Annotated in this window: 66 protein-coding genes, 3 pseudogenes and 2 riboswitches (1 of these 71 only partly in view); of the genes and pseudogenes, 59 read left to right on the top strand and 10 right to left on the bottom strand. The window is 41.6% G+C overall.

The genetic code is table 11. From position 1 onward, the window contains the following. The 5 genes from spoVAD to lysA form a co-directional block, all read left to right on the top strand. Window positions 1-101 carry the end of a stage V sporulation protein AD gene (spoVAD, locus tag EKC99_RS00345; protein ID WP_035066894.1) on the top strand. It extends 907 nt beyond the left edge of the window, so 101 of the gene's 1008 nt are visible here — the last part of the coding sequence; its start codon lies off the left edge, out of view; its stop codon occupies window positions 99-101. 2 nt (window positions 102-103) lie between these two features. Beyond that, window positions 104-424, top strand: coding sequence for a SpoVA/SpoVAEb family sporulation membrane protein (locus tag EKC99_RS00340; protein ID WP_019418503.1), 321 nt, complete (start codon window positions 104-106; stop codon window positions 422-424). After that, window positions 421-1023: a stage V sporulation protein SpoVABEA gene (gene spoVAEA / locus EKC99_RS00335; protein ID WP_163149809.1), complete on the top strand. Its 603-nt coding sequence runs from the start codon at window positions 421-423 to the stop codon at window positions 1021-1023. The genes EKC99_RS00340 and spoVAEA overlap by 4 nt, the downstream gene beginning before the upstream one ends. Then, window positions 980-2449 (top strand): spore germination protein, encoded by a 1470-nt coding sequence (locus tag EKC99_RS00330; RefSeq protein WP_009373794.1) that lies wholly within the window; start codon window positions 980-982, stop codon window positions 2447-2449. The genes spoVAEA and EKC99_RS00330 overlap by 44 nt, the downstream gene beginning before the upstream one ends. A 68-nt stretch (window positions 2450-2517) precedes the next feature. Next, entirely contained in the window at window positions 2518-3837 is a 1320-nt protein-coding gene (lysA, locus tag EKC99_RS00325) for a diaminopimelate decarboxylase (protein WP_026011837.1), read from the top strand. 46 nt (window positions 3838-3883) lie between these two features. Here the strand turns inward: lysA and EKC99_RS00320 are convergent, their stop codons facing one another. Next, the gene (locus EKC99_RS00320; RefSeq protein WP_009373791.1) at window positions 3884-4747 is read right to left on the bottom strand and encodes a DUF1002 domain-containing protein; all 864 of its coding nucleotides are present in this window, start codon (window positions 4745-4747) and stop codon (window positions 3884-3886) included. 119 nt (window positions 4748-4866) lie between these two features. Here EKC99_RS00320 and EKC99_RS00315 point away from each other — a divergent pair, with 119 nt between their 5' ends. The 6 genes from EKC99_RS00315 to EKC99_RS00290 all read left to right on the top strand — a co-directional run bounded on the left by EKC99_RS00315 (window position 4867) and on the right by EKC99_RS00290 (window position 9592). Continuing rightward, the gene (locus EKC99_RS00315) at window positions 4867-5307 is read left to right on the top strand and encodes a peptidylprolyl isomerase (protein WP_163149806.1); all 441 of its coding nucleotides are present in this window, start codon (window positions 4867-4869) and stop codon (window positions 5305-5307) included. 147 nt (window positions 5308-5454) lie between these two features. Continuing rightward, a riboswitch (FMN riboswitch) is annotated at window positions 5455-5587 on the top strand. Between the two features lie 180 nt (window positions 5588-5767). Beyond that, window positions 5768-6844 (top strand): bifunctional diaminohydroxyphosphoribosylaminopyrimidine deaminase/5-amino-6-(5-phosphoribosylamino)uracil reductase RibD, encoded by a 1077-nt coding sequence (ribD, locus tag EKC99_RS00310; RefSeq protein ID WP_163149803.1) that lies wholly within the window; start codon window positions 5768-5770, stop codon window positions 6842-6844. Between the two features lie 5 nt (window positions 6845-6849). Beyond that, a complete protein-coding gene (ribE, locus tag EKC99_RS00305; RefSeq protein WP_163149800.1) occupies window positions 6850-7488 on the top strand; it encodes a riboflavin synthase in 639 nt (212 codons plus the stop codon). Window positions 7489-7493: 5 nt separating this feature from the next. Then, window positions 7494-8687, top strand: coding sequence for a bifunctional 3,4-dihydroxy-2-butanone-4-phosphate synthase/GTP cyclohydrolase II (locus EKC99_RS00300; RefSeq protein WP_055440705.1), 1194 nt, complete (start codon window positions 7494-7496; stop codon window positions 8685-8687). A 13-nt stretch (window positions 8688-8700) separates the two neighbouring features. Beyond that, entirely contained in the window at window positions 8701-9165 is a 465-nt protein-coding gene (gene ribH / locus EKC99_RS00295; protein WP_163149797.1) for a 6,7-dimethyl-8-ribityllumazine synthase, read from the top strand. An 82-nt stretch (window positions 9166-9247) separates the two neighbouring features. Further along, entirely contained in the window at window positions 9248-9592 is a 345-nt protein-coding gene (locus EKC99_RS00290) for a GNAT family N-acetyltransferase (protein ID WP_163149794.1), read from the top strand. Between the two features lie 6 nt (window positions 9593-9598). On the opposite strand, the gene EKC99_RS00285 is transcribed toward EKC99_RS00290, so the two are convergent. Continuing rightward, window positions 9599-10105: a DUF309 domain-containing protein gene (locus EKC99_RS00285; protein WP_240468780.1), complete on the bottom strand. Its 507-nt coding sequence runs from the start codon at window positions 10103-10105 to the stop codon at window positions 9599-9601. Between the two features lie 63 nt (window positions 10106-10168). On the opposite strand from EKC99_RS00285, the gene EKC99_RS00280 reads away from it, so the two are divergent. From EKC99_RS00280 to EKC99_RS00090, 39 genes and pseudogenes are all read left to right on the top strand, one after another. Beyond that, the gene (locus EKC99_RS00280; protein WP_163149788.1) at window positions 10169-10915 is read left to right on the top strand and encodes a segregation/condensation protein A; all 747 of its coding nucleotides are present in this window, start codon (window positions 10169-10171) and stop codon (window positions 10913-10915) included. Next, on the top strand, window positions 10908-11489 hold the full coding sequence (scpB, locus tag EKC99_RS00275) for an SMC-Scp complex subunit ScpB (RefSeq protein ID WP_080513062.1): 582 nt from the start codon (window positions 10908-10910) through the stop codon (window positions 11487-11489). Before EKC99_RS00280 ends, scpB begins: the two co-directional genes overlap by 8 nt. 68 nt (window positions 11490-11557) lie before the next feature. Beyond that, window positions 11558-11779, top strand: a complete 222-nt coding sequence (locus tag EKC99_RS00270; RefSeq protein ID WP_240468779.1) for a hypothetical protein — start codon at window positions 11558-11560, stop codon at window positions 11777-11779. Window positions 11780-11986: 207 nt separating this feature from the next. Then, a complete protein-coding gene (locus tag EKC99_RS00265; RefSeq protein ID WP_163149785.1) occupies window positions 11987-13048 on the top strand; it encodes a threonine aldolase family protein in 1062 nt (353 codons plus the stop codon). Next, the gene (locus tag EKC99_RS00260) at window positions 13038-14240 is read left to right on the top strand and encodes an MFS transporter (RefSeq protein WP_088223234.1); all 1203 of its coding nucleotides are present in this window, start codon (window positions 13038-13040) and stop codon (window positions 14238-14240) included. Before EKC99_RS00265 ends, EKC99_RS00260 begins: the two co-directional genes overlap by 11 nt. Beyond that, window positions 14237-15466, top strand: a complete 1230-nt coding sequence (locus tag EKC99_RS00255; RefSeq protein WP_163149782.1) for an ATP-grasp domain-containing protein — start codon at window positions 14237-14239, stop codon at window positions 15464-15466. The genes EKC99_RS00260 and EKC99_RS00255 overlap by 4 nt, the downstream gene beginning before the upstream one ends. Continuing rightward, window positions 15459-16655 carry an ATP-grasp domain-containing protein gene (locus tag EKC99_RS00250; protein ID WP_088223236.1) on the top strand — a complete coding sequence of 399 codons (1197 nt, stop codon included), beginning with the start codon at window positions 15459-15461 and terminating at the stop codon, window positions 16653-16655. The genes EKC99_RS00255 and EKC99_RS00250 overlap by 8 nt, the downstream gene beginning before the upstream one ends. 23 nt (window positions 16656-16678) lie before the next feature. Beyond that, window positions 16679-17788, top strand: coding sequence for an ArsR/SmtB family transcription factor (locus EKC99_RS00245; RefSeq protein WP_041638188.1), 1110 nt, complete (start codon window positions 16679-16681; stop codon window positions 17786-17788). A 204-nt stretch (window positions 17789-17992) separates the two neighbouring features. Beyond that, entirely contained in the window at window positions 17993-18412 is a 420-nt protein-coding gene (locus EKC99_RS00240; protein ID WP_163149779.1) for a hypothetical protein, read from the top strand. A 12-nt stretch (window positions 18413-18424) separates the two neighbouring features. Then, on the top strand, window positions 18425-18913 hold the full coding sequence (locus tag EKC99_RS00235; RefSeq protein WP_193330550.1) for a YpuI family protein: 489 nt from the start codon (window positions 18425-18427) through the stop codon (window positions 18911-18913). A gap of 58 nt (window positions 18914-18971) precedes the next feature. After that, a pseudogene (locus tag EKC99_RS00230) lies at window positions 18972-19586 on the top strand (superoxide dismutase); the annotation flags it as partial. A 54-nt stretch (window positions 19587-19640) separates the two neighbouring features. Further along, window positions 19641-20047, top strand: a pseudogene (gene tnpA / locus EKC99_RS00225) (IS200/IS605 family transposase). Between the two features lie 8 nt (window positions 20048-20055). After that, window positions 20056-21519 (top strand): transposase, encoded by a 1464-nt coding sequence (locus tag EKC99_RS00220; protein WP_240468778.1) that lies wholly within the window; start codon window positions 20056-20058, stop codon window positions 21517-21519. A gap of 160 nt (window positions 21520-21679) precedes the next feature. Then, window positions 21680-21868: pseudogene (locus EKC99_RS00215) on the top strand (Fe-Mn family superoxide dismutase); the annotation flags it as partial. A 69-nt stretch (window positions 21869-21937) separates the two neighbouring features. Next, a complete protein-coding gene (locus EKC99_RS00210; RefSeq protein ID WP_163149775.1) occupies window positions 21938-23050 on the top strand; it encodes a D-alanyl-D-alanine carboxypeptidase family protein in 1113 nt (370 codons plus the stop codon). Continuing rightward, window positions 23043-23636: a nucleoside recognition domain-containing protein gene (locus EKC99_RS00205; RefSeq protein WP_163149773.1), complete on the top strand. Its 594-nt coding sequence runs from the start codon at window positions 23043-23045 to the stop codon at window positions 23634-23636. The genes EKC99_RS00210 and EKC99_RS00205 overlap by 8 nt, the downstream gene beginning before the upstream one ends. Beyond that, the gene (locus tag EKC99_RS00200) at window positions 23636-24169 is read left to right on the top strand and encodes a spore maturation protein (protein WP_163149771.1); all 534 of its coding nucleotides are present in this window, start codon (window positions 23636-23638) and stop codon (window positions 24167-24169) included. The genes EKC99_RS00205 and EKC99_RS00200 overlap by 1 nt, the downstream gene beginning before the upstream one ends. Window positions 24170-24789: 620 nt before the next feature. Further along, the gene (locus EKC99_RS00195; RefSeq protein WP_163149769.1) at window positions 24790-24933 is read left to right on the top strand and encodes a hypothetical protein; all 144 of its coding nucleotides are present in this window, start codon (window positions 24790-24792) and stop codon (window positions 24931-24933) included. A 757-nt stretch (window positions 24934-25690) separates the two neighbouring features. Continuing rightward, window positions 25691-26401 (top strand): hypothetical protein, encoded by a 711-nt coding sequence (locus EKC99_RS00190; RefSeq protein WP_163149767.1) that lies wholly within the window; start codon window positions 25691-25693, stop codon window positions 26399-26401. A gap of 30 nt (window positions 26402-26431) precedes the next feature. Continuing rightward, complete coding sequence (locus EKC99_RS00185; RefSeq protein ID WP_240468777.1) at window positions 26432-26809, top strand: chloroquine resistance marker protein; 378 nt, start codon at window positions 26432-26434, stop codon at window positions 26807-26809. A gap of 89 nt (window positions 26810-26898) precedes the next feature. Next, a complete protein-coding gene (gene rluB, locus EKC99_RS00180; protein ID WP_163149764.1) occupies window positions 26899-27636 on the top strand; it encodes a 23S rRNA pseudouridine(2605) synthase RluB in 738 nt (245 codons plus the stop codon). 93 nt (window positions 27637-27729) lie between these two features. Then, window positions 27730-28251, top strand: a complete 522-nt coding sequence (resA, locus tag EKC99_RS00175) for a thiol-disulfide oxidoreductase ResA (RefSeq protein WP_163149761.1) — start codon at window positions 27730-27732, stop codon at window positions 28249-28251. 12 nt (window positions 28252-28263) lie between these two features. Beyond that, window positions 28264-29880 carry a cytochrome c biogenesis protein ResB gene (gene resB / locus EKC99_RS00170; RefSeq protein ID WP_163149758.1) on the top strand — a complete coding sequence of 539 codons (1617 nt, stop codon included), beginning with the start codon at window positions 28264-28266 and terminating at the stop codon, window positions 29878-29880. 12 nt (window positions 29881-29892) lie between these two features. After that, window positions 29893-31068, top strand: a complete 1176-nt coding sequence (ccsB, locus tag EKC99_RS00165; RefSeq protein WP_163149755.1) for a c-type cytochrome biogenesis protein CcsB — start codon at window positions 29893-29895, stop codon at window positions 31066-31068. Window positions 31069-31217: 149 nt separating this feature from the next. Next, window positions 31218-31934 (top strand): response regulator transcription factor, encoded by a 717-nt coding sequence (locus EKC99_RS00160; protein ID WP_009373760.1) that lies wholly within the window; start codon window positions 31218-31220, stop codon window positions 31932-31934. Next, complete coding sequence (locus tag EKC99_RS00155) at window positions 31931-33694, top strand: ATP-binding protein (RefSeq protein ID WP_163149752.1); 1764 nt, start codon at window positions 31931-31933, stop codon at window positions 33692-33694. Before EKC99_RS00160 ends, EKC99_RS00155 begins: the two co-directional genes overlap by 4 nt. A 67-nt stretch (window positions 33695-33761) precedes the next feature. Continuing rightward, a riboswitch (cobalamin riboswitch) is annotated at window positions 33762-33953 on the top strand. Window positions 33954-34072: 119 nt separating this feature from the next. Then, window positions 34073-35029 (top strand): ABC transporter substrate-binding protein, encoded by a 957-nt coding sequence (locus tag EKC99_RS00150; protein ID WP_163149749.1) that lies wholly within the window; start codon window positions 34073-34075, stop codon window positions 35027-35029. Then, window positions 34995-36041: a FecCD family ABC transporter permease gene (locus tag EKC99_RS00145; protein ID WP_163149746.1), complete on the top strand. Its 1047-nt coding sequence runs from the start codon at window positions 34995-34997 to the stop codon at window positions 36039-36041. Before EKC99_RS00150 ends, EKC99_RS00145 begins: the two co-directional genes overlap by 35 nt. Beyond that, on the top strand, window positions 36038-37489 hold the full coding sequence (locus EKC99_RS00140; RefSeq protein WP_205597776.1) for an adenosylcobinamide amidohydrolase: 1452 nt from the start codon (window positions 36038-36040) through the stop codon (window positions 37487-37489). Before EKC99_RS00145 ends, EKC99_RS00140 begins: the two co-directional genes overlap by 4 nt. Then, window positions 37486-38418, top strand: coding sequence for an adenosylcobinamide-phosphate synthase CbiB (cbiB, locus tag EKC99_RS00135; protein ID WP_163149743.1), 933 nt, complete (start codon window positions 37486-37488; stop codon window positions 38416-38418). The genes EKC99_RS00140 and cbiB overlap by 4 nt, the downstream gene beginning before the upstream one ends. Continuing rightward, on the top strand, window positions 38393-39442 hold the full coding sequence (cobD, locus tag EKC99_RS00130; RefSeq protein ID WP_163149740.1) for a threonine-phosphate decarboxylase CobD: 1050 nt from the start codon (window positions 38393-38395) through the stop codon (window positions 39440-39442). Before cbiB ends, cobD begins: the two co-directional genes overlap by 26 nt. Beyond that, a complete protein-coding gene (locus tag EKC99_RS00125; RefSeq protein WP_163149736.1) occupies window positions 39439-39990 on the top strand; it encodes a bifunctional adenosylcobinamide kinase/adenosylcobinamide-phosphate guanylyltransferase in 552 nt (183 codons plus the stop codon). Before cobD ends, EKC99_RS00125 begins: the two co-directional genes overlap by 4 nt. Continuing rightward, window positions 39969-40718 carry an adenosylcobinamide-GDP ribazoletransferase gene (locus EKC99_RS00120; RefSeq protein WP_163149733.1) on the top strand — a complete coding sequence of 250 codons (750 nt, stop codon included), beginning with the start codon at window positions 39969-39971 and terminating at the stop codon, window positions 40716-40718. Before EKC99_RS00125 ends, EKC99_RS00120 begins: the two co-directional genes overlap by 22 nt. Beyond that, window positions 40676-41272, top strand: a complete 597-nt coding sequence (locus EKC99_RS00115) for a histidine phosphatase family protein (protein WP_163149731.1) — start codon at window positions 40676-40678, stop codon at window positions 41270-41272. Before EKC99_RS00120 ends, EKC99_RS00115 begins: the two co-directional genes overlap by 43 nt. Beyond that, the gene (locus EKC99_RS00110) at window positions 41224-41649 is read left to right on the top strand and encodes a bifunctional adenosylcobinamide kinase/adenosylcobinamide-phosphate guanylyltransferase (protein ID WP_163149728.1); all 426 of its coding nucleotides are present in this window, start codon (window positions 41224-41226) and stop codon (window positions 41647-41649) included. The genes EKC99_RS00115 and EKC99_RS00110 overlap by 49 nt, the downstream gene beginning before the upstream one ends. A 10-nt stretch (window positions 41650-41659) precedes the next feature. Beyond that, entirely contained in the window at window positions 41660-42244 is a 585-nt protein-coding gene (locus EKC99_RS00105; protein ID WP_021094536.1) for a cob(I)yrinic acid a,c-diamide adenosyltransferase, read from the top strand. Continuing rightward, window positions 42244-42714 carry an ECF transporter S component gene (locus EKC99_RS00100; protein ID WP_084220334.1) on the top strand — a complete coding sequence of 157 codons (471 nt, stop codon included), beginning with the start codon at window positions 42244-42246 and terminating at the stop codon, window positions 42712-42714. Before EKC99_RS00105 ends, EKC99_RS00100 begins: the two co-directional genes overlap by 1 nt. After that, window positions 42707-43420, top strand: coding sequence for a hypothetical protein (locus tag EKC99_RS00095; protein ID WP_042535526.1), 714 nt, complete (start codon window positions 42707-42709; stop codon window positions 43418-43420). The genes EKC99_RS00100 and EKC99_RS00095 overlap by 8 nt, the downstream gene beginning before the upstream one ends. Window positions 43421-43621: 201 nt before the next feature. Next, on the top strand, window positions 43622-44434 hold the full coding sequence (locus EKC99_RS00090) for a histidinol-phosphatase (RefSeq protein ID WP_042535528.1): 813 nt from the start codon (window positions 43622-43624) through the stop codon (window positions 44432-44434). 28 nt (window positions 44435-44462) lie between these two features. Here EKC99_RS00090 and serA read toward each other — a convergent pair whose 3' ends face one another. The 3 genes from serA to EKC99_RS00075 all read right to left on the bottom strand — a co-directional run bounded on the left by serA (window position 44463) and on the right by EKC99_RS00075 (window position 47074). After that, a complete protein-coding gene (gene serA, locus EKC99_RS00085) occupies window positions 44463-46037 on the bottom strand; it encodes a phosphoglycerate dehydrogenase (RefSeq protein ID WP_163149723.1) in 1575 nt (524 codons plus the stop codon). A 169-nt stretch (window positions 46038-46206) separates the two neighbouring features. Beyond that, window positions 46207-46707, bottom strand: coding sequence for an inorganic diphosphatase (locus EKC99_RS00080; protein ID WP_019418534.1), 501 nt, complete (start codon window positions 46705-46707; stop codon window positions 46207-46209). Between the two features lie 118 nt (window positions 46708-46825). Further along, a complete protein-coding gene (locus tag EKC99_RS00075; protein WP_003394452.1) occupies window positions 46826-47074 on the bottom strand; it encodes a ferredoxin in 249 nt (82 codons plus the stop codon). 200 nt (window positions 47075-47274) lie between these two features. Here EKC99_RS00075 and EKC99_RS00070 point away from each other — a divergent pair, with 200 nt between their 5' ends. Genes EKC99_RS00070 through EKC99_RS00050 form a run of 5 tightly spaced genes read left to right on the top strand, consistent with a single transcriptional unit; the run spans window position 47275 to window position 51328 of the window. Continuing rightward, window positions 47275-48297 (top strand): YpbB family protein, encoded by a 1023-nt coding sequence (locus EKC99_RS00070; protein ID WP_163149720.1) that lies wholly within the window; start codon window positions 47275-47277, stop codon window positions 48295-48297. Further along, a complete protein-coding gene (locus EKC99_RS00065; RefSeq protein WP_163149717.1) occupies window positions 48290-49732 on the top strand; it encodes a RecQ family ATP-dependent DNA helicase in 1443 nt (480 codons plus the stop codon). The genes EKC99_RS00070 and EKC99_RS00065 overlap by 8 nt, the downstream gene beginning before the upstream one ends. Then, on the top strand, window positions 49729-50319 hold the full coding sequence (locus tag EKC99_RS00060; RefSeq protein WP_163149714.1) for a CPBP family intramembrane glutamic endopeptidase: 591 nt from the start codon (window positions 49729-49731) through the stop codon (window positions 50317-50319). The genes EKC99_RS00065 and EKC99_RS00060 overlap by 4 nt, the downstream gene beginning before the upstream one ends. Continuing rightward, complete coding sequence (locus tag EKC99_RS00055) at window positions 50312-50830, top strand: LysM peptidoglycan-binding domain-containing protein (RefSeq protein WP_163149711.1); 519 nt, start codon at window positions 50312-50314, stop codon at window positions 50828-50830. Before EKC99_RS00060 ends, EKC99_RS00055 begins: the two co-directional genes overlap by 8 nt. A gap of 60 nt (window positions 50831-50890) precedes the next feature. Beyond that, the gene (locus EKC99_RS00050) at window positions 50891-51328 is read left to right on the top strand and encodes a YpbF family protein (protein WP_163149708.1); all 438 of its coding nucleotides are present in this window, start codon (window positions 50891-50893) and stop codon (window positions 51326-51328) included. Here the strand turns inward: EKC99_RS00050 and EKC99_RS00045 are convergent, their stop codons facing one another. The 3 genes from EKC99_RS00045 to EKC99_RS00035 are packed head-to-tail and all read right to left on the bottom strand — an operon-like array spanning window position 51329 to window position 52396. Further along, complete coding sequence (locus EKC99_RS00045) at window positions 51329-51898, bottom strand: manganese catalase family protein (protein ID WP_163149705.1); 570 nt, start codon at window positions 51896-51898, stop codon at window positions 51329-51331. A 17-nt stretch (window positions 51899-51915) separates the two neighbouring features. Beyond that, window positions 51916-52176, bottom strand: a complete 261-nt coding sequence (locus EKC99_RS00040; RefSeq protein WP_009373725.1) for a spore coat protein CotJB — start codon at window positions 52174-52176, stop codon at window positions 51916-51918. Further along, complete coding sequence (locus EKC99_RS00035) at window positions 52160-52396, bottom strand: spore coat associated protein CotJA (RefSeq protein ID WP_009373723.1); 237 nt, start codon at window positions 52394-52396, stop codon at window positions 52160-52162. Before EKC99_RS00035 ends, EKC99_RS00040 begins: the two co-directional genes overlap by 17 nt. Before the next feature lie 118 nt (window positions 52397-52514). Here EKC99_RS00035 and EKC99_RS00030 point away from each other — a divergent pair, with 118 nt between their 5' ends. The 4 genes from EKC99_RS00030 (at window position 52515) to EKC99_RS00015 (ending at window position 55321) form a co-directional block, all read left to right on the top strand. Beyond that, the gene (locus tag EKC99_RS00030) at window positions 52515-52889 is read left to right on the top strand and encodes a hypothetical protein (RefSeq protein ID WP_035066950.1); all 375 of its coding nucleotides are present in this window, start codon (window positions 52515-52517) and stop codon (window positions 52887-52889) included. 1 nt (window position 52890) lies between these two features. Then, the gene (locus EKC99_RS00025) at window positions 52891-53649 is read left to right on the top strand and encodes a metallophosphoesterase (RefSeq protein WP_163149702.1); all 759 of its coding nucleotides are present in this window, start codon (window positions 52891-52893) and stop codon (window positions 53647-53649) included. Between the two features lie 82 nt (window positions 53650-53731). Then, entirely contained in the window at window positions 53732-54652 is a 921-nt protein-coding gene (locus EKC99_RS00020; protein WP_009373717.1) for a MerR family transcriptional regulator, read from the top strand. A gap of 81 nt (window positions 54653-54733) precedes the next feature. Then, window positions 54734-55321 (top strand): genetic competence negative regulator, encoded by a 588-nt coding sequence (locus tag EKC99_RS00015; protein WP_009373715.1) that lies wholly within the window; start codon window positions 54734-54736, stop codon window positions 55319-55321. Window positions 55322-55347: 26 nt separating this feature from the next. Here the strand turns inward: EKC99_RS00015 and EKC99_RS00010 are convergent, their stop codons facing one another. Beyond that, window positions 55348-56034 carry a PIG-L deacetylase family protein gene (locus tag EKC99_RS00010; protein ID WP_163149699.1) on the bottom strand — a complete coding sequence of 229 codons (687 nt, stop codon included), beginning with the start codon at window positions 56032-56034 and terminating at the stop codon, window positions 55348-55350. 104 nt (window positions 56035-56138) lie between these two features. Continuing rightward, the coding region (locus tag EKC99_RS00005; RefSeq protein WP_163149696.1) for a zinc ribbon domain-containing protein at window positions 56139-56469 on the bottom strand (331 nt) is incomplete at its 5' end.

Below are 56469 nucleotides of genomic sequence, written 5' to 3'. Positions count from 1 at the left end.
TCGTTATTGCGACAGGAGCTTTGTTTAATAGTACGATGGTGAAACAACATCAAACGATTCCAGCGATCGCTCATGCGATTGCCATTGAAGCGGTGACGTAAAAATGGAAACGTACGTATATGCATTTGTCATCGGTGGTACATTGGCGCTAATCGGACAGTTGTTGCTAAGGAAGTGGTCGTTTATTCGCATGATGACGATATTTGTATTCATCGGTATAGCGCTCGAATCGGTCGGTGTATATCGTTTTATTCAGTCATTTGCGCATGCAGGAGTAGAAACGACACTTGTTCATCTTGGAGCTTCTTGTATACAAGCGGTAAAAACGGGGGACTTTACAAATGTCGTCTTTTTTCTTTCTTTTCCAATCTTCGTTGCATGGATGACCGCTATTGTTTGTAAACCGAGAGGAAGGATCGAATGAAAAAAAGGAAAGTGATTTTAGTGACAGATGGAGATGAGCATGTGCGGCGTGCGCTCGAATGGTTAGCAAAACAATTTGGTGCGCGTTGCATTAGCCAATCGCAAGGCAATCCATCGCGTCTAACAGGGAAACAGCTTGTTGAACTTATTTTGCAAACGCCGCATGATCCTGTTTTTGTCATGTTTGATGATAGCGGAATTATCGGCGAAGGGGCAGGTGAACAAGCGCTTCGTTACGTCGCGACGCATGAGCAAATCGATGTACTTGGAGCGATAGCGGTTGCGTCTGATACGAACAATCAAGAATGGACAAAAGTAAATATTTGCATTGATTATGATGGGAACTTCACATCATACGGTGTCGATAAAGAAGGAATTGCTGAGTGGGAATTCGGTCGAGTAAATGGAGATACGGTATATTGTTTAGATCAATTACCTATCCCAATTGTTGTTGGAATTGGCGATATCGGAAAAATGAGACGTCGTGATGATATTCGCAACGGTTGCCCGATTACGCGCAAAGCGATTGAATATATTCTCGAAAGGAGCAAACGCGATGAAAACAGAAAGTTACACACCGATTTCTCCGAAGTTGAATGAAAACGAACAGTTTTTCAAAGATGCGATCGGGGTCGGGACGAGCTTCGATTTAGGCGTCCGTAAATTGAACATTTTAAAAACAGATGTTCACTTATATTATTGTAACGGTCTTTGTGATACACAATATATTATTGAACTGCTTGAAATGCTTGTTCAAGTCAATGATCGCGAGCGACAACCAGCGAAGTTGCCAGATATTATCGAAAACCGTCTCGTTCACCAACAAGTGAATCCAGTGAAAAGTTTAGATGAAGCGGTTGATTTTTTGTTAACCGGTTTAATTTTATTGTTTATTGACGGAGAAACGAAAGCGTTCGCTGTCGATGTGCGCAGCTATCCAGGGCGTTCACCCGAAGAACCAGATACCGAGAAAGTGGTGCGAGGGGCGCGCGATGGCTATGTTGAAAATATTGTCGTCAATACGGCGCTCACGCGTAGACGCATTCGAGATGAACGGCTTCGCTTTGAAATGATGCAAGTGGGCGAACGTTCAAAAACAGACATTTGTATTGCATATATTCAAGACGTAGCCGATCCCGGACTTGTCGAACTTATTAAAAAAGAATTAAACGAAATTCAAATTGATGGATTAACGATGGCGGATAAAACAATTGAAGAATTTTTAGTGAAACAAGGATACAATCCGTATCCGCTCGTTCGTTATACAGAGCGACCAGACGTCGCTGCCACACATTTATTAGAAGGACATGTGATCATTATGGTCGATACGTCGCCAAGCGTCATTATTACGCCAACAACGTATTTCCATCACGTTCAACATGCGGAAGAATATCGACAATCTCCAGCGGTAGGAACGTTCGTCCGATGGGTGAGATTTTTAGGCATTTTTGCCTCGCTTTTTTTACTCCCGCTTTGGTTTTTGTTTGTGCTTGACCCATCGTTACTACCGGAAAAATTGGCGTATATCGGGCCAAATGAAAAAACAAATATCCCTATTTTTGTCCAGCTGCTTATTGCTGATATTGGTATTGAGTTTTTACGGATGGCTGCCATCCATACTCCAACACCGTTGTCTACGGCAATGGGTTTAATTGCAGCTGCATTAATTGGACAAATTGCCATTGACGTTGGGCTATTTGTACCAGAAGTGATTTTATATGTATCTGTCGCTGCGATCGGTTCTTTTGCGACACCGAGCTATGAATTAAGCATTGCCAATAAAATTTTTCGTCTTTTATTTTTAGTTGTCATTGCATTGTTTGGTGTCCCTGGATTTATGATTGGCGTCACGATCTTTTTACTTTTCCTTGCCAACATTCGTTCATTAAATACCCCATATTTATGGCCGTTTATTCCATTTGATCCTGGGGCGTTTATGCAAATTATCGTGCGGCGGTCTGTAGCTGGTTCATCGATTCGCCCAAGCATCGTACATCCGCAAAATAAACAAAAACAACCGACATAAAAAGGTTGAAACGTACCAAAATTTATGGTACGTTTTCTTTAATTATTTCGGAATCATCAGGAGGATGTATAATTATGCACGGAACGATGCGAATAAATGATCGGGGACATTTAGAAATTGGCGGTGTTGATACGATTGACTTAGCTCGCCTATACGGAACCCCGCTTTACGTTTATGATGTTGCTCTCATTCGTGAGCGTGCGCGAGCGTTTAAGCGAATGTTTGATAAACATCGTGTACGTGCGCAAGTGGCGTATGCAAGCAAAGCGTTTTCGACAATTGCCATCGTGCAATTGATGGAACAAGAAGGATTATCTCTCGATGTCGTTTCCGGTGGTGAGCTGTACACCGCATTAGCTGCTGGATTTCCGGTCGAACGCATTCATTTTCACGGCAACAATAAAAGTAAAGAAGAACTGCAAATGGCAATTGAAGCGAAAATCGGTTGTGTTGTCGTCGATAATTTTTATGAGTTACAGCTACTGCAACAGCTTTGCTGTGCGCATGAATATACGATGCCTATTTTATTACGTGTCACACCAGGCATTGAGGCACATACACACGACTATATTTTAACAGGTCAAGAAGATTCGAAATTTGGATTTGATTTGCATAATGGACAAGCGGATGAAGCTTTACAGCGTGCGCTCGCTTCTTCCCATCTTCATGTGCTGGGCATTCATTGTCATATCGGTTCGCAAATTTTTGATGCGACAGGTTTTGTTCTTGCAGCGAAAAAGCTATTTGAGAAACTTGCTACATGGCGTGATACGTACCGTTTTACTGCACAAGTGGTCAATCTTGGCGGCGGTTTTGGCATTCGTTACACGAAAGAAGATGATCCGCTTGCACCGGAACAATATGTCGAACAAATTATTGAAGAAGTGAAACGAAATGTCGCATCATTTGATCTACCTTTTCCCGAAATTTGGATTGAACCAGGTCGCTCGCTTGTTGGAGATGCAGGGACAACGATTTATACGATCGGTTCCCGTAAAGAAGTGCCAAACGTTCGGCAATATGTTGCCGTAGATGGTGGAATGAGCGACAATATTCGCCCGGCGCTATATGAGGCAAAATACGAAGCGGTGTTAGCTAACCGCATGCATGAACATTGTGAAGAAGTAGTAGCGATCGCTGGGAAATGTTGTGAGTCAGGAGACATGCTCATCTGGGACTTGCCGCTTCCGAAAGCGCAACCGGGCGATTATTTAGCTGTTTTTTGTACCGGTGCTTACGGTTATGCGATGGCGAATAATTACAATCGCATTCCGCGTCCAGCGGTCGTATTTGTTGAAGACGGTGAAGCAGAGCTTGTCGTGAAACGCGAAACGTATGAAGATTTAATTCGACTCGACTTGCCGCTTAAAACGAAAGTAAAAAAATAACCGAGGTCTTCACCTCGGTTATTGCTCGTTTATGCATAGGTAGGCGTTACGCTCCAAACGCTCCGCGAAGGGCGTTCCATATTTCACGCAAAAGATCGACGATGCGTTGAATAAACGTTCGCCCTTCTTCCGTTTGTAAAAAAGCAGATAGCTTGTCTTTCGCTTGAGCAAGCTGTTCGTTTACTTGATTCCAGTCGATGTTCACGTTTTTCATTTTATTAAACAAAGAAAGCAAGCTGTTTATTTCGTCTTCTGTTAGCGTAATGCCAAGTTCTTGAGCAATCCGTTCAATGAGTGCACGCATATCCGCATCTGTTTTTGGTGGATTTTTCGCTATTTCTTCTTTAATTTTTGCGAGCAGCGCGACCGCTTGATCGTTTCCGATGGATTCGCCAAGCTGTGCCGTTTTCACCATTTCTTCGTTCGCTACCTTTTTCACTTCATCAGGGATCGTTTCATTCGATGAAAGTTCGTACGCTTTCATTAACCCTGTTAACGCAGCTGTTCCGGATACAGGAAACGGTGCGGTAATGTAAATGACTGCATCTTTCACTCCTGCAGTAATGAGCGCATTCATATACATTTCTTTTGTTACCCAGTTAATGTTATTTGTTTCGACTTGCAGACCTGAACCTGGTGCTCCAATCGTAATTTTTGATGACGAAATGGCTTTCGTTCCGATTTGTCCTTTCGGAATAATGTCGCCGAGATATTTATGTTCTTCTGCATTTGTGACCGTAATGATTTCAGCGTTTTCCGGTGCGTTCATTTCTTTTAATATTTGTTGCTTTTGCTGCTCTGTTAAATTTTCTCCGAGCGTAATAATGACGTCTCCTTCAATCGCATCAGCCAAACTAACTGATGGAATCATAAACAACAATAAAATAAATATCGTAAACCACTTCTTCATTTCATAACCTCCTTCAATCTCTTTCTGTACTATTGTACAAACATTTGCGTGAACATAGAAGCGAAATATAGTAAAATGAAGCTACATTTGTTTTTACGATAGAAAGGTGGAAAAGTTTCATGAAGAAAAAAGGATACATTTTAATGGAGAACGGTGGAAAGGTGGAATTTGAACTATTCCCGAATGAAGCGCCAACAACGGTTGCGAATTTCGAAAAATTAGCGAACGAAGGATTTTATAACGGGTTGACGTTTCATCGTGTCATTAAGCGATTTGTAAGCCAAGGAGGCTGTCCAATTGGAAATGGAACAGGCGATGCAGGCTATACGATTCCGTGCGAAACGGACAACAATCCACATAAACATATCGAAGGGGCGATGTCGATGGCGCATCGCGGTCGCAATACAGGAAGTTGTCAATTTTTCATTTGCCACGAACCACAGCCGCATTTAGATGGTGTACATACGGTGTTTGGCCAAGTTACTGCTGGAATGGATGTTGTCAAGGCAATGAAAAATGGCGATGTCATGAAAGAAGTGAAAGTGTGGGACGAACAATAAAGGGAAGATGAAAAATGAAAAAAAACTGGCTACTATTTTTCATCCTTTTGTTTGTTAGCTTCGTTTGGGGAGCAGTGTATTGGCTGGTTATTGCAAAATAATAGACATTTCGTTTTATTGTGCTATAATGAATAAAAATGGAATAAACGCATCCTTCGGGGCAGGGTGAAATTCCCGACCGGCGGTAATGAAACGTATGTTTCTCAGCCCGCGAGCCGTTAAGGCATGATCCGGTGCGATTCCGGAGCCGACAGTATAGTCTGGATGGGAGAAGGATTGCCGAAAACTCACGCCACTTATTAGAAAAATAAGTTTGGCGATGGGTTATTTTTGCTATGCAAAAAAGGCGATCTTCATATACATCTTGCCCTAGGACATCGTTCCTAGGGTTTTGTTATTTTTAGTAGATAACGGAACTGTATAGCTTCAAATGTTTTCTTGTAGGGAAAGGTGGTGTGATATGGACGAGCAATATATGCGTTTCGCATTACAGTTAGCTGAATCAGCACGTGGACAAACATCGCCCAATCCGCTCGTTGGCGCAGTTGTTGTAAAAAATGGTGAAATTGTCGGCTTTGGGGCGCACTTAAAAGCAGGAGAGCCGCATGCAGAAGTCCATGCGTTGCGCATGGCAGGCGAGAAAGCGGAAGGAGCAACCGTTTATGTGACGCTTGAACCGTGCAGTCATTATGGAAGGACGCCTCCTTGTGCCGATTTGTTAATTGAAAAAAAGGTGAAACGTGTCGTTGTGGCGACGACGGACCCGAATCCACTCGTTGCAGGAAAAGGCGTTGAAAAATTAAGGCGAGCGGGAATTGATGTTACCGTCGGGGTGTTGAAAGAAGAAGCGGATGCGTTAAACGAAATGTTTTTTCATTATATTTCAACGAAAACACCGTATGTGACGTTAAAGTATGCGATGAGTTTAGATGGAAAAATTGCAACGAAAACAGGTGAAAGCAAATGGATTACGTCGGAAGAAGCACGGCGTGATGTACATCGCGAGCGACGCATGCACGATGCGATCGTTGTCGGCGTTGGCACGATTTTGGCGGATGATCCGAGTTTAACTGTTCGTTTCGGTCATGAAGGAAAGCAACCGATTCGTATTGTGCTTGATACGCATTTGCGCACACCGCTTCATGCGAATGTTGTCACAGATCAGATGGCGCCAACATGGATCGTCGTCGGCCATCACGTCACAGAAGAACAAATGAAGCCATATGAACGTGCAGGTGTACAAATGATTCGCATGAATGAGAATAAAATTGATATACCATCTTTTTTACGTGAGCTTGGTAAGCGTAACATCATGTCCATCTTTGTTGAAGGTGGAGCCCATGTGCACGGCAGCTTTTTATCTTCGCGTTCCGTTCAACAAGTGCTAGCATATATGGCACCGATGCTAATCGGTGGGAATGAAGCACCTTCAGCAATCGGCGGAGAAGGTTTTGGACGAATGATTGATGCGCTTCGCTTGCAAGTGAAACATGTTCAAATGATCGGACCAGATATAAAAATCGTTGCTAAAGGATGATCGCCATGTTTACAGGAATTATTGAAGAAATCGGCACGATTCAACAAATGAAACAAACAGGGGAAGCGATCGTCTTTACGATCGGGGCACAAAAAGTGTTACAAGACGTACAGCTCGGTGACAGCATTGCGGTAAATGGCGTTTGTTTAACAGTGACGTCATTTACAGATCGCTTTTTTACTGTCGATGTCATGCCTGAGACAGTGCGGGCAACATCGCTTCGCACGCTTACAGTAGGAGCGAAAGTAAATTTAGAACGAGCGATGGCAGCAAACGGTCGTTTTGGTGGGCACTTCGTTTCGGGGCATGTCGATGGTGTCGGACGCATCGTTCGTAAACAGCCTGTCGCAAACGCTGTTTATTATGACATTGAAGTGCCAAGTCATTTGCGTAAATATATGATTTTAAAAGGTTCTGTTGCTGTCGATGGCACAAGCTTGACGATTTTCGGTTTAACCGACCGAACGTTTACGATTTCGCTCATTCCGCATACGCGTGAAGCGACGATTTTAGGGGCAAAAAAAGTTGGTGATGTTGTCAATATTGAATGTGACATCATTGGGAAATATGTTGAACAGTTTGTCAGCGGTAAACGTGAAGGATTGACGATGCAATTTTTGCAAGAGCACGGATATAAGGAGTGAGCGCGATGTTTCATACCATTGAAGAAGCCATTTACGATTTAATGCAAGGAAAAATTATTATCGTTTGCGATGACGAAGACCGTGAAAACGAAGGCGATTTTGTAGCGCTTGCCGAAAAGGCGACACCGGAAGTCATTAATTTTATGATTACGCATGGCCGCGGCCTCGTGTGTGTGCCGATTACAGAAGAACTAGCCGATCGGCTTGATTTAACGCCAATGGTCAACCATAATACAGATGCGCACGGGACCGCTTTTACCGTCAGTATTGACCATAAAGCGACAACGACAGGCATTAGCGCATTTGAGCGCTCGTTGACGATTCAAGAAATGCTCAATCCAGAAGCAAAAGCAAGCGATTTTAAACGACCAGGTCATATTTTTCCGCTTGTCGCGAAAAAAGGTGGGGTATTACGCCGCGCTGGACATACGGAAGCAGCTGTCGATTTAGCGCGTCTTTGTGGGGCGAAACCGGCAGGCGTCATTTGCGAAATTATAAAAGATGATGGAACGATGGCGCGCGTACCTGATTTGAAACAAATCGCCGAAAAATTTGATATGAAAATGATTACGATTAAAGATTTAATCGCCTATCGCAACCGGAAAGAAAAGCTCGTCAAACGCGAAGTCGAAATTACGCTACCAACCGATTTTGGCGAATTTAAAGTCATTGGATATTCAAATACGTTAGACGGAAAAGAACATATCGCCATCGTCAAAGGAGAAATCATCCCAGATGAACCTGTGCTCGTGCGCGTTCATTCTGAATGTTTAACAGGTGACGTATTCGGCTCGCATCGTTGCGATTGTGGCCCACAACTTCATGCCGCATTAGCGCAAATCGAAGAAGAAGGTCGCGGGGTATTGTTATATATGCGCCAAGAAGGTCGCGGCATCGGTTTATTAAACAAATTGCGCGCCTATAAGTTGCAAGAACAAGGATATGATACGGTGGAAGCCAACGAAAAATTAGGCTTTGCGCCAGATTTGCGCGACTATGGAATCGGTGCGCAAATTTTAAAAGATTTAGGTGTCACAAAAATGCGTTTATTGACGAACAATCCGCGTAAAATTACCGGATTGAAAGGATACGGCTTAGAAGTCGTTGAGCGCGTTCCGTTGCAAATGCCAGCAAAACGCCATAACGAGCGCTATTTGCGAACAAAATACGAAAAGCTAGGACATATGTTGCACTTTTAAGGAGGAGAATGAGATGAACGTATATGAAGGAAATTTAGTTGGAACAGGGTTAAAAGTAGGCATCGTTGTTGCGCGATTTAACGAATTTATTACAAGCAAATTGCTAAGCGGTGCACTTGATGGATTAAAGCGCCACGGAGTAGAGGAACAACATATTGATGTTGCTTGGGTGCCGGGGGCATTTGAAATTCCGCTTGTCGCGAAAAAAATGGCGGAGTCGAAAAAATATGATGCTGTCATTACGCTTGGTGCTGTGATTCGCGGAGCAACGAGCCATTACGATTATGTATGTAATGAAGTAGCGAAAGGAACGTCTCATGCGGCGCTTTCATCAGGAATCCCTGTTATTTTTGGCGTGCTGACGACAGATACGATTGAACAAGCGATTGAACGCGCTGGGACAAAAGCCGGAAATAAAGGTTGGGAAGCAGCGCTCAGCGCGATTGAAATGGCGAATGTCATGCGCACATTTTCTTAAAAAATGTTTAAAAAAGCGACAAGACCGTTTATAATAGCAATAGCGAGTAAACAATAAGTCTTGTCGATAATGAGGGATTCGTATGCTAGTTCGCTATCGAAAAAACTATGAGAAAATTGCGATGGGTCTTTTGTCGTTTATGCCAAATGAAAAAGACTTAAAACAGCTTCAACAAACGATGAAAAACTACGAGACAAACGATGATTGGCAGCTGTTTTTATGGAAGCAAGACGAAGATTTTATTGGCATTATCGGTGTGATTGTGCGCGAACATGCGGTTGAAGTGCAGCATATTAGCGTTAATCCGTCCCATCGCCATCAAGGAATTGGAAAACAAATGGTGAAAGCATTAAAAGAATTGTATCCAAATAAGTCGTTATGTGCCAATGACATGACCGCTCCGTTTTTGGATAGATGTGAACAATGACAGGGATCAGCGTCCCTGTCTTTTTTGTTTTTGTCGTTCGCGTTCAGCGATGACATCACTTCGGTCGCGCAACTTATGTTTATGAATGAGATATTCATTTGTCATATCACTTTTTTCTCCCCATACGAGCCCTTTTTGCCCACATTGCTGTTGACATATATGTAACAAGGAAGCATCAATGATCGGCAAGCAAGTGCTTTCATACGGTTGTCCATGATCGATTCGATTCATATATGTATGAATGAGAGATAGAAGTTGCTCTGCATGTATCCCTAGCGCTTCGTATGCTTGTTTTTCTCTTTGGCATACGTTCATTGCTTTTGTAAACATTCGTTTTGCTCCCGCAATATTTCCTCGGCGATAATGATACATCCCAACCGCGAGCTGAATGAAGCCGACCCATACATGTTCGCCTGTTTGTTTCCAATGTTCTTCTAGCACTTCATGGCATTCAAAATAATCGCGCGTAGCGTGAAAATGAAGTAAATATTCGATATATGCTTTTGGATACAAACGAAAGCCCCCTTTTTTCATATGCTTACGTATATTATACTATTACTTATGAATAAAGGTGGGATGAATGTGCATTATCATGTAAAATTAGATCAATTTGAAGGGCCGCTTGATTTATTACTGCATTTAATTCATCGCTATGAAATTGATATTTACGATATTCCTGTCGCACAAATTACAGAGCAATATATGGCTTACATTCACGCGATGAAAGAATTGCAGCTCGATGTAGCGAGCGAATATTTAGTAATGGCGGCAACGCTTATTGAAATGAAAAGTAAAATGTTGTTGCCAAAACATGAAGAAACGCTGGAGGATCAAGAATTATTTATCGAAGAAGACCCGCGTGAGCAATTAATGCAACAGTTAATCGAGTATAAAAAGTTTAAAGAAGCAGCGAAACAGTTGCGTGAGCGAGAAGAAGAGCGAGCGCTTTTATTTACGAAGCCGCCGAGCGATTTAACCGCTTATGCGGCAAACGGTGCACCGCTTGCACTTGATGTCGATTTGTACGATATGCTTGGGGCGCTTGCGAAATTGTTGCGGCGGAAAAAATTACAAAAGCCACTTCATACGAAAGTAGCACGTCAAGAAATTCCGATCGGACGACGGATGGAAGAGATTTTACACATATTAAAACATGGAGAGCGAATGAACTTTTACGATTTATTTCCGTATGACGATCGCGAGCAAATTGTCGTGACGTTTTTAGCTTTGCTTGAATTGATGAAACGAAACGAAATTATTGTTGAACAAGAAAACAATTTTGCCGATTTATACATTCGACGAAAAGGTGATCGATATGAATGAATTAGCGATTATGGAAGCGTTATTGTTTGCGGCGGGCGAAGAAGGATTGACGTATAAACAAATGGCTGATGTGCTTGATATACAAGAAGAACGTGTATATGAACTTGTGCAACAATTGAAGCATATGTATGAAACAGCGGAGCGCGGCATTATGGTCGTCGAGATGGCAGGAACGCTTCAGCTTGTGACGAAAAAACAATGTGCTCCATATTTGCAAAAACTTGTTGAGTCACCAGCGACGTCATCGTTGTCGCAAGCTGCGCTAGAAACGTTAGCGATCATCGCATATCGCCAACCAATTACGCGCGCGGAAATTGAACATATTCGTGGCGTGAAAAGCGATAAACCGCTTCAAACTCTATTAGGAAAAGCGTTAATTAAAGAAGTAGGTCGCGCAGAAGGAACAGGTCGCCCGATTTTGTATGGGACGACGAAAGAGTTTTTAGACTACTTTGGCTTAAAGACGTTAGACGAACTTCCGCCTCTTCCAGAATGGGACGAACAAGAAGAAGAACGCGAAGCCGACTTATTTTTCGAACGTCTAAACGAACAACTGCAAGAAGTGAATGAGTAAATCAAAGGTGATGGGGGATGAGTTTTCGTTTTTTCTTTGGGCTCCTTTTTATTTTTGTTTTTGGAAGAATGGTTGAATACTATGTAGAGACGTATATTTTACATCCAATTTTGCAAAGTGCCGTTCTCGCTATTTTTGTTGCTATTGTGTTTATATTAAGTGGGAAGGTGAGCAAGTGTTACGATTTTTTGGATAAAAAAGTGAAGATGCACATCTGGCTCCCAAGCCTGATCGGTGCGTTATGTTTAGCGATCTTTTTATACGAAATCGGTATTTTGCCTGGAAAGTAAGCAGGTGCCTTTGTGCGCCTGTTTTTTCTTTTTGAGAAGAAAATTTTTTAGATTGCTGGCTCAACTCTAATAATGATTTCTCACGTTGGAGATGAAAAGTATTTTATTTTTAAACTTATTGACAAAAAAAAGAATCAATAGTAACATTATTACGTAATTACGTAATTACGTAATAATGTAATTATGTAATTGTGAGGAGGATAATCAGTGATTGACTTGCGAAGCGATACGTTGACGTTACCGACTCAAGAAATGAGAAATGTTATTGCTCATGCGATAGTTGGTGATGATTGTTATGGAGAAGATGGAAGTGTTATTGAATTGGAGGAATACTGTAAACAATTATTTTGTGTGGAAGACGCTCTATTTGTTCCAACGGGCACAATGGCTAATCAATTAGCTATTAAATCACAAGTAATGGAAGGAAATGAGGTGATTACAGAAACCAATTATCACATAAACTTTTACGAAAGTTCTTCAATTGCTATGTTAAGTAGAGCTGTTTTGCATACATGTAGAACAGAAGATGGCATTCTAAGAGTCGAACATGTTGACGAATTAATTCATTCTAAGCCTAGAGGTCCTTTTTATGCTTCTCCTCAATTAGTTTCTATCGAGAATACGATTAACTATTATCAGGGAAAAATATTTCCTTTTAAAGAAATCAAACAATTGTATGAGTTCACGAGAGAGAAGAACATATCTTTACATATGGATGGAGCAAGGTTATTTCATGCACATGTAGCGATGAACATTCCATTAAGCGACTATGCAAAATTTGTAGATTCACTTAGTATATGTTTTGCGAAAGGACTTGGTGCTCCGTTTGGATCGATGCTTATGGGTAAAAAAGAAATGATCAGCAAAGCAAGGATTTACAGAAAACAGTTTGGAGCGGGATTTCATCAAATAGGTATGTATGCAGCTGCGGCGTTACATGCTTTAAAGCATCATATATCACATTTGTGTACAGACCATCTGCTTACTAAAAAGTTAGCTATGATGTTATCAGAAATAGAAGGTTTGTCCATTGATCCAGATGCTGTTGAAACAAATATGATCTTTTTTCATGTAAATAATCTTCACACAAACTCATGGCAGTTTGTCGATAGATGTAAGAAAAAGGGGGTGCTTTTATTCCCTTGGTTATCTGACACAGTAAGGATTGTAGTTAGTAGAAATGTTACTGAAAAAGATATATATGAAGCAGCTAATATTATTGAAGCAGTATGCAAAGAGCTGACGAGAGGGGTCACATATGTTTCCTAAGGTTAATGAGGGAGTTTTAACGTTTGGTATTAGGGTGTTCAATTCCATAGGTTTTTTTGTGTATGTTCCACTACTTTCTTTATGGCTAGTGAGAATAAAAAATCTCGATATTACGGAAATGAGTGTGGTAGTAGCGGCATTTACGTTTGTCTCGAAAGCAGGGAATGTATTGGTTGGGGGAGTTGTTAATAAGCTTGGAATTAAAAATAGCCTTATTGTTGGTTTATGGGGATCGGCTTTGTTGCTCACAATGTTAACGTTGATTCAATCTTACACATTCATCTTTGTCATCGTGTTATTATTGGGAATATCGCTCTCGCTTTATAATGTAAGTTTAAAAACACATATTTCCTTATTAGGGGAAGATGAGCGGTTAAGGGCGTTTGCATTGTTAAATATTGCTGTTAACGTTGGTGCTTCTATTGGTCCTCTTCTAGGTGGATGGTTATTGGATTGGAATTCTTTTGGTATCATCATTGCAGCGATTGTTTGTTATGTTTTGGCCGGAGGTGTTTCGTTACTATTACCTCGTATCACCATTGAGGATGCAGAGAAGGGGATTCATATCGTACAATTCGTTAAAAACAGCAAATCAACTCCCGATTTCTTTATCTTTATAAAATTCATTTCTTTTTCCGGGATATTTTGGTTTTTGTACACACAACTATTTACAACTTTTCCTGTTGTCTCTTCACAACATTTTTCAGGAAAAACGATTGGATTGTTTTTTACGGTGAATGCGATGACGATTATCGTTCTCCAAGGGTTGTATCCAAAAATACAGCCTAAATGGAGAATTGAGTATTGGTACGCACTGGCCTTGATGTTTATCACAACATCTTATTTCTTGCTATGGATTTCACATCATTTTTGGATCATCTTTGTCGGTGTGATCTTGTTCAGCATTGCGGAAATTATTTGGGTGCCTACCATTGATCATCAAATTGTAGAAAAAAAGGGGATGTTAAGCTCTTCGTGGGCCTTCGGAGTATCAGGGGTGCTTTGGGGAGTGTGGGAGTCTATCGGTGGATTCGTTGGTCTGAATCTGTATGAGTATGTTGGACAGAAAACCTTTTTCTATCTAGCTATGATAAGTGCCATGATTTTTATTGGCTATATGTTTCATCTATCATATAGAAAAATGTCTTCCTTCATGAATAAAAATCAAGTAGAAAGAAAGGACTGGCGATGATGCACTTGTTATTTGTCGAGACGAATACAACAGGCACTGGTACAAAGGCTATGAAAATCGCTAAAAAACTAGGTTATAAAATCCATTTTTGGACGATGGATTTAGAACAATATGAGTCCATGACAGATGACCATCCGCTGAATTTTGCTGATCAAGTCGTTATTATCGATACGTATGATACGGAGCGGATGAAAGAAGAACTAGTACGGTCTGAGGTGAATTTTTCTGGAATCCTCGCTTTTGATGACTACCACTTGATTCCAGTTGCTGAATTAGCGAGTTATTTGGGAGTGAAGGGACATGATATCGAAGCATTGAAAAGGGCACGTTATAAACATATAACGAGAACTTATCTAGAAAGCCAATGTTTTAGCGAGTTTTTGCAACCTCCTTTCCATATTATCCATCATCCTGACGAAATCATAGATTTGGAGATCTCGTTTCCCTGTGTCATCAAACCTGTCGATGATAGTGGAAGTAATGGTGTGACGATTTGTCAAAATCGTCGCGATTTAGAACTGTCCCTGCGTCTTGAATGGCAAAGACAGCGTAATGAGCGTGGATATGAGCTGAAAAGGAAATGGTTGATTGAAGAGTGGATTGAAGGACAAGAATTTTCAGCTGAGATGTTGTACACAATTGATGGATGGAAATTAATATCCGTTACAAAGAAAGAGACATACGGTCCGCATGCTGTTGAATGTGGGCATGTAACAAGCCCTAAACTAACGCCCTTCTCCGATTTGGAAGAAAGATGCAAAAAACTACTCCATTTATTGGGGTTAAACTTTGGGGCGGCGCATATAGAATTTTTTGTTCGCGGAAACAACTTATATTTAGTTGAAGTCAATCCTAGGCTGGCTGGTGACTGTATCCCCGAATTAGTAGAATTGGCTACAGGGGTGGATATGGTTAGGCATGTTGTTTTACAAACTCTCGGGATATCTGAAGAGATAGCGATCACTAGACAACGCTATGCCGCCATTAAGTTCATCTTGCCTGCTGAGCAGGGGATATATCAAATGGTTAGCGGGATGGAGAAAGCGCAAAAAGTAGCGGGAGTAAAAAGGATCAGTATAGGAAAGTTGCCTTTTAAGGCCAATGAAATTAAAAGCAGCTACCAAAGATTAGGGTTTGTCATAGCAGAAGGAGATAGTATGGAAAACACAATCACTTCGATACAAGAAGCGATGGATTTATTAGAATGGGGGATTGTGCATGAATAAATACATCATCATTTTAGGGGCAAGTCGTTACGGGGCGGAAGCAGCGGCTAAATGTGGGTTGAAGCCAATTATTGTGGCGGATCAGCATTCAAGTATTGACAAGGAAATAGCACAGTGGGTCAAAGCCATATTTTATGTTCGTGACATTGCAGAGAAAGCAGAAGTATTTCGTGTTGTTGAGGAAATCATGAATTTATATCAAACAGTGGAGCTTGTCGTAAGTTTTACAGAATTAGGGCTAGAAACAGCTGCTTATATTAGTGAAAGGCTACAATTGCCAACGAATTCACTTGAAACGGTCGTGAATACGAGGAATAAGGGATTGATGCGCCAGATTTTGTGGAGGGATCCAGAATTACGATTAGACGTCGTGAGTGGCAAAGTATCTGCTCTTCCTAAAAAGTTCCCATATTCAAGATCGGCCATCATCAAACCGCTTGACGGATTTGGAAGTAAAGAGATTAATTATATTTCCAATCAACAGGAATGGGAAAAATGGTTAAAGAGAAATCAAGATCATCCTCATGAATGGATCTTAGAGCCGTATGTTAAAGGTCCGGAATATAGTGTGGAGACGGTGTCTTGGAGAGGAACCCATTTCATTTTAGGAATAACTGAAAAGCAAACAACTGGAAAGCCTCACTTTATTGAGACTGGGCATATTGTGCCTGCGAGACTGGAACAACAAAAAGTTAAACGAATTGAACAAGTGGTGATGAAAGCATTGCATTTGTTAAATGTCCAATATGGACCGGGGCATATCGAGATCAAATGGGATGTAGAAGAAGATAGACCAGTAGTGATTGAAATGCATACGAGACCTGGGGGAGATTTTATCCCTTATTTGCATCAATTAGCGTCTGGGTTCAATCAGTATGAGTTGGGAATTTTATCTTATATGAACCAAGTGCCATTTGATGTAAAACCAATTTATACAAAGGCAAGCCTTGTCAAATTTTTTATGTTTCCAGAGGGCGCGTTGCGACAGATTTACCTTGCCACAGAAGTTAATCGAGAATATATCCGAGATTGGACCATCTACTATCAAGTAGGGGATCATATAAAGAAAACAGTGGATTCTTATACACGTTCTGCTCATGTGATTATTTGTTCATCGACAGTTGAAGAATGCCAGCGGTTATGCGACAATTTTGTTGAACATCTGAATTATCAAGTTGTTCAAGAATAAAAACAGAAAGTATGGGATGTCAAATGGCTGTATACACAATGGAAGAAGTAAATCAACATTGTAAAGTAGAATTATCGACCTCTTCTTTATTTGAAATGATGGCATGTTTAAGAAAGTGTTACGTTTCATCGGGAAAAATGGGGGATGAGACTCATTTCCCAGTTGCGCGTTTTGAGAAGTTCTTTCAACAACATGAATCATTGTTGAAGAAGTTTTATGGTCGATATGAATATGGGGCGCAGCTGGCGGAATTTTTAGTTGATTTGCCTGCTCCACATACTTTTTCAAAACTCATGGAATATATCGGTCGTGTGTCCCCGTATGAATTTTTGTATTATTTATTCGGTCGTTACTTGTCTGAAAAGGAGATCGAGATTTGTTTAACGCAAACCGATTCCCCCCTTGATGAAATTCGCTCGAAAATCACATCTTTGGGCGGATTTGTGAATGACGAACAGTTGGAATTCGCACAGAACTATGAGCAGTATTTACAGGAGCTAACCTATCTTTGGGAACAATTTTATCGGCAATGTTACATCCATGTTGAACCCGTTTTGTCTCCTCTTTGGAGTCAGGCGAATGAGCGGTTGAATGCAGAACTCAATGAGTTGGGAATTGAGAAAATCGTTCGAAGACTATTGTACGATTATCCAATTCCAGAACAGTTTCCGACGAAAGAGACGAAGTTAATCAAATTGTATCCCTCGTATTTTGTGTCGCCGAAGTTTATTTTAGTTTGGGGACTTGGAGAACTTCATATTATTTATGATATGAGACATTGTATGAATGAAAAGAAGCTCTCCTTAAGTGGGTACCAGATAGGAATGAAATATGATGAAGGTCGGCTTCAGTATATTGCTGATATCTCCAAATCATTGTCCGAAATCGTTCGTATGAAGATGCTGTCACTTATTGCAAATAAAGAAAAAATGAAGTTGCAAGAGATGGCAAATCAATTAAATATTACGGTCGCTACCGTTTCAAGACATTTAAATCTTTTGAAACAAGTGAATCTCATTATGGAACAAAAAGAAAATGGCTATCATGTTTACGAGATTAATGAAGATGAGATACAAAAATATTGTTCTATGCTAAAAGAAACGCTATGTGTAAAAAAAGAAAGGGAAAGGTAACGGTAACAAAGTGTCGTTTCTATCCTTCTCTTGCGGTTACTCGTTATAAATTTAAACAAAAAACTTTGACTAATGAATAATATTAGACAGGTGCTTTTATGCGCCTGTTTTTTCTTTTTATAGTAATGATAAAATTTTTCGCACGATTCGTAATTTATGGTAAAATAAATGTAGCTTCGTTGTTGAAAAAGGGGTGTATCGTTTGTGAAAATCATTTCTTGTTATGGATACGAATTACAAAAAGCACAGCCGAATACGTCGGAAGATTTTTTTAACCGTTCGGAAGTAACGTTTGTTGACGATGATGGAACGGAGCGGACGTTGCGTGTGTTATATGTTCGATATTTCGATGAGCGTTTTTCACAATGGACGCCGTATGAACAAGATCCTGTATTTCAAGCAGGTGGGAAAGACGTATATTTTAAAGACATTGTCGCGCTCGTTTGTTTGCTCGCCGATCCATCACTTCGGACGCGAAAACGTGTATATATAAGTGAGGAAGAAGAGCTTCGTCGCTATTTTTCATCGATCGACTTTGCGAAATTGCCCGAAGTATTTGAGTCGCTTGCGAAACAACAAGCGTACGATGTGAAATCACCGCTTTTATTTATTGCGCAACCGTAAAGGAGGATGGAGATGGGGAATACTGTTGTTTTTAACCAAACGAAGCAAGTTGAGCAGTTGCTAAGTGGCATTGTAGAACAAATTACTCGTTATTTAAACGAAACGACGATTGAACAAATGCAGGCGGAATGTGCGGGCGACCGCCATTATTATGAAGGGGTGCTTGCGGATTTACGCCGTTTAGCCGTATATGGTGAAGAGGGAATTGACGCATGTCGCATCGTCCTTCAAGAAGAACCGTTTCGAAAAGCTGCCGCGGAACAGGCGTTATATAAAATTTATCATTCATGTGTGGCGGAATTTTTTACACCAAAGCGCGATTTATGGTATGAAGATAGCCGTTCAGCGTATACAGGAAGACATTCAATTAAATTGCGGCAACGTGCCCCCCAATCGTTGCAACAATTACTTCATTCCATCGAAGCCGACTTTCAAACAATGCGGGAAGAACTCGAATTTTATGAAACAGACTACCGAACAAAAATGATTCAATCGCAATAAGAAGCTGCGTGTGTCAGCTTCTTTTTTTGTTGCATATGATGCCGAAGGAGGTGGGAGTATGCAACAATATATTCATCACGTGCAAGCGTGGCTTGAGCGTGTAAAGCCATTTGTAGAGGAAGAGGCGCTTGGGCGATTAAACATGGAGCTTGAACGTGGAGATGTCGCGCGCATTCATGAGCAAGTGACAAATATATATGAACAAATACAACGTAAGCGCGTACCGATTGGAGGACATACGCTACCGAAGATACCGTATGCGTACAATGCATTAGAACCGTATATCGCTGAAGAAATTATGCGTTTGCATCATGAAAAACATCATCAAAGCTACGTCGACGGATTGAACCGCGCGGAGAAAATGATGCAACAAGCGCGTGAGAAGAATGATTATGCGTTATTAAAACATTGGGAGCGCGAAGCTGCGTTTCATGGTTCAGGGCATTATTTGCACACAATGTTTTGGAACAATATGAAACCGCGTGGCGGTGGGCGTCCGGCTGGGGAGTTACTTCGACAAATCGAGCGCGATTTTGGCAGCTTCGAAGCGTTTCAACGACATTTTACGGAAGCGGCGAAGCAAGTGGAAGGAAGCGGATGGGCGCTTCTCGTTTGGTCACCGTTTGCAGGGAGGTTAGAAATTTTACGAGGAAGCGCAAGAAAGCCCCTGTCTTTAGACACGGGGATGAATTGCGTATTGTTTATGGTATATTTAGTATAGAGGTGATTGTTTTTGGAAAACGAAAAATACACCCATAAAAAAGGGATTGTTTATCTCAATCAATATCATATTGTGTTTTGCCCAAAATACCGCAGAAAAGTGTTAGTTGGAGATATTGAACGAGATTTAAAAAAATTTTTGAAGAAGTTGCCAAAGAACATGATGTACAAATCAAAGCAATGGAAATTATGCCTGACCATGTTCATTTGTTCATTTCTTTTGACCCGCGTCAACATTTGCACAAAATTATACAAGCGTTTAAAAGGAAAAGCAGTCGAATATTAAGGGAAAAATATCCTTCGTTAAAAAGCAGACTACCGTCGCTATGGACACGAAGTTATTTTTGTTGCACTGTCGGTTATATTTCAGAAGAAGCGGTTAAACAATACATCGAAAATCAAAAGAACGTATAAAGGAAGTGGTGTCGTTGGCGAAACCAAAAACCAAAAGCTATGTGCTGACGTTGAAACTCAAAACAGAACTATGGCAGGCGCACATATTAGAGAAACGTTTTGAAATTGGCAGAAAAATATACAACGCTTGTTTGGGCGAATTGCTGAAACGGTATAAAAAACTACAACATGATGAACAGTATCGTCATCTAGCCCAACAACCAAAATCAAAAGAAAGAAACAACTTGCTAAATGAGTTATATCGTCAGTACGGAATCAATGAATACGCTATGCACGATTTTGTTAAGCCAATGCAACACCATTTCAAGAAACACATCGATTCACACACCGCACAAAAAATCGCTACGAGAGCATGGTTGGCAGCGGAAAAACGAATCTTTGGTAACGCAAAAAAAGTGTCTTTTAAAAAATACAACGAAATGGATTCGTTAGAAGGTAAAACAAATAGCACAGGCATCCGTTTCAAAGACAAACATTTGCTTTGGAATGGTTTATCTATTCCTGTTACGATTCATCCAAACGATGTGTATGCACATCTGGCTCTACAAGACCGTATGAAATATTGTCGCATCGTCCGTAAACGGATTAGAGGAAAAATCAAGTATTTTCTTCAACTCACTCTTGGAGGTGTGCCACCAAAGAAAATAAACCGCCAAACAGGAGAAATAAAACATCCAATAGGGCAAGGCGATGTTGGTATCGACATGGGAACACAAACCGTCGCTATTTGTTCGACGAAGGATGTCAAGTTGCTTCTTCTTGCGCCAAGCGTCGAAAACATAGAAAAACAAAAGCGAGTCCTTCAACGAAAATTGGATCGTCAAAGACGGGCGAATAATCCGCACAAATACAATGAAGATGGCACAATAAAAAAAGACAACAAAGAAAAATGGGTTTGGAGTAAAAATTATCTCAAAACTCATCAACAACTAGCCGAGTTACAAAGAAAAATGGCAGATAAACGGAAACAAGATCATCAACGGCTTGCCAATTGGATCATCGCATTAGGTCATCATATCCAAGTAGAAAAAATGAATTTCAAAGCACTGCAAGCAAAGGCAAAAGAAACAAAAGTCGGTACGAACGGAAAATACAAAAAGAAAAAACGATTTGGAAAAAGTATTGCGAATCGTGCACCAAGTTTGTTTTTAAACATACTGAATCAAAAACTGCAATATGAAGGCTATTCCCTTCAGTACATCGACACATTTCGCGTCAAGGCAAGTCAATACGACCACCAAAACGATGAGTACAACAAGAAAACACTTTCCCAACGATGGCACGAAGTAGACGGACGCAGAGTGCAACGAGATTTATACAGCGCATTTTTAATCATGAATGTGAAAGACAATCGAAAAGAAATAGATAGACACAAGTGTTTAGAGAGATGGGATCAATTTATTCGACTGCATGATGAAGAAATCAAACGACTTCGTCTTCATCCATATGTCATAAGTAGTATGGGAATTTAAATGATAAAAAGCGTCTTGAATCGGGCGCACAGGGCGATAAGCACCAGTGAGGTGTTTGCCCATGAAAGTCTTGTGGAATTAGAGTCAGTATCCATGCGAAGGTATGGAAGAAGCTCTATAGTACACAAGAACCCCGTGGCCTTAGCCATCGGGAGGTTCAGAGACGGAAAAACATCAAAACGGCACACAATGGACGACTGTTCCGATCCTTGTGTTAGATGTGTGGGAGCATGCATATTATTTGCAATATAAAAACGATCGCGCAACGTACGTTCAACAATGGTGGAACGTTGTCAATTGGGATGACGTTCAACAGCGATTTATAAACGCAAAAGGCCGCGTCATGTAGCGGTCTTTTTGTCATACATCATGTACTTATGCATACACTTGTACAAAACGGACAAAGGGATGAGGGTGTATGCGACGACAATGGTTCATATGGATGATCGTGCTTTGTTTTTTTTGTTCGCTTTTTCCGAATGAAGCGAAGGCGATGTCGGTGAGTGCCAAAAGCGCGATTTTAATGGAACAGACGACAGGACGGGTACTATTTGAAAAAGATGCGCATACAAAGCGGCGTATTGCGAGCATTACAAAAATTATGACCGCCATTTTAGCGATTGAATCAGGAAAATGGGAAGAGATTGTGACAGTAAGTGAACGGGCGGTTCGGACAGAAGGATCTTCGATTTATTTAAAACCAGGCGAAAAAATTGCGCTCAAACATTTAGTATATGGATTGATGCTTCGTTCTGGAAACGATGCGGCGGTGGCGATCGCTGAGCATGTTGGCGGTAGCGTCGAAGGCTTCGTTTTTTTAATGAACAAAAAGGCTGCAGAAATCGGCATGACAAATACGGAATTTGCGAACCCACACGGATTAGATGATGCAGAAAATCATTATTCCACTGCATATGATATGGCGCTACTTATGCGGTATGCGATGCACAACGAACAATTTCGCGAAGTATCGGGAACAAAATTGTATCGTGCGCCAAATCCGACAGAAGATTGGGACCGTGTTTGGCGCAATAAAAATAAACTGTTGACGCATTTGTATGAATATTGTACAGGTGGAAAAACAGGGTATACGAAGCGAGCGAAGCGTACATTAGTGACAACCGCTTCAAAAGATGGGCTTGACCTCATTGCAGTGACAATTGATGCAGGCGATGATTGGAACGATCATATCGCGATGTATGAGCATGGATTTGCGCATTATGAACTTGTAAAGATTCAAGCAGATACGATTGTGAAAGATATGGACGATCCTTTTTATGATCATCATTTGTTTGTTGCACGCGATTTTATATATCCGGTCACAAAAAAAGAAGAGTCGTTAATTCGTTTAGAGAGAAAATTACTTCGCCCACAAGAACGATGGAAAGAGACAGGCGTCCCATCTGTTGTTGGCAGGGCTGAACTATATATCGGAAATGAAAAAGTCGATGAAACACCTATTTTTTATAAACAACAAAAGAAAACACGTTCTTTTTTTGACTGGTTATTAGGGGTGGGGCGAGATGGTTAATTTCATTTGGGTTGCGCTTTTACTTATTGGGCTTGTGTTTGCAGGGATAAACGGAACGATGAAAGACGTCAATGAGGCGATGTTTCAAGGGGCGAAAGAAGCGGTAACGATTAGCATCGGGCTAATTAGCGTGCTCGTTTTTTGGCTCGGTTTAATGAAAATTGCTGAGCAATCTGGGCTGCTTTCGTTTTTTGCCCATTTGTTTCGTCCGATTGCGAAAAAAATTTTTCCAGAAGTGCCGTCCGACCATCCGGCTCTTGGGTACATATTATCAAATATGGTCGCAAATATGTTCGGGCTAGGAAATGCTGCGACTCCCCTTGGCATTAAAGCGATGGAGCAATTAAAGCAATTAAACGGTCAAACAGACGAACCGAGCCGTTCGATGATTACGTTTGTCGCTCTCAATACTGCAAGCATTACACTTATTCCTGCGACCGTCATTTCCATTCGCATGACATATCACTCTGCCTCACCAGGAGAAATTATTGGCACGACATTTGTCGCTTCCCTTATTTCGACAATATCAGCGATTATGATTGACCGCGCGTTTTACATACGGAGGCGGAAAAAAGGAGGACTGTGATGCAGGTTATTCAATTTTTATCGCTTTGGCTCATTCCTATTTTAATCGCTTGCATTTTGTTGCATGGAACGTACAAGCGTGTGCCGACGTATGAGGCGTTTGTTGAAGGGGGAAAAGAGGGAATTCAAATCGCTTTTTCTCTCATTCCGTATTTAGTTGGTATGCTCGTTGCTGTCTCCGTTTTTCGCGCTTCCGGTGCGCTTGATTTTTTTATTTCATATATAAAACCGTTCATCGTCCCGCTCGGACTGCCGTCTGAAGTCGTTCCGCTTGCGATCATCCGTCCGATTTCAGGAACGGCATCGCTCGGCATTGTGACGGACTTAATCGCAACATACGGACCAGATTCATTTATCGGGCGATTAGCTTCTACAATTCAAGGAAGTACAGAAACGACGTTATACGTGCTCACGGTTTACTTCGGTGCTGTCGGCATTCGCAAAATGGGCGATGCCCTAAAAGTCGGCTTGCTTGCTGACTTTGTTAGCTTTATTGTATCATTTGTTGTTGTATTATGGATGTTTGGAAAGTGAAGTGTTTAACAGTCTGGCAAAATGGGACTGTCCGAAAAGTAGTATTTAATCCCGCAATCTAAAAAAGAAAACCCAAAGAATGCTGTAAAATCAACATTCTTTGGGTTTTAATTTTGATATATTCCCAACCAAAATAGGATTTTTATGGCTCTTCACCAAAAGTTGTACTTGATTTTTTCATAACATACCTTACTTATGCATCCAAGAAAGAACAGGAAACAAATGATTTTTTGCATACACTTGTTCAGAGAAGTGTACCGTCTGACAAGTACATGTTGTGGTGATGAACTATTTTTATACATTAATGATTTTTATTGAAAACATAGAGATAATGAAAAAAATTCAATTTACAAAACTGCTGTTTTTATTATTCAATCATTGTCCGATGACGTGTGGGGGTATGGCTTTTTTATTGATTATGGCTTATCAACGAACGTTGTTCTAACAAAAGGACAAAACAAAGGAAATAGGGATATATCTTTTTGGAGAGCTCATTAAATAAATTAGGGTGTATGGTTGAGAAAAAGTAGAACAGACAGTAAAGCATGTCGCCGATGACGTCATAAAGTAAGGAAGATCATTCAAAAGCCGTTCAGCACGCAGAAAAGAAAGCTGAACTCGTGGTGAAACGAGTGACAAAAGATACGATGCACATTAACCCGAAGACAAAGGAAGCTTTTCATCAAGCGGAGAAAGTGATCGAACGCAAAGAACGACGATTAGAAAGGAGAGCAGAGCATGTCACGAAAGTAGGTGTTTTATGATATAACTATAATTAATGTAAGGTAAAAAATCTCGAGTGAATGGCTAGACGAGTAGAAAAACATTGAAAATCCACCTACGTTTTTTCAAAACACCTGATCTATCATGCGATCGAGTTTTTAGAGGTGCGGGTCATGAGACATTGGTGGATACAATATTTAATTTAACATAATTCCGAAAGAAGTCTCCCACTTCAAGCGTGTGAAGGGCGTAGCCCAACGATCAGTGGGAGATGAATTTCGGTTGGCGTTAGCCAAATCTTGTGATAAACTGAATATATCATATGTTTCTTGATAAGTGGCTATACGGGGGGTTGAGTGGACAAATGAATAGGCGAAAACCAAGCAGATTCCTTCCACTCGTAAAATAGCCAAGGTAGAAATGTCGGATATCTAGGGTTGGGACGATCCGAAGTCACGCTCAGGGAGACGAAAGGTGGCTTTCGTCGCGGAACTGAGAAGCTCCCACTTCAAGCAAAGTTAAGTGGGAGTAGTTCACTACTGTGCAACAAAGATTTTACTATAGCCCCCTGTTGAATACGAAGTAGGTCGGATGGGATGGCACGTCATGTAGCATGGACGACAGGACAACAGATGGAACGGAAGCAACGGAGCTATCCTCCTCAATCCGAATAGGCGAGGCTGTGGTTATTAGTTGGAGTGAGGAGTTTGCTGAGGCTCTTTGAATTGTTGCTAGTTTTATCTTAGAGGGATGGCGAAAAAGACTGATATATCACCATTTTTGAGGAGGAGAGTCTTTATGAGAGGATTGCCATATAGCTTTGAGATGAGAAGTGTACAGCCTATGGGAAAGCCTAATTTTGCTGTAATTAAAACAAAAATTGAGAATATAAAGCCTGAAATTATTAATGCCAAGATGTCTCAAAAGCCCCATATCGGTATAAACGGTGGTTTTTTTGCTGCTGATAATGGTTACAATAATCCTCCAACAGGGTTACGATCTATAAGCTACTGGAAAGGAGATACTTCATACTACGAATATAATGGAACGAAAGATAAACAAATTAGGAGGAAAACCTTTGTTTCTTATGTTGATAAAAATAACAATATGAGAGCGACTTTCATGTACGCGAGAAACCTCAATGAAGTTCTTAAGGCCTATCCAAGCGCAAAGGCAGTAATTGGTGGGAACGACTACAATAGGGAAAATTGGGGGGATGACTTAATAGTTATTGGATACGATTTCGCTACATGGAGAACCGTTTTGGCGTGGGATGATGAATATGGGTATATGATTGTCACAGAAGGTAACGCAGCTAATATACCTGGTTTAAAAACATACATTGAAAATATAGGTTTTGATCCTGTAAGATCGATTGTATTAGATGGGTCGGGTTCGACCTCGATGAGGGTAGTCAAAAATGAAAAAGTTTATTGGTATGGTTCCCCTTCCCATGATAGATATATTGGGAATATGGTGAGAGTATATGGGATAGACTGGTTTGAATGACAAGGTGTAATTTTCAGAGTGGTGTGAGGTATGTGGATCATGATTATAAATAAGCGATTTATTTTAAATGTTACAGTTATATCTCTTCTTTTAAGTTTCGTGTATAGCTTTTTATTTCTGACAATTGAACATCATCTTTTTTCTAACGAAATGAGTAGCCCAGGGAGCGCTGTCATTTTTACAGCTTTGTTTTTAATTTTATACATGTTTCACCTATTTGCTTCTTGGCTACATTACATGTTGTTTATAAATAAAATGGCGGGTTCAATTGTAGGTAAAGTAATAGCTTTTTATTTTGTTGGCTTTTTTTTATTGTCCGTTTTGTACATGCTTTTTCAAGTGAAAATTGTTTGGCTATTGTTTGCTTCGTTTGTTATTCTTTCTTTTCCTGTATACAAGCAAAGTTAGGAGAAAGTCGCATCTCGTGCGTCTTTCTCCTTTCTTATTTTTGAACTCCTGTACCGAATGTGGTAAAACTATATAGTGAGGTGAATGAAATGGAACGATTACAGAAAGTAATTGCTCATGCTGGCATCGCATCGCGAAGAAAAGCAGAGCAATTGATCGTCGGAGGAAAAGTGAAAGTAAATGGAAAAGTAGTGACTGAACTTGGGGTGAAAGTAAGCCCGCAAGATCGCATTGAAGTAGACGGTATTCCGCTTGAGCGCGAAGAGCCGGTATATTATTTGTTGTACAAGCCGCGCGGTGTTATTTCGAGCGTAAAAGATGAAAAAGGAAGAAAAGTAGTGACTGACTTTTTTAAACATGTAAACAAACGTATTTATCCGATCGGACGGTTAGATTACGATACGTCTGGATTGTTGCTGCTGACAAACGATGGGGAGTTTGCTAATTTATTAATGCACCCGCGTTATGAAATTGAAAAAGTGTACATCGCAAAAGTAAAAGGTATTCCAGCGCGTGAAAAAATAAAACAGCTGGAAAAAGGAGTAGCGTTACAAGACGGTATGACGGCGCCAGCGAAAGCGAAAGTGTTATCCATTGATAAACGGAAACAAGCAGCCATTGTTGAACTGCGCATTCATGAAGGACGAAATCGTCAAGTTCGCCGCATGTTTGAAGCGATCGGTCACCCTGTGTTAAAGCTAAAACGAGAACGTTACGCTTTTTTAGATTTAAAAGGGCTTAATCCTGGAGACTACCGCGAGCTATCGCCACATGAAGTGAAGCAATTGCGCGCATTGGCGTTAGCTGGTTCACCTTATCCATCATAATTTTGTCACAGTTTGTTCAAATAATTTTTATTATTTATATAGTGGTAACTTGTATAATGAGGTTGATGAAAACGGTTTATAGGAGGGTTGGCGATGAAAGGAAAGCGATTTTGGCTTCGAACAGTCATTTTAGCCATCATGCTCGCGGCTATTGGTTATACGATTTATTCGAACGTTTTTGTCGAGAAAAGAGCAATTCAAGTAGGCGATTCGGCGCCAGACTTCGTACTTACCGACTTAAACGGAAACAAAATTCAACTATCCGATTATCGTGGAAAAGGTGTATTTTTAAACTTTTGGGGAACGTGGTGTAAGCCGTGTGAAAAAGAAATGCCGTATATCAATAGCCAATACAATGTATACAAAAATGAAGGAGTAGAAGTGATTGCGGTTAACGTAGGGGAAGCGAAAGTAACAGTACAAACGTTCGTTGATCGCTTTCAGCTGACGTTTCCAGTCGTCATCGATCAGCAAGATCAAGTCATGAATGCATACAACATCGGTCCGTTGCCAGCGACATTTTTAATTGACAAAGAAGGCAAAATTGTAGATATCATTACAGGGGCGATGACGGAAGAGGATGTAAAAAAATATATGGAACGAATTAAGCCGTAAGGGGTTTTCGACATGGAACAAGTAAAATGTGAATGCGGGCACGTGAATCCGATTGGTACAGTTCTTTGTGAAGCATGTGGTAAACCGTTAGAAGAAGTGCCAATGTTATTGGACATGCGTTATGAAGGAAGCGCTCGCCGTTCGCAAACGTACAACCAAACGATTGTTGATAAAATATGGAACTTCTTTTCGTCTGTTAAAGTTGGGGTTTGGCTTATCGTTATTACGTTAGTCGCTTCGGCCATCGGCACAATTTATCCACAACAGATGTACATTCCGCCAACAGTGTCGCCAGCTGAATATTATGAGGAGCAGTACGGTTGGCTCGGGAAATGGTATTACGCGCTAGGATTTCACGATTTATATAGCTCATGGTGGTATATGTTGCTTATAGCGCTTATTGGTGTATCGCTCGTCATTTGTAGTTTAGACCGTGTCGTGCCACTATATCGGGCGTTAAACAATCAGCGGGTGACGAGAAATGAACAATTTTTACAACGCCAACGTCTATTTAGCCGTTCACAAGTGAAAGACTACGAAAATGCTTTACCTCGCGTGGTCGATCGGTTAACGAAACGGGGCTATCGTATTCGTGAAGAGAATGGAAATATTTTGGCGGAAAAAGGCCGCTTCTCTCGTTGGGGACCGTACGTCAACCATATCGGACTCATCATTTTTTTAATTGGCGCGATGCTTCGATTTGTTCCGGGAATGTATGTGGATGAAAACATGTGGATTCGCGAAGGAGAAATAAAAGAAATTCCGGGAACGAAAGGAAAATATTTTTTAGAAAATAAAACGTTTATTTTTGAAGTATACGAGAAAGAAAAGGAAAAAGAGGCGTTTCAAGCTGCCATTGACCGTGTCGGTAGCGGAATGATGGCGAAAAACTATCAAACAGATGTGGTGCTATATGAGCGTGTTGGCCCGGTTGTTGCCGGTGAAGAGCCGAAGTTAAAAAAAATAAAAAGCTTTTCCATTCGAGTCAACGAGCCGCTCAAACACGACTACTATGCATTGTACCAAGTGGACTTTAAATTGAATGAGCTAAAAAGTATGTCATTTCATTTGACAGATAAACAAACGGATAAGTCTTTTGGTACGATTACAGTTGATTTAATCCAACCGGAGAAAGAATATGATCTTGGCAACGGTTATAAAGTACAACTATTAAGCTACTTTCCAGATTTTTATTTTGATGAAAATGGAAATCCGAATACGCGCTCGAAAGTGCCAAACAATCCGGCGTTTGTATTTAAAATGTTTGCCCCAGATCGTCCAAAAGGCGAAGTGAGCTTCACCGCCATTCGTCAAACGATTGAACCGCTTGGTAATAACAAATATAAAATGGCGTTTGCGAATATTGAAACACGAAATGTATCCGCATTAACGGTGCGTCGTGATTTTACACTTTGGATTTTAGGCGTTGGCGGCGCGATTTTTATGATCGGCCTTATTCAAGGGATGTATTGGAACCATCGCCGCGTATGGATTCAACGGATCAACGACGAGGTGCTCGTTGCTGCACATACGAATAAAAATTGGTTTGGGCTGAAAAAAGAGTTGGAAAGTATATTTCATGATACGCCGTTTGTCATGCCAATCGATCAAGCGGACAAGCGGTCATAAGGGGGGAACATCGTGGTTCAACTAAGTAGCACGTTACTATACGTGGCATTTGTTCTATATTTAGTTGCAACGCTTTTCTTTGGTGGCGCGATTCGTGTCAAAAAGAAAGAAGGGGTAGACCGTTGGGCAACGATCGGGATTTTTGTGACAATCATTGGTTTTGTCGCTCAACTCGGTTATTTTATTACGCGTTGGATTGCCGCTGGACATGCACCTGTCAGCAATTTGTTTGAGTTTACAACGTTTTTTGGCATGATGCTTGTCGGCGCGTTTATCGTCATTTATTTTATTTACAAAACGAGCTTGCTCGGCTTATTTACTTTGCCGATTGCCATTTTAGTCATCGCTTATGCGAGCATGTTTCCGCGGGAAATTTCACCGCTCATCCCAGCTTTACAAAGCGATTGGTTGCATATTCATGTGACGACAGCAGCAGCTGGAGAAGCCATTTTAGCTATTAGTTTTGCCGCCGGACTCATTTATTTAATTCGCGTTGTCGATCAATCAAAACCGAGTAAGCGAACGTTTTGGCTTGAATTTGTATTATTTTTCTTAATAAGTACGCTTGGTTTTGTCAGCGTGACAACATCGTTTCGCGTTGCTGGTTATGAAGCAACATTTGAGTGGATCGATAAAAATGGCAAGCAAGATGAAATGGTATACCATATGCCCGCGCTTGTTGGCCCGCATGAAGGAGTGCTAAAAACAGAAGAGCGCATGAAGCCGCTTGTGGACATGCCAGCGATCATTAACGCGCGGAAATTAAATACGGTCATTTGGTCTTTATTTTCTGGCCTTGCGCTATACGGATTGCTTCGCCTGCTTTTACGCAAACGTATCGCAGCCGCATTACAACCGCTTGTGAAAAACGTCAATTTAGATTTAGTTGATGAAATCGGCTATCGTTCCGTAGCGATCGGCTTTCCAGTATTTACGCTCGGTGCGCTCATTTTTGCGATGATTTGGGCGCAAATCGCATGGACGCGTTTTTGGGGATGGGACCCGAAAGAAGTATGGGCGCTCATTACGTGGTTGTTTTATGCTGCCTTTTTACATTTGCGACTATCGAAAGGATGGCATGGTGAACGTTCCGCATGGCTTGCGGTTATTGGCTTTGCGATCATTATGTTTAACTTAGTGGCGGTAAACTTAGTCATTGCCGGTTTACACTCATATGCTGGATCTTAAAAACGCCTTCGCCATGAAGGCGTTTTTTCATGAAAAATCTCGCAGGAACCCCCTGCTTTTAAGCATGGGGAGGAATGCGAGTTTTCTTCACGAGAAGTAGAAAAAAGTTTGGCGGTTTTGTACAATAGAAAAGGAGGAGGTATGACATCATGGAGAAGGAAATTAAAATTTTAGTTGTGGATGATGAAGAACGAATTCGCCGCTTGCTTCGCATGTATTTAGAACGTGAACAATATGTCATTGATGAGGCGGAAAACGGCGAAGAAGCGCTAGCGTTAGCCATTGAAAATGATTATGATTTAATTTTGCTTGATCTCATGTTACCAGGAAAAGATGGGATTGAAGTATGTAAACAGTTGCGTGAGAAAAAAGCAACGCCTGTCATTATGTTGACAGCAAAAGGAGAGGAAGCGAACCGCGTGCAAGGGTTTGAAGCAGGAACGGACGATTATATCGTAAAACCGTTCAGTCCGCGTGAAGTGGTGCTTCGTGTAAAAGCGTTGCTTCGTCGCACAGCCAACTCTCCATATGTACCGACAGATACGACAGCACGGGATGTGCTTGTGTTCCCGCATTTAACAATTGATCATGATGCTCATCGTGTGACAGCGGATGGACATGAAGTCAGTTTAACTCCGAAAGAATATGAGTTGCTTCACTTTTTAGCGAAATCGCCAGATAAAGTGTTTGACCGTGAACAGTTGTTAAAAGAAGTATGGCATTACGAATTTTTTGGCGACTTGCGCACAGTGGATACACACGTCAAGCGATTGCGTGAAAAACTAAATAAAGTGTCGCCAGCTGCAGCGAAAATGATCGTCACCGTTTGGGGTGTCGGGTATAAATTTGAGGTCGTGAATGAATGATGGCGTTATGGCGTAGTGTAGTCGGCAAACTATGGCTGACGATTTTGTTGCTTGTTGCTTTCGTCCTTTTTATTTTAACCGTCTTATTGCTCGGTTTTTTTGAAAAATATTATTTAGAAAAAACAAGTGATCAGCTTACCCAACAAGCGACAAAAGTGGCTCGTGTTGTCGCTGAACATGACGAGCAGTTTGCGCGCTCCATTGCGTGGACGATGGTGGATGATGTATCGAAGTTAATGATCATTATCGATGATCATCATTATTGGTATTCACCAAATAAAAACCTTCCTGATTTGCCACTATCATTCATTCAGCAAGATCAACAGTTAGGGCGCGTATTTGATGGGAAAAAAGTAGTGAAACGGACGCTTATGCCAAATCAAACGATGCGAAACGACGAATATAACGAGCTATTTATTGTCGGTGTTCCGCTTTATACATCGGATGGAAATGGCGCGGTATTTGTATATCAGTCGTTAAAAGCGGTCGAAGAAACGACAAGACAGACGACAAAATTTATTTTTCTTGCCGCGTTTATCGCCATTGTGTTAACGACCGTGTTTGCCTTTTTCTTATCTACACGCATTACAGCTCCGCTTCGAAAAATGAGACAAGTAGCATTTGAAATTGCGCGTGGAAAATTTGATTCAAAAGTGCCGATCGTCACGCATGATGAAATTGGGGAACTGGCGATGGCTTTTAATCAAATGGGACGGCAGTTGCAGTTTCATATTAATGCGTTAAATCAAGAAAAGGAGCAATTAGCAAGCATTTTAAGTAGCATGGCTGATGGTGTCATTACATTCAATCGAAACGGCGAAGTGCTCATTACAAATCCACCAGCTGACCGATTTTTACAAGCGTGGTACTACGAGCAAGGACAAAGCGATAATTTATTGCCACTTCCTCCTAAAGTGAATGAATTGTTTAAGAAAGCGGTCGCGGAGGAAAAAGAACAAGCGATAGAAATGGCTTTACAAGGTCGCAATTGGGTCATTGTTATGACGCCGTTATACAACGGCAAGGTCATTCGGGGAGCCGTTGCGGTGCTTCGGGATATGACGGAGGAACGACGGCTTGATAAGTTGCGCAAAGATTTTATCGCAAACGTCTCGCATGAGTTGCGCACACCGATTGCGATGTTGCAAGGGTATAGTGAAGCGATCGTCGATGATATTGCGGCGACAGATGAAGAGAAAAAAGAATTGGCAAAGGTGATTTACGACGAATCGTTGCGCATGGGTCGCCTTGTGAACGATTTGCTTGATTTAGCGCGCATGGAAGCAGGGCATTTAACGCTTCATGAAGAACAAGTGCCGCTTAGACCGTATATCGAGCGCATCATTCATAAGTTTCAAGCGTTAGCGAAAGAAAAAGGAGTTCATTTGCTTGTTGAAATGAACGATGAGCTCATCGTTTCATTCGATCCTGACCGCATTGAACAAGTGTTGACGAATTTAATTGACAATGCGCTTCGGCATACGGATGATGGTGGCGAAGTACGTGTCATTGTCGATGCGGGGGAAGAAGTCGTGCGCATCTCTGTGCAAGATTCTGGCTCAGGCATCGCAGAAGAAGATTTGCCGTTTGTGTTTGAGCGTTTTTATAAAGCGGATAAAGCACGCACGCGCGGTCGCTCAGGTACAGGTTTAGGTCTTGCGATTGCGAAAAACATCGTTGAAGCGCATAAAGGAACGATTGCTGTCCATAGCAAACTAGGAGAAGGAACGACGTTTACGTTTACATTGCCATTGAAGTAGAAAATTTTTGTTGTCATCAGTGACGTTTTTCGCTATGATAGAAACGTAGAAATTGTTCGACAATTACATACGTTCGTTGCAAAAAGGTGTCGAACGGGCAACCTAGTAGACTTAATAGGGAATCTGGTGCAAGTCCAGAACTGTCCCCGCAACTGTAAATGCTGACGAAATGAAAACCGCCACTGTACCATTCGTACGGGAAGGCTTCAAAGTAGGATGACGCATAAGTCAGTAGACCTGCCTTTTTGCACCGTCATTCGCGTCTTCGGGGAGTGAGACGGCGAAACGACAAGGGGAAGTTATTGTCTTTTGTTGTTTCTAGCTCATTCCATTTGGGATGAGCTTTTTTATTTGACATACATAAAAGGGGGAAAAACGATGAAGAAATGGAAACAATATGTGTGGCTTCTTGCGCTCGTATTGACGCTCGGATTAGTAGCGTGCAGCAATAACGCGGAGCCAGCGAAAGAAACGAAGCAAGAGGCGAAAACAGAGGAGGCTGCATTTCCGGTTACGGTAAAAGATGCGGTTGGCGATGTCACGATTGAAAAAGAACCGACAAAAATCGTTTCGCTCATTCCGAGCAATACAGAAATTGCATACGCGTTAGGGCTTGGTGACAAAATTGTCGGTGTAAGCGATTTTGATAACTATCCAGAAGATGTGAAAAACAAAGAAAAAGTTGGTGGCATGGAGTTTAATGTTGAAAAAATTATTTCACTTCAACCAGACGTTGTGCTTGCGCATGCATCAAGCGCTCACAATTCTGAGGAAGGATTAAAGCAATTAAAAGATGCGGGCATTACAGTGATTGTAGTGCCAAACGCCACATCGTTCAACGATGTATATGCATCGATTGAACTGATCGGGAAGGCGACAGGGAAAGAGAAAGAGGCAGCCGATGTTGTGCAACAAATGAAGCAAAAAATTGATGCCATTGCGGAAAAAGCAAAAGAAGTAAAAGAAGAAGCAACCGTTTGGGTGGAAGTTTCTCCTGCACCTGAAATTTATACCGCTGGAAAAGGAACATTTATGGATGAAATGTTAACGATCATTCATGCGAAAAATGCAGCAGGCGATCAAGAAGGATGGCCGATGTTTACAGAAGAAGATGCAGTGGCGCTAAATCCAGATGTCATTATTACGACATACGGTTATTACACACCGAACGCTGTCGAGCAAGTGCTCGCTCGCCCAGCTTGGAAAGATGTCCCTGCAATTAAAAATAAACGAGTATACGATGTGAATTCTGATTTAGTTTCTCGTCCAGGACCACGTTTAGCTGAAGGGGTCGAAGAAATTGCCAAAGTCGTTTATCCAGACATTTTTAAATAATTACATGAGCGCATCGCTTATTGCAACGATTGCCTTGTTATTAGGGGTATCGATTGGATCACAATCGATTCCCTTTTCTTCTATATGGGAGACGCTATTACATCAGTTGTTTCATACGCCGACAAATGTTCCTGCCACCGTTTCGCAAATTATTGTTGCGATTCGTTTACCGAGAGTCATACTCGCCTTTCTGATCGGGGCATCTTTAGCACTTGCAGGGGTAGCGTTTCAAGGGCTTTTGAAAAACGTTCTTGCCGATCCGTATACCATCGGGGTATCGTCTGGGGCAGCCGTTGGCGCAGTGCTCGTCTTTTTCTTTCATCTTCAGTTTTCGATTCTCGGGCGTTTTACGCTCCCGATCGTCAGCATTATATTTGCGCTCGTGACATTATTGTTTGTTTTATTATTTGCGCGGCTTGCGGAACGAAATATGGCGATGGAGACGATTGTTTTAATCGGCATTATCATGAATGCGTTTTTCGGCTCGCTCATTTCGCTTATGGTTGCTTTTAGCGGCGAAGAGTTGCGTCAAGTCATTAGCTGGCTCATGGGGAGCGTCGCGATGCGCGGCTGGTCGTACGTGTCTTTATTTGTTCCGTTTTTTATCGTCGGTTCTCTCGGTTTATTTGCACATATTCGCGAGTTAAACGCCTTTTCATTCGGTGAGCGGGTCGCTGCCAATATTGGCGTACATTTATTACAAAAAAAGCTAGCGATTTTACTTAGCGCTTCCTTGCTTACAGGAGCAGCGGTAGCTGTATCGGGAACGATCGGATTTGTCGGGCTCGTTATTCCGCATATGACTCGTCTCATTTGCGGGGCGAATCATCGAAAATTGTTGCCGCTCTCCTTTTTATACGGCGGAACGTTTTTAGTATTAGCGGATGTCGTCGCGCGAACGATCGTTTCACCGCGAGAATTGCCGATCGGGGTCATTACTTCTCTCATCGGTGCCCCTTTATTTGCGATATTGTTGTTTAAAAGTTTAAGACGGAAGACGGGATCAACATGATTGATGTGAAGGACGTTTCGTATCGATATGGTGAAAAACAAGTATTACGACATGTTTCATTTACAGTATATGAAGGAGAGTTTTTCGGTATTTTAGGTCCGAACGGATCAGGAAAAACGACGCTAATGAAATTGTTAAGTCGCGAACTTGCATTACAGCAAGGGGATATTTTTGTTTGTGGTCAACATATTGAAACATATAAGCCGAAACAATATGCAAAACTGATTGCTGCGCTGCCGCAACATACAGATGTTTCGTTTGGATATACAGTGAAAGAAATGGTTGAGCTCGGTCGCTATCCTTATCAATCAACTCTTTTTCCGAAATGGACAAAGGAAGATGAGCAAGTCGTTAGTGATTCACTCCATGCGGTGACATTGGCGCATAAACAACACGCTTTATTAGAGCAATTAAGCGGTGGAGAACGTCAGCGCGCTGCACTTGCTCGAGCGCTGGCGCAACAACCGCGCGTATTGCTCCTAGATGAACCGACGAACCATATGGATGTGGCACAACAATTTAAATTGCTTAATTTGTTAAAGCAATCGCAGCTGACGATCATTGCTATTTTTCATGATATAAACATTGCATCGCTTTATTGCGATCGGCTTCTTTTTTTGCGAGATGGAGAAGCCGTTGCATGCGGTACACCGAAAGAGTTGTTAAATGAATCGATGATTGCATCCGTATTTGAAACAAACATGAAACGATATGAGCATCCGGTGTTGCCAAAACCGCTTGTGACGTTCGTTCCGTTTTTAGAGCAGCCTATGAATGATGTGCTATGGCATGTCAAGCAAAATGAAACGATGATCGTCATTGAAACAGCGAAACCGTTTAAAGTGCTTTCCTCTGCGCTCGTTGGCGGTGGAACGCGCTGGGCAACGACGTTTGTCAATCGGCATGTTCCGCTTGATTATCGTTGTGATGATGCAAAGGAAGAGATGATTCAATTTTTGCGACAACACGGTTTTGATGAGCAGTGGACCATTGGGATGATGACCGCTGTTTGTGTAAATGATGTCGCGTTTGCGTCTGTTTATGAAGATGTTCGCCTTTTTGTTGCCGTAACAGCTGGGGTTGGAAATGCGGTTGATAGTGCACAGGCGTGGCGCCGGACAGATGTAGTCGCTTCTCCGGGAACGATTAATACGTTTATTTTTATTGATGCGCACTTATCAGAAGCTGCGTTTGTGCAGGCGTTAATGACCGCAACAGAAGCAAAAGCAAAGGCGCTGTATGATAAACAAGTCATCGATCCCCAAACCTACACAATTGCGACAGGAACATCGACAGATTCGACGGTCATCGCTGCGTCTCAACAAGGAACGTATTATGAATACGCTGGAACGATTACATCGATCGGTAAACAAATCGCTCGTCTTGTATATGAAGCGACGCAAACAGCCATTGATCGCTACCGAAAGCGAAAGGGTGACAGTCGATGACGCACATATGGGCGGTGTGGCTTGCGCTTTTGCTCGATCGCATATTTGCTGATCCTCGTCGGTTTCATCCTGTTTGTTGGATTGGACAAATGATTGCGTTCATGGATCGTCGTTTGAACAAAGGAAGATGGAAAAAAGGAAAAGGAATATTCACGCTTTTTGTCGTTTGTACGGTGACGTTGATCATAAGTTACGGACTGATTGCTAGCGCCTACCGACTTTCGTTTATATTCGGCATATTCATTGAAGCAATGATCATTTTTACTTCAATTGCGCCAACCAGTTTAGCGAACGCAGCGTACGATGTCCTCGATCCGTTAGAAAGAGGGGATATTGATGAAGCGCGAAAAAACGTGGGAATGATTGTCGGGCGTGATACAAAAACGTTACAACAAGAAGGGATCGTACGTGCATGCGTGGAAACAGTAGCTGAAAATACGAGCGATGGAGTAACTGCCCCTCTTTTTTATGCTTTTATTGGCGGAGGAGCGTTAGCGATGTTGTATCGCGCTGTAAATACGTGCGATTCGATGCTCGGCTATAAAAACGAGCGATATGCTCAATTTGGTTGGGCATCGGCTCGATTTGATGATGTGCTTAATTACATTCCTGCTAGACTAACCGCGTTCGTTATGCTGTTTGTTCATCGTGCGAACAAACGAGAATGGAAACTATTATTTCGCGATGCCCGCAATCACCCGAGTCCAAATAGCGGATGGTGCGAAGCGGCGATGGCCGCGTTGTTACATGTTCAACTCGGAGGAGTAAACACATATCACGGTGTCGTATCCGTCCGACCAACGATTGGAGATGCGTCTGTTCCGCTTTCTTCTTGGCACATTAAACGAGCGGTGGCAATCATGATACGCACGACCGTTGCTTTTACGATAGGAGGGAGTTTGCTTGCGTTTGCCTGCACATGGGGCTAATCCACATCGCTTATATGAAGCGATGCAAATGAATATGCCGAGCTCATATATTGATTTTAGCGTCAATGTCAATCCAATGCAGTACGAATATATACTAACAGAACAGCAGTGGTTACGTTGGATGAGCGAGTATCCAGAGGAGCGAAGTGAGTCGCTTCAAACGATGATTGCTGAACGAGAGCGTATCGCGCGCAGCCATGTATTTGTCGGAAATGGTGCTGCCCAATGCATTTATTTACTTGCTGAACAATTTGCCGGTCAACATATTGGCGTCATTGAGCCGACGTTTACAGAATATCGTCGCGCATGTGAAGCTTACGGTTGTATCGTTCATTCGTTTATGTTAGATGAACATTGGCAACCACCGATCGAACAAATGATAGAAAGCTTGCCGTCTTTACACGCGCTATTCGTTTGTCATCCGAACAATCCAACAGGCACGATATGGCCGAAAGAAACGATGTATGCTTTATTAAAAGCAGCAAATGATGAAGGGGTATATGTTATTGTCGATGAAGCGTTTTACGATTTTTGGCTCGATGGTTATTCTGTTTCTTCTTTTTTGCACACATTTGATCGTTTAATTGTGCTACGGTCATTAACGAAAATGTACCGATTGGCAGGTGCACGGCTTGGTTATGTGTTAGCGCATGAGCATGTCGTAAAAAAGTTAACGGAAAAGCAACCGCCATGGAGCGTGAACACGATCGCTCAACAAATCGGAAAACAATTATTGAACGATGAGGCATTTGTCGAACGAACAAAAACATACATCGCTTCAGAGCGAAAACGAATATTTTCACAGTTTACTGAGCTCGGTTATCGCTATTCACCGTCTGTTGTGAATTTTTATATGTTGCATGATGAGACGATGACGCTTTTTCCTTTTTTGTTGCAACACGGCATGGTCGTTCGCCATACGTTTAATTTTCAAGGACTGGACGGAAAATATGTCCGTTTGGCGATTCGAACGAAAGAAGAGAACGATCGTCTCCTGCTTTGTTTAAGGCGGTGGAATAAATGATCGTATTTATTAGCGGTGGGGTGCGTAGCGGAAAATCTTCATTTGCAGAACAATGTGCAAAAACGATGGCGGAAACGACAGACTCGCTTCATTATATTGCGACAGCGATGCGCACAGATGAAGAAATGGAAGTGCGCATTGCGCATCATCAAAAGCAACGAAAACGTGATCGGTGGCAAACGTGGGAACAACCGTATGATCTCGATCGCATCATTTATATGTTTTGTAAACGCGATATCATCCTGCTTGATTGCTTGACGAATTTATGGGCAAATGAGTTGTTTCGCGATCATATATGGGATGTACATGGAAAAGTACCGCGCATCGTTCAACAAATGAAACAGTTAGGTGACAAAGCTAAAGGACTAATCATTGTAAGTAACGAAGTGTTTTATGATGGTGTACCTAATGAACGAGGAACGTATATGTATATGCACGGTCTTGGTTTATTACATCAACATCTTGTTACATTAAGCGATGTGGCGATTTTGATGCGTTACGGATTGCCGATTGTAAAGAAAGGAAGATGGCCATGTGGCGTGGTGTAATGTTGGCTGCGCAATTTTTAACTGTGTTTCCGCTTCGTATGCAAGTGGACTGGAATGAACGAACAGCACGCGCAGCTGTTCTGTCGTTTCCGTTCGTCGGTGCGGTGATTGGAGCGTTTCTCGTTGCTTTGTACATGTTCATGTTTCATCATGTGTCTATGCTCGTCTTATCATTTTTGCTCATGTTTTTTTCTATCTTTCTTTCCGGAGGTTTGCATGCTGACGGATGGATGGATTGCAGCGATGCGTATTTTTCATATCGCGATCGACAGCGCCGTCTGGAGATTATGAGCGATTCGCGCGTCGGGGCGTTTGCGGTGCTCTCCATTTTATTTTTACTTAGTTTCCGTTTCGTTTTTCTGTTTGAGACCGTTGCGCACATGTCGTTGTTTTCTCTTTTTTGCATTCCGTTACTTTCACGTCTTGGCATGACGTTGCTTTTATTGACGGCCCCGCTTGCGAAACAAACAGGAATGGCAGCCGCATTTCGTCAACATGTCGATCACCGCTACGTACCTTTCGTTATGGTGTACGCATTCATTGTTTTGTTATCGCGTGAAACGATCATATTGTTTTTGGCGCTTATGTTGTTTTATGTTGTCGCGCGTGCATTTGCTGTGAAGCAATTTGGTGGAATTACAGGCGATGTGCTTGGGGCGTTTGTTGAAGGAGGCGAAACGTTTTTATGGCTCGTCATTTGGCTATTACATACGTTCGCCATTTTGTAACGAAAGAAAATGAAGCGAAACAATATATCGGTTGGACGAATGTGCCAGTAATTCAGCCGAAAAATGTGTCGCATGAGCTGAAGGCAGAAATCGTCATGACAAGCGATTTGCTTCGTTGTCGCCAAACGGCGCATTTGTTGTTTCCGAATCACGTCATTGAATGTTCTTATCGTTGGCGAGAACTAAATTTTGGTGATTTTGAAGGAAAAACGTATGAACAATTGCAAACGGTCAAGGCGTATCGTCGTTGGTTAGACGATCCGTTTCGCTATGCGCCTCCAAACGGTGAGACGTTTGCTCAGTTTGAAGCTCGTATTGAACAAGCCGTTAGCGATGCGATTCATCGATCCGTTTCACATGTTGTCGTTGTGACGCACGGCGGTGTGATTCGTTATATATTATCGAAGTACGCACCGGACATCCGTCCGTTTTGGGAATGGCACGTTCCGTTTGGCGAAGGAGTGACGCTTTATAATACGAAGGAACGATGGAAGGAGAGAAAGCGATGCATTTCGTTAGCGGCGGTGCATTTCAAGGGAAGCGAAAATGGGTAAATGCCCATTATTCATTCGCGCATACATCATACAGTTGGTATTGTGCATATGAAAATATGTTTCCGCTTCCATATGAAGAAACTGCATCTGTTGTTGTGCTTGAAGGAATAGAACATTGGATTCGCGAATATTTTTCTCCTTATACGGACGATGAAAAAGAAGCGATCCGATCGTATATGTGTGCGTGGAAGCAATGGGAACAAGCGGGAGAACGGACGGTCGTTTGGATCGGTTGCGATATTGGGCAAGGTATCGTGCCGATCGATGCGCATGAACGAGCATGGAGAGATATCGTTGGCTGGACGTATCAACAGTTAGCGAGCATATGCAACCGTGTCGATTACGTATGGTGTGGAATCAATGAACGAATCAAATAGGAGGGAGAACATGAAATTATATACAAAAACAGGCGATAAAGGGCAAACGAGTTTAGTTGGAGGGCGAGTCGATAAAAACGATGTACGTGTTGAAGCGTACGGAACGATTGATGAAGCGAATTCTGTCATCGGTTGGGCAATGACGTTATTACAGGATGAGAAATTTCGCGACATTTATGAAGAATTGCAACGCATTCAACATGAACTGTTTGATTGTGGCGGTGATTTAGCTATTGTCGGTGAAAAAATACCATACAAAGTAAAAGCGGAAATGGTGACGTTTTTAGAAGAACGCATCGATGCATATATTCAACAAGCGCCGCCGCTTGAACGGTTTATTTTGCCGGGAGGTTCACCACAAGCAGCAGCTTTGCATATGGCACGTACCGTGACGCGAAGAGCAGAACGTTGTGTCGTTGCGCTGATGAAGCAACAACAAACGAATGAAGTCGTCTTACAATATATGAATCGTTTATCAGACTATTTATTTGCGATTGCACGCGTTGTTAACGCTCGTTTACACGTAAAAGACGTAGAATATGAGCGAAGCGCCATCGTGTTTCGTGATAAAAATGAAAAAAAGGGTGAATCATGATGAGGCGTTTCACGTTGCTCATTATGTTTATTAGTTTATCTGTCATCGGTTCACTTATAAAAATTCCATTTACAATTGGAAGCATTGCATTAGATAGTGCACCGGCGGTTGTTGCTGCGCTTTTGCTCGGTCCAACAGCTGCGGCGGTCGTTGCAAGTGTTGGGCATATTGTATCGGCCCTATTTGGCGGATTTCCGCTTGGGCCTTTTCATATACTTGTGGCGGTGGAAATGGCAGCTCTTTTATACGTTGTCGGCTTGTTGATGAGAAGAGGATGGTTCATTTCTAGTTATGTATGTTTTTTTATCGGTAATGCACTAATTGCACCGTTGCCTTTTGTATGGATCATAAGCCCAGCATTTGTACTTTCCATCATCCCTTCTCTTGCACTAGCTACGGGAGTCAATGTAGCGATTGCTGTTGTCGTTTCCAAAACGTTGCAACGAGTATGGGGGGAACGGCATGCGTGACGTATTATGTGTGCCGCTTGATGAAGAAAACGAACTCGTTTTGGCGACAGATTGTTCGGGTGGCATTGGCTTAAAACAAGATGATGTTGTAAATGTACCATACGATGTTGTTGCGTACTACGGCGCGCGAGTAGCATGGATGGAATTGATGAGTATAGGGGCCACACCAAAAGCTTTTGTTTTACAAAATTTTGTGAACGACCATGCATGGCATGCACTTGTCGCAGGCGTTCAACAAACGATGGAAGAATTGCAGTTGTCGCTCCCTATAACAGGAAGTAGCGAATCAAATATGCCGCTCATGCAATCAGCTGTCGGTTTTGTAGCTGTCGGCACGGTGCGCAAAACAGAAAAAAGGATAAATGTTACGCCAAATGATGCATGTTGGGCGGTCATTGGCGAGCCGCTCGTTGGTGAGGCGGTTATACAAAAAAAAGATCGGATCATTCCGCTTTCGTTATTTCGCACGTTGTTGCAGTTAGATAGTGTATATGAAATCATTCCAGTTGGCTCAAAAGGAATATGGCATGAGTGGAAGCTTCTGCATGGGGAACGACCACTTCGTTGTTCCCTTCCGCTATATGCTTCTGCTGGTCCAGCTACGTGTGTGCTTATTAGCTATGATCGGGCACAACAACATTTCTTGCAATCGCTCGCTGGACCACTTTTTTATCCCATTGTAAAATGTAACCTTCTATCGTTCTAACCGTTCGTATTTTTGCATACAACATATATGGTTATAGCAAACGGGAGGGAATAGACGATGGAAGATATGATGAAACGAGTGCTCGTTGTTGTTGGTATGGCCGCGTGCATTCATTTATTGTTTCTTGTTGGTTTAAATAACTAGAAAAAGAGAGAGATGTGCTATATAATGTAAAACAATACGAGAGAGGGGGAGAGAACAATGTTAACAGATTACCATAATCATTTAGAGCGCGGGACGTTGACGCTCGACTATTTGAAGAAATTTACGGACGAAGCCGCGCGAAAAGGCATTGAACATTTTGGTATTTCCGAACATGCGTATCACTTTTATCAAACGAAAAACATTTTATCGAATGCGTGGATTGAAGAGCGCCGTTATTATGATATGGCTGATTATGTTCGTTTATTTCACGAAGCGTGGAATGCTGGAATTGATGTGAAAATGTCGATTGAAATGGACTACACGCCAGGTAAACATGAAGAAATGGCGCAATTTATTCGCGCTTATGATTTTGACTATGTCATCGGCTCGATTCATTGGGTGGATGACTTCGGCATTGATTTAGCTGAGTTTCGAAAAGAATGGGATCGTCGTGATCTATATGATACATACCGAAAATATTTCGATCAAGTCGTGACGTTAGCTGAATCGAACTTATTCGATATCATCGGTCATTTAGATTTAGTAAAAATTTTTAAATACGTGCCAGAAAATGAGGAATTTTTGCTTGAACAGTACGATCGGGCAACGACAGCATTAGCAAACTCGAAAACGTGCGTAGAAATTAGTACCGCAGGATTGCGTAAACCAGTCGGAGAGCTATACCCTGATCCTCGTCTACTGCAAATGTGCTATGACAAAGGCATTCCGATTGTGTTATCGTCTGATGCGCACGTTCCTCAAGATGTCGGAGCGGATTATGATCGAGCGATCGCTCTCGCAAAAACAGTCGGTTACACGGAAATTATGACGTTTTCGAAAGGACAACGAAAAGCCGTTCCGCTTGGATAAAAAAGGTTCAGCCACGAGGCTGAACCTTTTATACTTCCAATCTCTTTACAACGTCAATATCGTCAATTTTCTCAAGTATTTCAACGAGTGCATCATCGAGCGGTTTATCGAGCGAAAGCATCATAATCGCTTTTCCGCCCGCTTCTTGGCGACCGACTTGCATCGTTGCAATGTTTACTTGATGGTCGCCTAAAATGTTTCCGACTTTTCCGATCATTCCTGGTTTGTCATGATGTTGAATGTATAGTAAGTGTCCTTCTGGTGCAAAGTCGATCGCAAAGCCGTTAAAATGAACGATGCGATCGCCATAGTGGGCGATGTGCGTTCCTTTCATCGTAAACGTTTTGTTTTCGCCATATACCGTTAATGTAATGCTGTTGTTATAGTCATTGCCATTAGCTGAAAACTTTTCGCTAAAGGCGATACCGCGCTCTTTAGCGATCATTGCCGCATTCACTTCATTGACTGTTGAAGCGACGCGCGGTTTTAAAAATCCAGCGAGCAAGCTACGTGTAATAAATGTCGTTTCTAAATCGGCGACGGAACCGGAATACGTAATTGCAATTTCTTGTACAGGTTCGCTCATATATTGGGAAGCGACAATGCCCATTTTGCGAGCTAATGTATAAAACGCTTGAATTTTTTCGTATACATCTTTTGATAATGTCGGTAAGTTGATGGACGATGTGACCGGTTTTCCTTGTAAAAATTTTAATACTTCTTCGGCGACTTGTGTCGCGACATTCACTTGCGCCTCGATCGTTGATGCCCCAAGATGCGGAGTGACGATAACGTTATCAAACGAAAGAAGCGGATGATCTCCTGGCGGCTCTTGTTCAAATACATCGAGGGCGACGCCTGCCACGTGTCCGTTTTCTAAAAACGAAAGAAGTGCTTGTTCATCGATAATTCCACCGCGCGCGCAGTTAATTAAATAGACTCCTTTTTTCGTTTTTGCTAAGTTTTTTGGGCCGAGAAGACCTTTCGTTTCTTTTGTAAGCGGTGTATGTACCGTAATGATATCCGCTTGCGCAAGCAATTCATCAAGCGTGCAAACATCGACGCCAATTTTTTCTGCCCGTGCTTTCGTCAAAAATGGGTCGTACACATGGACGTGCATACCGAACGCGCGCGCCCGTTTCGCTACTTCAGAACCGATGCGCCCGAAGCCAATGATTCCTAAATGTTTTCCGAATAACTCGACACCGACGAAAGCGGAACGATTCCATTCACGTGATTTGACTGAAATGTGCGCTTGTGGAATACGGCGCACTAATGAAGCCATCATCGCAAATGTATGTTCCGCTGTAGAAATCGTATTGCCATTTGGAGCGTTAATGACGACGACACCGTATCGTGTCGCTGCGTCAACGTCGATATTGTCGACGCCGACTCCAGCACGCCCAACAATTTTTAAATTCGGCATGTTTTGAAGGAGTTGTTCTGTGACTTTCGTTGCGCTACGAACGAGCAACGCATCAAATGTGTCAAGCTCATCTTCTACTTCTGTGACTTTCTTTTGTACGACTTCAATCGTTGGATCAGCAAGAAGTGGGGCAAGACCTTCTTCGCTCATCGCATCAGATACTAAAATGCGAACCACAAATATCCGCTCCTTTCAAATCATAAGTTTTTAAATTTCTGATAATTTAACATAACCGTATACATGTGTCAATAACTTTCGGAAAGGTCATACAAATGAAAGCGTTTTTATATATGAATGTTCGGAAAAAAGACAAAAAGCTGGCGAAAAGCCAGCTTCAAACGTGACATTATTTATTTTGTTCATTGTAGCGAGCGATGCATTCGTCAATAAGTTTCGCTGCTGCTTCCGGACCTTCCCACGTGCCAATTTCTGTTTTCTTTCCTTCTAAGTCTTTGTAACGTTCAAAGAAATGAGCGATTTCTTTTAACTTATGTTGTGGAAGATCTTCAAGGCTGCGTACATCAGCAAAGCGAGGGTCATCAACAGGAACGCCGATTAATTTTGCATCTTCTTCACCGCCGTCTACCATGTTTAAGTAGCCGAGCACACGCGTTTCGATCACGCAACCAGGGAATGTTGGGTTTGTGACGATCACTAAAATATCAAGTGGATCGCCGTCTAACGCAAGTGTATTTTCCAAATAACCGTATTCAGCAGGATAAAACATCGGTGAATATAAGACGCGATCGAGCTTAAACACACCACGCTCTTTGTCATATTCGTATTTGTTTTGGCTGCCTGTTGGAATTTCAATAAACGCTTCAACAACTTTGTTTTCAAACGCCATGCCAAATTCCTCCTTTTCATTATGTATACTTTTTTATTATAGTCGATTGGACAAGTGGTGACAATGATTGAAAAGAAGAAAAGGGCAAGCTTCATGTGAAGTTTGCCCTTCGATGCTCTTATTCAAATTTGTTTGGATCGCCATCAAATGGCTCGTCCGCGACTTTGATCGAGTCTGTTGGACAGCCTTCAAACGCATCCATCATATCATCGATTAATACGTCTGGCACTTCTACAATGCCTTGGTTGTCGTCTAATGTAACGTACGCAATGCCTTCATCATCGTAATCGTAAATATCTGGTGCAGCTGCTCCACACGCACCACAGGCAATACATGTTTCTTTGTCAACAATTGTGTACTTTGGCATACAATGACCCTCCTTAATTATATGGAACCAATCGCTTCATATGAAACGTTGGAAACGTATTCCTCACACTTTTATAATAAATGTGTTCCGACAACTTTTCAATAAAAAACTCCAATGAAAATGCTTATCAGTGCATAGTTTTCCCTCACATCCTTTCGCTTAATCTGGTAAAATGAAAGGGAAAATGGAGTGAATGTTGCATGTTACAACACATCGTTTTGTTTTGTATCGATCGTTTTCGCGGCGAGCGGTCACTCGCTGCGATTGACCATTTGCTGAACGGGAAAAAAACGGCGCAAACGCTACAAGATAGCAAGTGGTACAACGTTAGTCGTCTATTTGGAACCGTGCCGATTGATCGTTCTCGTTTGCTCCATATGGCACGCAAATTAGAAGCTAACGGATGGATTCACAAAGTGGACGAGCATATATATCGCATCACCTCAAGCGGAAAAGAGGAGCTTCATTATTTTGCTTTTCCTCCTTACGTGGATGGATGGAAATATATGAATGAATCATCTTTATTTTGGAAACGGCTTTCTTTGCTTATTCAAACGGTCACAAACATCATTCATCGCACACCATTTGAGCCTATCCATCGCGATGAGCGCATTCAATCATTTGTAAAGCAGTGGTTGTTTCAACATAAACATATGCAGACGATCGCTCGGTCGCTATATGAAGAAATGTATGAGCTACTCAGCCGTGTAGAAGAAAAAGACGCAAACATTTTTGTTTGGCGGTTGACAAGCCATGCGCGCATCGGATGGACGAACGAACAAATTGCTTATGCGATCAAAGAAGAAGATGTAGCTGTATCGCTATCGTTTCAAAATGTGTTGCATTTTATACTTGAGACGACAGAAAAAGAAAAGGAAAACTTTCCGCTTCTTTTTTCGTTGCGTGAACAAATGCGCACACAATTAACAAGCTCAGCCCAAAAAACTTGGGAAATGTTAAAAGAAGGATATTCACTTGAACAAATTGCCGAGTTGCGTCGATTGAAAAAAGGGACGATTGAAGATCATGTTGTAGAAATCGCGACATATGTGCCGTCATTTGTGACGATGCCGTTTTTAGATGAGGATAAACGTAAGCGCATTATACAACAGGCACGACAATTAAAAACGAAAAAATTGCGGGCAATGAAAGAAGCATTGCCAGATGTTTCTTATTTTGAAATTCGGCTCGCGTTAGCAAGGTGGGATCAGGAAGATGATTAACATATTAAAGGAGCGATTTGGCTACGATTCGTTTCGCATCGGACAGAAAGAAATTATTGAAGATGTGCTTCATGGACGAAATTGTGTCGCTATGCTCCCGACCGGTGGGGGGAAGTCGCTTTGTTATCAGCTTCCTGGCTACATATTGGACGGTAGTGTGCTAATTATTTCACCGCTCGTCTCCCTTATGGAAGACCAAGTACAACAGCTTAAAAATCGCGGTGAAAAACGTGTTGTCGCACTGAATCGTTTTCTTTCCTATCGCGAAAAAAAAGACGTGCTGCATGAATTAGCATCGTACCGTTTTATTTACGCTTCGCCTGAAATTTTACAATCTCCCTTGCTTATTGAAGCGCTAACGCGTATAAACATTTCGTTGTTTGTTGTAGATGAAGCGCATTGCATTTCACAATGGGGACACGATTTTCGTCCTGATTTTTTAAAGCTCGGTCTTCTTCGCGAAACGCTTGGCAACCCGCCTTGTTTAGCGCTAACAGCAACGGCCACTCGCCAAGTGATTGATGATATTGTCGCAACGCTTAAACTTGATCGAGTGAAACAGCATATGTATCCACTTGATCGAACGAACATTTGCTTATATGTTCAATACGTTCATACGTTAGAAGAGAAAATGGAAACGTTAAAACAACTGATCGCTATATTGCCTAAGCCAGGCATCGTTTATGTATCGAGTCGGCAATGGGCAGAAACGTTAGCAGACATGTTACATGGAGATTATCGTGTCGGTTACTATCATGGAGGCATGGATGGCGAACAGCGACTTCTTATTCAACAACAGTTTGTTTATGATCAGTTAGACGTCATTTGTTGTACGAATGCGTTTGGAATGGGTGTTGATAAACCGAACGTTCGCTTCGTCATTCATTTTCATTTGCCAACGCAACCGGAAGCATATTGGCAAGAAATTGGACGCGCCGGGCGAGATGGAAACGAAAGCATCGCGATATTATTGTATGCGCCAGGAGACGAGCAACTCGGACAAGCGATGATCGATGCGGAATTTCCGACAAAAGAGCAAATCGTTTATGCGCTGGACGCTTTACGTCATGGACAGAAAGAGACGGGATTAACAGATGTACAACAACGGCTTCTTTTATATTGGTTAGAACAAATGAGTGTTCAAGAAGATGTGAACATATTAGCAAAACAACTGTATGCCCATATCGAGCAAAGAAAAAAAGAAAAAATGAACAAATGGATATTTATGCAACGATGGGTACACGAACAAACTTGTCGCCGGCGTGCGATGCTTTCGTATTTTGAACAACAACCCCTTCCGAATGAACGGTGTTGTGACCGATGTGGCGCCCATATATACGTAAATGCCCCCGCAAAACATATGCAACAAATACAGTTACGTCCATGGCGGGAAGAGCTTCGGGCGATGTTTTCGATAAAGGTGGAAAACAAATGATAAAAAAACAAATGGAGATTGCCAATCAAATAAGTGAACAGGAAATAGTATATCACTTGTATTTCACACAAGCACTTATTTTTCTTGTGGCGCTCGCATTAGGCATATATTTATTTACACCTGCAACATTTTTTGCGATATGGCAATGGGATGTGCGGGAAATATTATTATATGGTGGCGGTTGTGCAGCGCTCGTTCTTTTTGTCGATTTTTTACTCATTCGTTATGTACCTGAACAGTGGTATGATGATGGTGGGATTAATGAAAAGCTATTTCGTTCTCGCTCGGTTCCACACATTTTTATCATGACTGCAATGATTGCATTTTGTGAAGAATTGTTATTTCGCGGTGTCATTCAGACGCACGTTGGCTTACTTTTTGCGAGCATCATTTTCGGTTTATTGCATATTCGTTATTGGAGAAGATGGCTTCTTCTTGTTGCTGTCGTTAGTTTAAGTTTTTGGATTGGTTTTATATATGAATGGACGGGCAATTTATGGGTCACGATTTTTGCCCACTTTCTCATTGATTTTATTTTAGCGTTACACATCCGGTATCGGACAAAAGAGGTGAATAGCGATGCGTGAAGATCAAGCAGAAAACTTGCGCAAAAAAATGGAAAATATCAATAAGCAACAAGAAAGCGACGAACTTCATTTGCCGCCACGAAGTGAAGTGCATAAAAAGAAAAAAACGAAATGGAAAATAAAACACCCACTCGTTCGTATTCTTGCGCTCTTTTTCGTCTTATTGCCGATTTCGATTTATAGCATATACCACTTAGTTGACAAACGTCCAGTCCAAGTTGTGACGATTGATGACAGCTATGAGACCGTTGATGTCGATCAACAAAAAGAAGAGATGACACAACGAAAACCGCTCGAAAATGAAGCAAAACAAGAGGAAGATGGATCCGATGAAACAGAGCCGTCTTTTATTTATCATACAGTACAAGAAAATGAAACGTTATATAGCATTGCAATGAAGTATTATGGAAATGAAAAAGGAATGGATCTTATTAAAGAATGGAACCGTTTAACGAGCACGAAGCTCCAAAAAGGACAAGTATTAAAAATCCCAAATATGAACGGAAAATAAGGTATACACCTCTGCCGATGGACATACAATCGTAGTAAAACACGATCGGTAGGGGTGGCTATGATTTTCCCAATGGAACTAGATGAAGTGACAAAAGTCATTTTACAGCGCATCATCGCTCACAAAAAAGAATGGGACGATATGAAAAAAAGAATGAAGTGGTCATTCAGTTTATTTTTATTTTCTCTCGCTTTATTTGGCATGTATATATATCAAACAGTTTTCGTTTTACATCGCACGTCTGTGGAGCGAGTCGTGATGGCGCTTATTGACGAACGTATTTTTTGGTTTGTTGCATTTATTTCGTCATTTGGCTGGCTCGTCTCTTTTTATAAAAAGAAAACCGAAAAAGCGGAGCAAGATTTTCATGCACTCCGCTGCGAACTTATTCAAAAAAGTAGCGAGTTACTTCAAAAAGAAACATGGGAAAACCGACATATTCTTTATGCTTGGCTAAAAGATAAATATGATATTTCGCTTTACCATGAAAATAAATAGCTAGAAAAATTTTTTTCGGTCTCGCTCTTCTTTCAATATTTCAACGGCTTCTCGGAAGCGTTGTGCATGAATGATTTCACGTTCGCGTAAAAAGCGTAAACTGTCGTTTAAATCGGGATCGTCGCTCATATCAATGATCCATTGATACGTGGCGCGAGCTTTTTCTTCTGCAGCGATATCTTCATACAAATCGGCAATGGGATCGCCTTTTGCTTGAATGTATGTTGCTGTCCACGGCGCTCCTCCTGCGTTATGATAAAATAATGCATGACTGTGGTTCACGTAATGTTCACCTAAACCAGCTTCTTTTAACTGCTCAGGTGTAGCGTCTTTTGTTAGTTTATAAATCATCGTTGCAATCATTTCGAGGTGGGCAAACTCTTCCGTTCCGATATCTGTCAGTAAACCGACTACTTTATTAGGTATCGTGTATCGTTGATTCAAATATCGTAATGCGGCAGCAAGTTCTCCATCTGCTCCGCCATATTGTTCAATTAAATATTTCGCAAGCTTCGGATTACACGTACTGACGCGTACAGGGTATTGTAATTTTTTTTCATAAATCCACATGATGTTTTCTCCCTTCCTTATACTTGCCAAGGCCAAGGTGTTTTTGACCAATCCCATGGATATTGGGAATAGCTATTTCCATATTGCTGTAAGGGGCCGAATTGTGTTTCGAACTGTTTTTTTAACTTTCTTCGCTCTAAAGATCGTTCGTTAAATTGCCGAATGGCCTCATAATCGTTCGGATGCGTATTTAAATAAAGCGCTAAGTCAACGAGCACAAAATCGATCGCTTGAAGTTGATGAAGAAGATCGTAATACTCTTTAGGCATTTGGTTCATCTGCTCTCCCTCCTTTTTCACGTGCGTTGTAATAAGGATCGTAAAATATTTTCCATAGTGTTCCTTTTTTTAACGCTTCACTTGGCGAAAATTGTGGCAAGTTTGGCGGTTGAAATCCGACATATAAATTTGGAGCTGTGACATATGTTTTTTGAGTGATCGGTGGACAAGGATCGAATGGGCTTGTATATGGATAATACGTTTTTCGGGTGGTAAACATGAATGTGCCTCCTTTTCATAAACATCATTCATATATATGAAAACATGACATGTCTGTATACACTGTGTCATTTTATTTTTTTATTCATATGTTTATGTTGAGAAAAGGAGGGAGGCATATGTGGCTTTTTTTGATCATCGGTTTGATTTGTGGTTATTTCATGATTGCTTGGACGCCAACGGTGGAGCCATTTGAACTTGAATTGCTTTTGACTGATATGATTTTTGATCCAATGAAAACATTTTTTGCGCTTGTTAGTTTTTTGATCGGTTTTATCGCCAATGCTGTTTTAATTCGCACAGCCATTTGGCATACGTTACGGGCATGGCGAAAGGAGACGATGAATCGAAAAGAATGTTTTCTTTCGTACAGTGTTTTCGTAACGTTTATAATATTAGCAACCATTGATGTGGAAAAAACGGTGATTTTTTTTCTCTTTTCTTTCGTATATGGTATGATGTCAATGAGTGTATACAAAGAGAGGGAAAATTGAAATGATGTATGTTGTCATAGCGTTCGTTAGCTTCATCATCTACATGTGGATCGAAGCGCATCGCAATCGGGTCATTGTTCAGTCATTATCGTTTCCGACATTTCCAAAAAGCTTTTCTCGGTTTCGTATTTTCTTTATTTCAGATATTCATCGGCGGCGTTTATCCGAAACGTTCATTCGTTCGTTGAAAGGAAAAGTTGATCTTGTCGTCATCGGCGGAGATTTAATAGAAAAAGGAGTGCCGTTCTCACGTGTCAAACAAAACGTCGAATTGTTAAAGCAGCTCGGCCCTGTCTATTTTGTTTGGGGAAATAATGATTATGAAGTAGATTACCATGAATTAGATGCCTTATTGCTTGAAAGTGGTGTGAAAATATTAGATAATACCGCGGTCATATTTGAAAGTGAACAAGGTGATCGCATCGTTTTGCTTGGTGTGGACGATATGAATAAAAGGCGAGATCGGCTTGATTTGGCGTTAAGTGATGCAGGCGATGCGACGTTTCGCATCGTTGTTAGCCATGATCCGCGCATCATGCAAAAAATAAAGCCAGAACATAACATTTCTCTCGTTTTAAGCGGACATACGCACGGTGGGCAAATTCGTTTTGGTCCATTTGGCTTATATGAAAAAGGGCGTTTACAAAACGTGAATGGGACGATGCTACTTGTTAGCAACGGATATGGAACAACGACGCTTCCGCTTCGTTTAGGTGCGCGTGCGGAGACACATCTGATCGAATTAGAACATAAAAGTTAAGCAAAACTTATACAAATTTTACACACCTCCCTCATGTTCGCTATAATGTTGACAGAATGATGCGAAAGATGGAGGATTTTATATGTCAACGCAAGAAGGAAAATATAATGTCAAAGCCGTATCAAACATGTTAGGGATTCAGCCTGGGACATTGCGAGCATGGGAGCGTCGCTATCAAATCATCGCTCCACCGCGTAACGAAGCTGGGCATCGGCTATATACGGAGGAACAAGTCCAAATATTAAAATGGCTTGTTGATAAAGTGAATCAAGGTTTTACGATTAGTCAAGCCGTCTCTCTTTTAGAACAACAACCTTCAGAAGTGCGCGTGCAAGCAGAAGATCATGTGACAGGGCTTCGCGAACGTTTGTTGCAAGCACTTTTATCGTTTGAAGAGTGGACAGCGCATGAATTGCTAAATGAGGCGTTTAGCTTATATACGGTTGAAAAAGTGGCACTCGATATATTAGGTCCGCTTCTTGTACGAATTGGGGACTTATGGGAAAACGGAAAAATTACGAGTGCACATGAACATTTCGCCTCTGCTTTTTTACGTTCAAGAATTGGAATGGCGTTTTCGATGTTACCGGTAAACCGCTTGCTGCCGAAGACGATTTCTGTCTGTGGACCGAACGAATGGCATGAACTTGGACTGCTCATTTTCACCTTATATTTGCGTAGAAGAGGGTACGAAACGATTTATTTAGGGGCAAGTATTGACCAACATGATTTACCTATTGTCATTGATGAAGTGAAGCCATCTTATATATTCTTATCGTGTACGTTACAACAAAACGTACAGGCGACGCTACAACTTGTCGATCAATTGAAACAAACGTATCCATCCATTCGTATTGGAGTAGGTGGACGGGCATTTGACGAAGTGGATGAACAAATGAAAAAAACGTACGGTGCTCATTTTCTCGGACAATCAAAAGAACAATGGGATGAATGGCTAAAATCGAATGAAAAATACTTGTCTAAAAGGGAGAAAACGATGTAAACTCATTAGTAATATGACGAACGTTTTTATTCGTTCGTCATATGCTAACAGTAAAGTCTGTGTAGGTAAGGAGGGATGTTTATGCGGCTTGAACGCTTAAACTACAATAAAATTAAAATATTCCTCACATTTGACGATTTAGTCGAGCGCGGTTTAACGAAAGAAGATTTATGGAAAGATACGTTCAAAGTGCATGAGCTATTTCGTGATATGATTGAGGAAGCAAGTGAAGAGCTCGGCTTTGAAATTAACGGGTCGGTCGCTGTGGAAGTGTACTCTTTACCGGCACAGGGGATGGTTGTCATCGTAACGAGCGAAGGTGAGATGACAGATGAGGAAGATGAGTTTAGCGATGATTATATTGAAATGCAAGTCACGCTAGATGAAAGCGATGATATATTTTTCGAATTTCAAACGTTTGAAGATGTCATTCAATTAGCGACGCGTCTCTATTCGCTCGGTTGCCATGGTGGCTCGCTTTACAGTTATGAAGGACGCTTTTATTTACATTTTGCTGAATCTGTCATTCAAACAGATAACTTTGTTGCCATTTTGGCTGAATATGGTAGTCCGTCCACATTAACGATTTATCGTGTCGAAGAGTACGGGAAAAAATTGATCGCAAATGAAGCGATCGCCCACATATATCAATACTTCGTGAAAAAATAACCTTCGCTTACACGCGAAGGTTATTTTTAAAATGGATAAGGTGGCTCGCTTTCTTTTGACCATGCGCGGATGAAGTATTCGCGATTTTGAAACTTATGAAACGAATCATGATGAACAGTTGGAAATACACGTTCGACGGATAAATGTTGCGTACGGTGCACAAGCAACGCTTGCCGCACTTTTTTTGCCTCTTCATCTGTAAACGTGAAGACGATATCAATGTTTTCAATCGGATCACCGTAGCGATCCGGACGACCGACGACAGTCACGTAATAGAGCTGTTCTACGATATGATCCATTGCTTTGACCGCTTGATACGTTGCCCGTTGAATCGCTTGATGGTCTCGATGACCGGAAATGCCGTGTGGCGGAAACGTAACGACAACGGACGGTTTATACTGTTCAATGATATGACAAATCGAATCGACAAGTTGTTCTTCATATTCAGGCAGCTTTCCATCTGGATATGTACCAGTAATGACATGATCGACACCTAAAATAGCTGTCGCCTCTTCTAATTCTTTTTTACGTACGTGAGGCAATTCTTCTTTTGTACAAACCGGTGGATTCCCACATTTTCCTGCATCGCCAAGCGTCGCGCTATATACAATGGTTTCTACATCTTCACGTTTCGCTAATGAAGCAAGCAACCCTCCAACAGTAAACGTTTCGTCATCCGGATGTGCAAAGCAAAATAAAATTCGTTTTTTCATTTTTTCGCCCCTTTCTATCGGTACGTTCATTAGGTTATCAATTTTATTAAAATCATAGAATAATGATAAAGATTTTAATAAAATTGTTTATCCGTCCACGTCGTTTAAGCGACATGTACTCGGATGGGGTGTAACCCCACACCCGCTATCCCATTGGCGAACGCCTTTGGGAATACTTTTCTCATAATGTTGTATGCCCCATTGACATCTGCGTGGATAAGCGTTCCATTTTTAGATTGAAACAGCCCACGCTTGATTCGCTTTCCTTTGTATTGTTTTTGTTTCTTCATTTCTTCCATGTCTAAAAAACTGCATTTGGATGTATAGCTTTCTTCTGTCACGATGACGCGAATGCCATGCTGTTTTGCTTTGTACTGCAACTGATGAAGAAACGTTTGATACGGAATGTGAACGAACGCTTGATTTGTGCGCTTT

The organism is Anoxybacillus sp. MB8, from assembly GCF_011006755.1.
GTDB classification, from domain to species: domain Bacteria; phylum Bacillota; class Bacilli; order Bacillales; family Anoxybacillaceae; genus Anoxybacillus; species Anoxybacillus gonensis.
Note: the sequence above shows the minus strand (reverse complement) of the source record. Positions and strands in the feature narration are given on the sequence as shown.

Excerpts from the sequence above, each read along its gene's own strand:
- cbiB (WP_163149743.1), top strand. The coding sequence starts at position 37,486 with ATGACGCACATATGGGCGGTGTGGCTTGCGCTTTTGCTCGATCGCATA.
- EKC99_RS00190 (WP_163149767.1), top strand. The coding sequence starts at position 25,691 with ATGAGAGGATTGCCATATAGCTTTGAGATGAGAAGTGTACAGCCTATG.
- EKC99_RS00020 (WP_009373717.1), top strand. The coding sequence starts at position 53,732 with ATGTCAACGCAAGAAGGAAAATATAATGTCAAAGCCGTATCAAACATG.
- EKC99_RS00210 (WP_163149775.1), top strand. The coding sequence starts at position 21,938 with ATGCGACGACAATGGTTCATATGGATGATCGTGCTTTGTTTTTTTTGT.
- EKC99_RS00290 (WP_163149794.1), top strand. The coding sequence starts at position 9,248 with ATGCTAGTTCGCTATCGAAAAAACTATGAGAAAATTGCGATGGGTCTT.
- EKC99_RS00060 (WP_163149714.1), top strand. The coding sequence starts at position 49,729 with ATGATAAAAAAACAAATGGAGATTGCCAATCAAATAAGTGAACAGGAA.
- ribE (WP_163149800.1), top strand. The coding sequence starts at position 6,850 with ATGTTTACAGGAATTATTGAAGAAATCGGCACGATTCAACAAATGAAA.
- EKC99_RS00050 (WP_163149708.1), top strand. The coding sequence starts at position 50,891 with ATGATTTTCCCAATGGAACTAGATGAAGTGACAAAAGTCATTTTACAG.
- EKC99_RS00235 (WP_193330550.1), top strand. The coding sequence starts at position 18,425 with ATGGGGAATACTGTTGTTTTTAACCAAACGAAGCAAGTTGAGCAGTTG.
- EKC99_RS00270 (WP_240468779.1), top strand. The coding sequence starts at position 11,558 with ATGGTTGAATACTATGTAGAGACGTATATTTTACATCCAATTTTGCAA.
- EKC99_RS00030 (WP_035066950.1), top strand. The coding sequence starts at position 52,515 with ATGTGGCTTTTTTTGATCATCGGTTTGATTTGTGGTTATTTCATGATT.
- EKC99_RS00025 (WP_163149702.1), top strand. The coding sequence starts at position 52,891 with ATGATGTATGTTGTCATAGCGTTCGTTAGCTTCATCATCTACATGTGG.
- EKC99_RS00280 (WP_163149788.1), top strand. The coding sequence starts at position 10,169 with ATGAATGTGCATTATCATGTAAAATTAGATCAATTTGAAGGGCCGCTT.
- EKC99_RS00080 (WP_019418534.1), bottom strand. The coding sequence starts at position 46,707 with ATGGCGTTTGAAAACAAAGTTGTTGAAGCGTTTATTGAAATTCCAACA.
- EKC99_RS00300 (WP_055440705.1), top strand. The coding sequence starts at position 7,494 with ATGTTTCATACCATTGAAGAAGCCATTTACGATTTAATGCAAGGAAAA.
- EKC99_RS00075 (WP_003394452.1), bottom strand. The coding sequence starts at position 47,074 with ATGCCAAAGTACACAATTGTTGACAAAGAAACATGTATTGCCTGTGGT.
- EKC99_RS00260 (WP_088223234.1), top strand. The coding sequence starts at position 13,038 with ATGTTTCCTAAGGTTAATGAGGGAGTTTTAACGTTTGGTATTAGGGTG.
- EKC99_RS00330 (WP_009373794.1), top strand. The coding sequence starts at position 980 with ATGAAAACAGAAAGTTACACACCGATTTCTCCGAAGTTGAATGAAAAC.
- EKC99_RS00110 (WP_163149728.1), top strand. The coding sequence starts at position 41,224 with ATGCATTTCGTTAGCGGCGGTGCATTTCAAGGGAAGCGAAAATGGGTA.
- ribH (WP_163149797.1), top strand. The coding sequence starts at position 8,701 with ATGAACGTATATGAAGGAAATTTAGTTGGAACAGGGTTAAAAGTAGGC.
- EKC99_RS00095 (WP_042535526.1), top strand. The coding sequence starts at position 42,707 with ATGCGTGACGTATTATGTGTGCCGCTTGATGAAGAAAACGAACTCGTT.
- EKC99_RS00200 (WP_163149771.1), top strand. The coding sequence starts at position 23,636 with ATGCAGGTTATTCAATTTTTATCGCTTTGGCTCATTCCTATTTTAATC.
- EKC99_RS00035 (WP_009373723.1), bottom strand. The coding sequence starts at position 52,396 with ATGTTTACCACCCGAAAAACGTATTATCCATATACAAGCCCATTCGAT.
- EKC99_RS00070 (WP_163149720.1), top strand. The coding sequence starts at position 47,275 with ATGTTACAACACATCGTTTTGTTTTGTATCGATCGTTTTCGCGGCGAG.
- EKC99_RS00090 (WP_042535528.1), top strand. The coding sequence starts at position 43,622 with ATGTTAACAGATTACCATAATCATTTAGAGCGCGGGACGTTGACGCTC.
- EKC99_RS00115 (WP_163149731.1), top strand. The coding sequence starts at position 40,676 with ATGGCTCGTCATTTGGCTATTACATACGTTCGCCATTTTGTAACGAAA.
- EKC99_RS00205 (WP_163149773.1), top strand. The coding sequence starts at position 23,043 with ATGGTTAATTTCATTTGGGTTGCGCTTTTACTTATTGGGCTTGTGTTT.
- EKC99_RS00185 (WP_240468777.1), top strand. The coding sequence starts at position 26,432 with ATGTGGATCATGATTATAAATAAGCGATTTATTTTAAATGTTACAGTT.
- EKC99_RS00065 (WP_163149717.1), top strand. The coding sequence starts at position 48,290 with ATGATTAACATATTAAAGGAGCGATTTGGCTACGATTCGTTTCGCATC.
- ribD (WP_163149803.1), top strand. The coding sequence starts at position 5,768 with ATGGACGAGCAATATATGCGTTTCGCATTACAGTTAGCTGAATCAGCA.
- EKC99_RS00320 (WP_009373791.1), bottom strand. The coding sequence starts at position 4,747 with ATGAAGAAGTGGTTTACGATATTTATTTTATTGTTGTTTATGATTCCA.
- EKC99_RS00160 (WP_009373760.1), top strand. The coding sequence starts at position 31,218 with ATGGAGAAGGAAATTAAAATTTTAGTTGTGGATGATGAAGAACGAATT.
- EKC99_RS00255 (WP_163149782.1), top strand. The coding sequence starts at position 14,237 with ATGATGCACTTGTTATTTGTCGAGACGAATACAACAGGCACTGGTACA.
- EKC99_RS00315 (WP_163149806.1), top strand. The coding sequence starts at position 4,867 with ATGAAGAAAAAAGGATACATTTTAATGGAGAACGGTGGAAAGGTGGAA.
- EKC99_RS00140 (WP_205597776.1), top strand. The coding sequence starts at position 36,038 with ATGATTGATGTGAAGGACGTTTCGTATCGATATGGTGAAAAACAAGTA.
- EKC99_RS00015 (WP_009373715.1), top strand. The coding sequence starts at position 54,734 with ATGCGGCTTGAACGCTTAAACTACAATAAAATTAAAATATTCCTCACA.
- EKC99_RS00055 (WP_163149711.1), top strand. The coding sequence starts at position 50,312 with ATGCGTGAAGATCAAGCAGAAAACTTGCGCAAAAAAATGGAAAATATC.
- EKC99_RS00125 (WP_163149736.1), top strand. The coding sequence starts at position 39,439 with ATGATCGTATTTATTAGCGGTGGGGTGCGTAGCGGAAAATCTTCATTT.
- scpB (WP_080513062.1), top strand. The coding sequence starts at position 10,908 with ATGAATGAATTAGCGATTATGGAAGCGTTATTGTTTGCGGCGGGCGAA.
- EKC99_RS00100 (WP_084220334.1), top strand. The coding sequence starts at position 42,244 with ATGAGGCGTTTCACGTTGCTCATTATGTTTATTAGTTTATCTGTCATC.
- EKC99_RS00250 (WP_088223236.1), top strand. The coding sequence starts at position 15,459 with ATGAATAAATACATCATCATTTTAGGGGCAAGTCGTTACGGGGCGGAA.
- EKC99_RS00045 (WP_163149705.1), bottom strand. The coding sequence starts at position 51,898 with ATGTGGATTTATGAAAAAAAATTACAATACCCTGTACGCGTCAGTACG.
- spoVAEA (WP_163149809.1), top strand. The coding sequence starts at position 421 with ATGAAAAAAAGGAAAGTGATTTTAGTGACAGATGGAGATGAGCATGTG.
- EKC99_RS00010 (WP_163149699.1), bottom strand. The coding sequence starts at position 56,034 with ATGAAAAAACGAATTTTATTTTGCTTTGCACATCCGGATGACGAAACG.
- resB (WP_163149758.1), top strand. The coding sequence starts at position 28,264 with ATGGAACAAGTAAAATGTGAATGCGGGCACGTGAATCCGATTGGTACA.
- rluB (WP_163149764.1), top strand. The coding sequence starts at position 26,899 with ATGGAACGATTACAGAAAGTAATTGCTCATGCTGGCATCGCATCGCGA.
- EKC99_RS00340 (WP_019418503.1), top strand. The coding sequence starts at position 104 with ATGGAAACGTACGTATATGCATTTGTCATCGGTGGTACATTGGCGCTA.
- EKC99_RS00155 (WP_163149752.1), top strand. The coding sequence starts at position 31,931 with ATGATGGCGTTATGGCGTAGTGTAGTCGGCAAACTATGGCTGACGATT.
- EKC99_RS00150 (WP_163149749.1), top strand. The coding sequence starts at position 34,073 with ATGAAGAAATGGAAACAATATGTGTGGCTTCTTGCGCTCGTATTGACG.
- EKC99_RS00245 (WP_041638188.1), top strand. The coding sequence starts at position 16,679 with ATGGCTGTATACACAATGGAAGAAGTAAATCAACATTGTAAAGTAGAA.
- EKC99_RS00120 (WP_163149733.1), top strand. The coding sequence starts at position 39,969 with ATGGCCATGTGGCGTGGTGTAATGTTGGCTGCGCAATTTTTAACTGTG.
- EKC99_RS00040 (WP_009373725.1), bottom strand. The coding sequence starts at position 52,176 with ATGAACCAAATGCCTAAAGAGTATTACGATCTTCTTCATCAACTTCAA.
- resA (WP_163149761.1), top strand. The coding sequence starts at position 27,730 with ATGAAAGGAAAGCGATTTTGGCTTCGAACAGTCATTTTAGCCATCATG.
- EKC99_RS00105 (WP_021094536.1), top strand. The coding sequence starts at position 41,660 with ATGAAATTATATACAAAAACAGGCGATAAAGGGCAAACGAGTTTAGTT.